The organism is Microcoleus sp. D2_18a_B4, from assembly GCF_036702475.1.
Classification (GTDB): Bacteria; Cyanobacteriota; Cyanobacteriia; order Cyanobacteriales; family Microcoleaceae; genus Microcoleus.
On record NZ_JAUBTL010000016.1, the window covers coordinates 1 to 57,671 of the forward strand.

The window sequence follows — 57,671 nt, forward strand, 5'->3', positions numbered from 1 at the left end:
GCACCAACTCCAACATCCGCGCCGGAACCAACACCAACACCGGCACCAACTCCAACACTCGCACCGGAACCAACACCAACTCCAACACTCGCACCGGCACCAACTCCAACACTCGCACCGGCACCAACTCCAACACTCGCACCGGAACCAACTCCGGCACCACCAACACCGGCACCAACTCCAACATCCGCGCCGGAACCAACACCAACACCGGCACCAACTCCAACACTCGCACCGGAACCAACACCGGCACCAACTCCAACACTCGCGCCCGCGCCGGAACCAACACCAACACCGGCACCAACACCCACACCCGCAGCGGAACCAGCCCCGACGCCCATACCCGCGCCGGAACCAACACCCGCGCCAGCGCCGGAACCAACACCCACACCAACACCAACACCCACACCCGCAGCGGAACCAGCCCCGACGCCCATACCCGCGCCGGAACCAACACCCGCGCCGGAACCGGAACCAACTGCAACTCCAACTGCAACACCGGAACCAACATCACCAACACCAACACCAACACCACCAACACCCACACCAACACCAACACCCGCGCCGGAACCAACCCCTATATTCAACCTTGTACCCGAACCGGATACCGGTTGCGGTTGCGACCCCTTGCCCTTGCTGCCCCCGATAACATTTATCCAACCCCAGCCTTCGCAAATACTTAACTTCGACTCAAATGCCGCCCAACTCATCGACATCCAAAACACCAGCATCGGGACTCCCGGAAACGATTCCTTAACAGGAAACGACACTAACCAACTGTTTCTCTCCGAAGGTGGCGACGACACAGTGTTAGGTGAAGCAGGCAGCGATATCGCTTTCGGCGACCAACAGCGAGACTTCATCGCCTCCGGCCTCGACAACGACATCGTTTACGCCGGCAAAGAAACCGATGCCGTATTTGGTGGCAAACAAGACGATCGCATTTTTGGCGATCGCAATGGAGACACATTGTACGGCGATCGCGGTGCCGACACCATAGTCGGCGACAACGGCAACAACATCGACTTGACCGACAACGACGGCGACCTGATTTTCGGCGGGTCTTCAGGCGATGCCATTGCTAGCAATCAAGGTTCTGACACCATTTACTCCGGCAAAGGCCCTGACATCGCTTACGGTGGCATCGACAACGACTTGATTTGGGGTGACAAAGGCCCAGATACCCTTTCCGGCGACAACGGAGACGACTCTGTGTTTGGTGGCGTACTCAACTCCCTCGACAGTGACCCCGACGGCTTCGATTTACTGACAGGAGGCGATGGCAACGACCTACTTAACGGCGAAGAACAAGACGATACCTTGCGAGGTGGCAACGGCCGGGATGTGGTGTTTGCAGGCAGAGGGGATGATCGCATTTTCGGCGAAACTGACTCGGATACTCTCTACGGCAATCTAGGTTCCGACACCATAATCGGCGACTACGGCACTCAACAAGCCAGCACAATTGCCACGGATGAAGCAGACTTAATTTTCGGTAACGACACCGGCGATCTCATCGGCGGTGGCAGCGGTAACGATAGCATTTTTGCCGGCAAAGGTAACGACTTAGTTTACGGCGGCAAAGATAATGACCGGATTTGGGGTGAACTCGGTTCCGACACCATTGTCGGTGATGAGGGAGACGATTCGCTTTACGGTGGCTTGCAAAACGAGTTAGTGTCCGATGTTGATGGCCGCGACTTGCTATTTGGAGGAGAGGGGAATGACTTTCAGGGCGGCGGTGAGAGTTCCGATTCTTTGAGTGGGGGTTTGGGTAACGATACCCTTCGTGGAGGCAAGGATGACGATGTAGTACAGGGAGATGCTGGCAACGACTTGATGTACGGCGATGATGCCAGCGATATTTTGTGTGGCGATGAAGGTAACGATACCATTAGTGGCGATCGCGGGCAAAATCTGCGAGGCGCTGTGGGTGAAGACGGCCAGCAAGACTGTATCAACGGTGGCAGTGGCGATGACCTGTTATACGGCAATGAAGGTCAAGATACTCTCAATGGTGATGATGGTAATGACAGTATTTACGGAGGGAAAGATCGCGATATTCTCAATGGGGGTGTTGGGGATGACTGGCTGTTTGGCGATGGGGGAGATGATACTTTGATTGGGGGTATGGGGAATGATAACTTTGTGTTAAGCGCCTTCAGCGGTATCGATACTGTGCTCAATTTTTCCGTAGGAACTGACAAGTTTGTCCTGGCTGACGGCTTGAGTTTTGAGGCCTTGCAAATTAACTCGACGGCCAATGGCACACTGCTGCAAGTTGCGGCGACAGGGGAGGTTTTGGCTCAGATTTTTGGGGCTGATAATACTATTACTTCTCGGGATTTTCTGACTCTTTCTCGTTAAGACAGACCTCACCAAAAACAGCGTGTAGGGTGCCATTCACACAGCACCTTACCGCTGTTTATTCAAAAATTCTAATCCTAAAAAAATAGCTGCGATGCTTCCTGCTACACAAATTTCTCGGTTGTTTATTTTCAACAAAACTTCAGGAATGGGGAGTAAAACTACTTCAATATCTTCTGTAATATCTAATTGTATTTTGCTGGCAAGCTTGACATTTTTAGCAAAGTATAGGTAGATAGAATTGGTGTCTTTGACGGGGTTATCATATAAGGTTGCTAGTTCCAAAATTTCTTCAGCAACATATCCCGTTTCTTCTGCAAGTTCTCTGGCGGCTGCCGATTTCCCGCTCTCTTCAGCAGGGTTGAAAGATCCAGCAGGCAGTTCCAGCAAAATTTCGCCTACTCCGTGCCTGTATTGGCGCACTAATACAAGTTCTTGCTGCTCTGTCGTGGCAAAAACGAGGGCGATATTGGGTCGGACATTAACAAAAAAGTCGTCTATAATTTGTCCGCTTGGCAATTCTATTTCATCTTGTCTAACCTGACACCACTTGTGGTTAAGAACTAAGCGCGATCGCAATAATTTCCATTTAGTTAAATTTTTCATATCGCAATAATGCTAAACTTTCAGCGTCATCCGAAGGCAAAATTTTATCATCCATAATCTATTTCAGATCAAAAATTTCACCCAGCAGCCATGCCATACAAAAAATTACCACGAAAATTTTGGGCAGACTTACAAAAATTGACTGTTAATTCTCTACCAGCGGGATTGTTTGCGATCGAGTCACTGAGTCTGAGTCTAGCAGTCGCCGCCGCAGTTGCAGCAGTGGCCGCAACACTGGAACCAGCAAATGCTTCTACAGTCACAAGTTGGAAATTCGATCCGGCGACAAATCAGCTAGAAATTACTCTCCCAGAGGGAACAACCCCCACATATTCTCTACTCAACCCGTCTCAGATGGCTGTGGATTTGCCCAATACTGAGATCGGAGTAGATGCAACTCAGCTATACCCACAAGGTAGAGTGCGTTCTGTGGGGGTGAGTCAACTTCAACCGGGAACGGCGAGAATTCTGGTCAATTTGGCTCCGGGAGTCGGTTTCAGCGCAGGGCAAGTTCAATTCCAAAGAAGTGGGGTAGAAAATCGCTGGGTGTTGCGTCCTTCGATCGAACCGACTCCAATTATGGAAACTCCCGAAACTCAACCCCAGGCTTCAATACAAGTACCGCAAAACCAGCCGCCGAGTGATTCCAACTCAACTGGTGCCACAGAGATCGATCGAGCTGAGCCTCCTACTTCCCTGAATCCCGCTACAAATTATTCGCAGCCGCCAACTCCCAATGACCAAATCCGGCCGCTAAGAGTGCCTTTAGTCAATGTTCGCCTTGACGAACGCCGTGGGGTACAAGCTGCTGCTCTACCCCGCATAGAGCCTCAAAGAACGGCTGTAGCAGCGCCGGAACAGCGGACGCTTACTTTTGGTGAACCGCTTCCTCGCGGACGATCGAATGCTCCTTTGCAGGCTGCGGCTGGGGCGAATGTCTTGTTGCCGGCGGGCACGGAGCTCAGTTTGCTATACCCCGGCGATCGGGCTCTGCGCCTGCAAGCGAAGCCCAGCCAAGAGGAAGTGCTGCTGCTGCAAGGGGGAATTTTCGACAGTCGCGGCAATACGATCGTACCTGCTAATACGCCGGTCATAGGCCGGTTTGAAACAACGAACCTCGGCAGTCGATTTGTGGTCGAAGCTATTAGTCTCAACGGCCGCAATATCCCTCTCTTCGCTCGCTCGGAGTCCGTGGGCGGCCGCCGACAAGAGCCTTCCGATCGCAGTTTGTTGCGAAATACTGGTATTGGTGGCTTAGCTTTGTTCTTGCTGAGCGGCTTTTCTGGTATCGGTTTGTTGGCGGGAGCAGCCGGTGGTGTTGCTACAACTTACGTCGCTGCTCCTCAACCTGCTACGATTCAACCCGGTCAAATTTTGCAAGTTCAGTTAACGGAAGATTTCCTGCAGTTAGGTTTTTGAAGGAAGAAGGAAGAAGGAAGAGGGAAGAAGGAAGAGGTTCGAGGGAAGAAGGAAGAGGTTCGAGGGAAGAGGTTCGAGGGAAGAAGGAAGAGGTTCGAGGGAAGAGGTTCGAGGGAAGAAGGAAGAGGGAAGAGGTTCGAGGGAAGAAGGAAGAGGGAAGAATTTTTTCTTCCCTCGAACCTCTTTGTTGTTCAAAATTTACTTAGAGCAGTTTTCCATTCTCTAAAATAAAGTAAGGACTTAGGCTTTGCCTAAGTCCTACCCCATATCTGTAATTGACTCAACTGAAAACCGCTATATCAGCGATTTAGAAATTTTGACCTTCAGTGGTTGGAGCTATCGAACCCGGTTGGTTGAGGAACAGGTTTTTAGCGCCGTCGTTTTGGTAGATACAGTTAATTTCGGGTTGAGCTTCCAGGGGGCCGGTGAAGCCAAAGGTGTTCATGCGATTTTTGCAATCGCGCACTTGGTCTTGGCTGATGAGTTTTCTTTGTTCCAGAATTGCCCAGTTATTGGTTCGCAGGACGCATCCGGGGCGCATACTCGGCTGCGAGATGTAGACGTTGAAGGGGTTGAGGGTGACGTAGAGGCGCATATCTGTCACCATCGCGCTGGCTCCAAACTGCACGCAAAGTTCTGGGTTCGGGGCGCTGCGATCGATAAATTCGCGGGATGCTACGTTCTCTGGGCTAATTGTAGCGGTGGAGCTAAAGGCAATGCCAATGCCAATTCCCAGAATAAAGACGGCTGTTAAAATCCCTAGGGTGGCGGAATTGAGGAAAGAGGGTTTACCGGACTGAGGTTGACGCCGCGACTGTCCGCCAAAGGAGCCGGAGTAGTCGGAGTCTTCATCTTCTCGGGATGGGTCGCCGCTGAATCTGTCGTTGTAGGATTTAGGTTTGCGTTTCATATAAGGTTCCCTCAGTTCTGGAGACTCAACAGGTAGTAGTTTGTTATTTTTAGCCGATCGCGCCTTTCTAATATTATGGCGCTAGGAAGGTGGTTGCCTAGGGTCCAGGACACCCCCTGTGGGTTTGGTGTTGGGTTCACAGCTCGCGATCGACCAAGGGGCTGCCTTGTCTGAATTTTCAGATTTCAATAAAATAGCTGAAAGTGAGATAGTCTTGCACAGCGGAGGAATCCGGCTCAAGATTGTTGACAAATTTTAACATTTTACAAGTCAGGAGGTATAGATTAGTGTCTGTCGAAATTATTCAAAAGCCTTCCACAGTCCGCAAGCTTGCACCGCGCTACCGCGTTCTGCTGCACAATGATGATTTCAATCCTATGGAGTACGTGGTGCAGACTTTGATGGCGACGGTACCGAGTCTGACTCAGCCACAGGCGGTAAATGTGATGATGGAAGCCCATACTAACGGGATGGGATTGGTGATTGTTTGCGCTCTCGAACACGCTGAGTTTTACGCTGAAACGCTCAATAATCACGGATTGAGCAGCAGCATCGAACCTGACGATTAGAACCTGACGGTACTGCAACGGATTCGCCCAGCCGATTTCAGACTTATACCGTCAACCCTCATACATACCAAAAAGCCAAGGGTTCGGCCCTTGGCTTTTTGGTATATTTAATGCGGTAGATATGGAAACTTGAAGAGCTTGACACTCTCCGACCTAAAGGAGCGGAGATTCTCAAGAATTCCAGTTTGGTTTTCTTAAAGGTGCTGTCAAGTCGCCGCTAGACATTCACTTCACTGACTTGTGCCATGAAGATTACGCTTACTTTTGCCTTATGCTTTCGTTCGCACTTTTCAACACTAGCCAGTTCGGTACGCTCCCCATCCTGCGCTGCTTGGCTGTACCTTAGTCTTTCTCAGAGGAAAATTCTGAGGGTGTCTTACTGCCCGGAATCTCACCGTTCTAGGAATGGTTCAACACGTAGTTGATACGCCTACTTGTTCCGCATTTTCAGATCATAACCCAGATTGCTCGCAGCCTTTAGGCTACAATTGCGTTTCATCCCCGGCTTAAAAGACCGGGGTTCTCACGCGACGCGCTATAGGTTTTTCGGAAAGGCCGGAAGTGGTTCGGAGCTAGGTGAGATATCGCGCCAATTTCAACTCTTCAATCTCAAATCTTTATCAGAGGAAATTAATAACGTCCTCCGCCGCCGCCCCCTCCGCGAGCAAATTTTCCAGGGCCACCGCCGCCCCGGTTGCCGCCGCCCCGGCCACCTTCATCTTCGCGGGGCTTGGCTTTGTTAACTTTAAGGTCGCGACCCATCCACTCTGCTCCGTCGAGAGCAGCAATCGCTGCATCTTCTTCTGCATCTGTGGACATTTCTACAAAACCGAAGCCGCGGGGGCGACTGGTTTCTCTGTCGGTAGGTAGATGTACCCGCTTAACAGTTCCGTATTCGGCGAAGACGGTGGTGATGTCTTCTTGGGTAACTTGGTAGGATAAGTTACCGACGTATATCGACATGAGGAATAACTCCAAAATTTAGACAGTGCGAAGATTTCAGTTTCGGAGAGTCCCCTGCCGATACAGAAGGGCAAGTTTTTAGACAATTCTGTAGCAATGAACAAAGCCTGCAACTGAATCTGATTCACACTTGGTACTTTAACATAGAATAGAGTCTTTTGAATAGGTTTCAGGAGTTAATTAAGTCGTTCAAATTAAAGGTAAAACTTTTAGGGTATTCAGAAACCTGGTTGATGGGTGTGATGTTTTGCCTGCAGTGGAAGCAAAGAAAGTTATGCCCCCCGCTCTCACCGCAGGAAAGATACATCCACCTTGCCAAAGTTGGTACTCAAAGCTAGGTTCACGTTTTCCAGGGCTTTAACTAACCACACCACGCCTTCTCGGGTACTGCATTCGTAGTGACCGAACAAAATTGCCAGTCGCTTTTCTAGGTAGGGCTTGACTTTGCCGCAAATTAGTACGATTTTCAGCAGCAAACCTGTGGTTTGGGTCGGCCCGAGGTTTGAGATCAGGTCGATGAAGACAAAGTGGTTGGGCCGCACAGGACTCTCTACTACTAAAAAGTTCAATAACTGGCTGCAAGTTCTGATCATTAAAAATTCGTTAAACTTCTGATCGTCGCTGTGGGGCAGGGTATTTTGTAGTTGCTTATACAATTTTTCGTTAAAGAGACGTTTGCCGTAGCGATCGTCGGTGACAGAAGAAATCAGGTATTCGTACAAGTCGTCTTTAAAGGAGTGGTAGGACTGATTTGTGCTGGCGTTCGCCGTGAAACGGCCCGCTAGCTGTCTGTAGGTATCGGCTCCCTCTACTTTTCCGACAAAGTGCTTGAGGGCAAAGAATAGTTCCGGGTCGGTCAACAGGGTCGGGTTTTTTATAGGTTGTATAGTTCTTTGAAAGACAATTGAGGTTTCCCGGCGCGCTGTTTGGGCTTTTCTCACTTGGTGAGCCACGTATTGCGAGAGGTTGACCTCAAATTGCTGCTGCTTTTGAGCTTGGATTTTTTTAATGATTTTCTGCTGTTCGTAGGTGCTGTCGTCGCTGAGGAGGCAGTGTTTGTAGAGGTAAGGGTAACGAGGAATTAAGGTTCCGAGGGGAAGGGTAGCTGGGGTTTTGCTGTTGCTGCTATCTTCATTGCTGTGAGTTATGACTTTGGCTAAACGCTGGAGGGTGAGGTACTGTTCGCTTTCGGTAAATTGATTTACTAATTGGGGAATGGAGCCTCGCCCCCGCGATCGATGGTATCCAAATAATATTTTGGGCGCTTCTTCAAACAGGGCGATCAATTCAGGGATGGCAGCTTGCTTGCTGGGGTAGGTTTGCCAGCGGTTGATCAGGATGTGGCAGCAGCGGTTGAGGATGTACTTGAATTCTTGTTCGGCGTGTTCTGAGGCTGCTATTTTTTCGAGTGCGTCGGCGACGAAGCGATCGGGATATCCGGTACCGTGGATAAATAAAGTGCGAAAGCGGCTGATGAGTTCGGCCGGCTGCTCTCTTTGTACCAACTCCAGCCAGTGCTGGTAAAGTAGCTGTTCTTCTTCGTAACTTTGTCTGTTGTAGTCGTTCACTTTGGATTAACCCTCCGAGGCTGGGGCTGGAGCTTTCAGCGCTATTATTTTGATGAATTGACCAATGAATCGCAACAATTTAGTCAACCGAGCTTCTCGCCAGATGAAGCTTAGGGGTAGAAGCTGTCAGCAGCTTAAGCCGATCGATATTTTTTGCTTAGTTAAACTATTTACCAATACCAGCATGACATGAATTGTTGGTAATTCGCAAGCCTTAAATCACCATCTACTTTGTAAAGTATTGGTAAAGATTGTGGGTGGGTAGGGGATAATTTCTTGGTGGGCGGACGATTTAGTATTAGGATTGTCAAGATATATCCAGGTTAGCAGCCCCCTGTCAGTTAATTTTCAGGTCAGGCAAGGTAGGATTAGCTGTGAAAATAATTATTTGAAATGTGAGTGCTGGTTATGGTTTGTCGCGTAAGTATCGCCCAACTTGCTGAAATTTTAACTGTACCTTTGCCTGCTGTGCCTGACGACGTTTTGACAGCTTTAGGGACAGGTATTGCCACAGATACGCGCACTCTTGAAGGGGGCGAGGTATTTTTGGCGCTGCGGGGAGACAATTTTGACGGCCATCAATTTGTAGCAAAAGCCAGGGATTTGGGGGCGATTGCGGCGATTGTCGATCGACATTGGCAAGAGGAATTGCCGAATTTTCCGCTGTTGCGCGTTGACGATACTTTAAAAGCTTATCAGTCGATCGCTCGCTGGTGGCGCGACCAATTCAGTATACCTATAGTTGCTGTTACTGGTTCTGTCGGTAAAACTACTGCTAAAGAGTTAATTGCAGCGGTTTTGTCAACGAGGGGAAATGTTCTTAAAACTCAATATAACTACAACAATGAAATTGGAGTGCCAAAAACTCTGTTGGAGCTTTCACCCGCCCACAATTATGCTGTGATTGAAATGGGAATGCGCGGCAGTGGTGAAATTGCGCTGCTGTCGCAAATTGCTCGTCCTACTGTTGCGGTAATTACTAATGTAGGAACGGCACATATCGGGCGATTGGGTTCCGAAGAGGCGATCGCCCAAGCTAAGTGCGAACTTTTAGCCGAAATGCCTGCTGATAGCATTGCTATTCTAAATCACGATAATCATAGATTAATCGCAACTGCGACCGAAGTTTGGCAGGGAAAAACTTTAAGTTACGGTTTAGAAGGCGGGGATTTGTGCGGAGAATTGCTCACTCATGATACAATACTTATAGATGGTATAGAATTGCCGCTGCCGCTGCCGGGACGGCACAATGCTGTAAATTATTTGGCGGCTTTGGCGGTAGGAAAAGTTTTAGGTATTGATTGGGAAGTTTTAAAGCAAGGTTTGTCTGTGCAGTTACCGGATGGACGGGCGCGCCGCTACGATTTGCCGCAGGATATTGTGATTCTGGATGAGACTTACAATGCTGGTTTGGAGTCGATGTTGGCGGCCCTGAGACTGTTAGCAGATACTCCAGGAAAGCGCCGGATTGCGGTGTTAGGAACGATGAAGGAATTGGGCGAAAGGGCGATCGAATTTCACCGACAAGTGGGAACAGCGGCGCGAGATTTGCATCTTGATGCTTTGTTTGTTTTTGCGGATTTTGAGGAAGCGGCGGCGATGGCTGCGGGCGCTGCGGGTTTGCCTTTTGTGGAGATAGGAGATATTACAGCCAAGGATGGGCGGGAAGATTTAGCAAAGCGGTTGTTGGGATTTGTCGAAAAGGGCGATCGTATTTTATTTAAGGCCTCTCATTCGGTGGAGTTAAATCGAGTTGTGGAGAAGTTTAGGGCAGATTTTGCGGGGGAGTAATAGAAAAGAAATTTTGGGGATTTGAAATTATGCGATCGCTTCTAGTCGATCGCCGCCTCAAACTCACGTTTCGATGGTTGATGCGTAGGGTAAGATGCCCATCTGCACCTAAGTCCCGATGGCTCAATATTTTGATAGCCCTCTGGCCTCGATTTCGATATCGGGATCGATCTCAATTATTGAAATTTTGGCATTTTCAACTACTGTATTTCCCATCATTGTATTGTGCATTGCCTCAAACTTAGATTCATCTTTAGCAATTCGTTCGTAGTGCAAAATTACGTGATAACGCTTTTCAATCGGCTCTCCCGAATCCGAAATTTCCACCGCATCCCAATCTATATTTTGAGAGTCTTCGGCTTGCTGGCGGTAGCGAGAGGCTAAATTTTCTAAGGCGATCGCTATCGCGTGTTCTTTCGTTTGTCCGTAAAAATTCATGGTATCATCAGGGCGATCGCTCAGAGATGACGAAATCTGACAAAGATACTGCCCGTTTGATTGAGCGCAAACGTCGATCGCAATTGTACCAGCAGTGCGATCGGGATTTATTTGAGTCATAAGCTGTTCGGCATTTAAAAGACGATAGTAGGGTGCGTCAGTCCATAAGCGTTTCCCAAGTCCTGTAACTATTCTAACTGACGCACCCTACAAGGCTGAAACTCACCACAGCACAAGTTTTAGGAGCCGGGGAAGCATGACCTATTTCAGGATATGTCGAAAAAAAGCTAAAATATCAATTAGTTTTCGTTGCACTTGTCATGTCGGAGAACAAATATGAATTCAGTTGAGGAAACCGAATTGTCACAAATCGTTGACTTGCCACTGATAGGGTCTGCTGAACAATATCTCTTCTCAGTCGAAGACAATCGAGAGCGTGCTGATAAGCTAAAAGAATTACTTGCCCCTAAGCTTAAAATAATCATTAAACAAGCTTGTGACCAAATTCACCAAGTTTATGGCACAGATGTACTCTCAGATTGTCAGATATTGACTACACCATGGCACAGCCTTGTAGCCAAGAAAACCCGGCCCTTCAAAATAGCAACCGCTGGCTTGGCAATAAAAGGAAAAGGTTGGTATTTCCAACAGAGATTCGAGTGTACTTCTTATAGTTTATTTGTGAATTTTTTTGGATTAAGAGGGCTAGAAAGCAATCCGATTGTTCACGTTATGAAAAACCATTTAGAAGATGTTACTAGGATTTTGAAGCATGGTAGATATAATATTTCCTCTGATAATATTGCACCGGAAAAATATGGTAAGTTAAAGTATGATGAGTTCATTAACAAACTGCAATTAATTCATGAAGGAGGTAGGAATGGTACTTATATTCAGAGTCCATCCCTAGTTATTCCTATTAAAGACCTAGATGCAGCTCAGCCAGTGATTAATAACTTTGTCGAAATCTTTGCTATCTTTCGTGCTGCAGCAAATGTGTTTCTTGGTGAGGAAGACCGTTTTGAGGACTACCTAAAATGTTTGAGGGATTGGCAAAATCCGCTTCAGGTTCAGGAATCTGTAACTACTAGATTATTTCCTGATGAAGTAGATGCAGTAGAAACATTTCGTGAAGGGGCTGTACGGCAAGTTTCAGTCAATGCCTATGAACGAGAGCCTAAAGCTCGACAAAAATGTATTGATTATTACGGTTCTAGTTGCTATATTTGTGATTTCGATTTTGGCAAAACTTTTGGACAACCAGGAAAAGGTTTCATTCATGTTCATCATCTAAAACCCCTTTCAGAAATTGCAGAAGAGTATGAAATTGACCCTATAAAAGATTTGCGTCCTGTTTGTCCAAATTGTCACGCTATGATTCATCGTCGTTCACCACCATTTAGTCTTGAAGAAATCAAGATGTTGTTGAAGTCGGCTCGTGGTTCTACTATCTAATATGTGGGGCTTCCTGAATAAGCCGATCGCAAACCCAGACCACGCAATATGCGGTATATTCAGCAAACCCTAATTACTATCAACGGGGTTTTAAACCCAGTTTTCTAATAAAATGCCTACTGTCGGCGAATCATAGCCATCACAGCATCAACCGTAAGTTCCGGGAGAATACCTAAAACTGGTAAAATATCTGCACCCGAACAGATTATAGGTAGCTCCTCACCCTGCCATACCCAAACTTGTTGGTGAGAGATATCGATTAGCCATGCTAATTGCGTGCCGTTAATGAGGCAGTGGAGGATCTTATTCTGCAATTTTAAAGTGCTTTGATCCGGCGATAGAATTTCAATTAACCAATCCGGTGCGCCGTTAAGTGGTCCGTCTTCATCGGTAAGCCGATCGCCTGCTACAATCGCTATATCTGGTACTGGCGAGTAGGGAAGTACCAAGCAACGCAACTCTGGTATCGCTTCAAATCGATCAGTCCGATCGTTGATATAGTTAACCAAGTTGTGTTGCAGTCGCGAATGAAAAAGGGTTGGCATAGTTTTTTGAACCGCTCGTCCCAGAATAAATTCCCATGCAGGCGAGGATTCAATATCCGGTTGAGCGAGGAAGTCTGTTAGTGAAAGTGTTGCGATCGACTCAATCATATTTTTTTGTCGAACCTCACTGTACTTATTATCTAGATTAAATCCCCGACTTCGTAGAAGTTGTCGGGGATTGAATTGTTCTGTTTGACTCCAGATAGCACCTACCGGGAGTCAAAAGCACTACTACTTCGCAGCTTGACGCTCTTTTGCCGCCTTGATCACTTCTTCAGCGATGTTATTCGGACAAGGAGCATAGTGCGAGAAGGACATGGAGAACTGTCCGCGCCCAGAGGTCATAGTACGCAAATCGCTAATGTAACCAAACATTTCGCTCAACGGTACATCTGCCTTGATCCGTGCTCCTGTCTGGCTTGTCTCCTGAGATTTCATCATCCCCCGGCGGCGGTTGAGGTCGCCGATCACGTCGCCCATGTAATCATCTGGAGTGAATACATCGACATTCATAATCGGTTCGAGCAACTGAGGCCCGGCTTTCGGCAGAGACTGACGATAGGCCGCTTTGGCAGCAATTTCAAAGGCCATTGCTGACGAGTCAACGGGGTGGAAACCGCCTTCTAGAAGCGTGAATTTCAAGTCTAGGCAGGGGAATCCAGCCAAGACGCCTTTGTCGATGCAGCTTTCAAAGCCTTTTTCGACCGCTGGCCAATATTCTCTCGGCACGCTACCACCAGTCACTTTTGACTCAAATATGAAGCCACTTCCAGGCTCACCAGGCTCGATCACGTAGCCGATTTTGGCGAATTGACCGGAACCACCTGATTGCTTTTTGTGGGTGTAATCGTCTTCGAGGCGCTTGGTAATCGACTCGCGGTAGGCTACCTGCGGTTCGCCGACTTCTACTTCGATGCCGTGGGTGCGCTTGAGAATGTCTACTTTGATGTCGAGGTGTAACTCGCCCATCCCCTTGAGAATCATTTCGCCGCTTTCTTGATCCGTCACCATGTGGAAGGATGGGTCTTCTTGCACCATCTTGGTGAGGGCTGCTCCCATTTTTTCTTCCGCGCCTTTTTGTTTCGGTTTGACCGAAATCGAAATAACGGGATCGGGGAATACCATCGGCTCTAAGGTGGCGGGATTTTTGGGGTCGCAGATGGTGTGTCCGGTGCGGACGTTTTTCATGCCCACGATCGCCACAATGTCCCCGGCTTGGGCCGATTCAATTTCTTCGCGAGAGTTGGCGTGCATTTCCACCAAACGGCTGATCCGCTCGGTCTTGCCTGTGGCGGTGTTGAGTACGGTGTCGCCCTTGGACAGAGTACCGGAGTACAGGCGCGTGAAGGTTAGAGCACCGTAGCGATCGTCCATGATCTTAAACGCGAGTGCCCGCAATGGTCTGTTGGGATCGACGAGCGCAAACTCGCCGGTTTCCTCGCCTTCGAGATCGACTTCTGGCTGCGGTGTGACTTCCATCGGGTTTGGCAGGTAGTCAACTACGGCATCAAGAACCAACTGCACGCCCTTATTTTTAAACGATGAGCCGCAGTAGGTGGGGAAAAATGCCCGATCGCGAGTACCTTTGCGAATACAGCGCTTGAGGTCGTCGATGCTCGGCTCGTTGCCTTCGAGATACTGTTCCATCAGAGTGTCGTCTTGCTCGACGGCCAGTTCGATCAACTGTTCGCGCCAAGTTTCGACATCATCGACCATATCGGCGGGGACATCTTTAATTTCATAGTTCATCGGATCGCCGGAATCATCCCAGATCCAGGCTTTGCGGGTCAGCAAATCGACTACGCCGCAAAACTTTTCTTCTATGCCGATCGGCAATACCATTACCATCGGTTTAGCTGCGAGGATTTTATCAACTTGCTTGACAACGCGGTAAAAATCTGCACCCGTGCGATCGAGCTTGTTGATGTAGATAACGCGAGCGACTTTGGAATCGTTAGCGTAGCGCCAGTTGGTTTCAGATTGCGGTTCAACTCCACCCGAACCGCAGAACACACCAATGCCACCATCAAGAACCTTCAAAGAACGGTAAACCTCGATCGTAAAATCGACGTGTCCGGGAGTATCGATGATGTTGAGCTGATGCTCGTTCCAGAAGCAGGTGGTAGCAGCGGATTGAATCGTAATACCGCGCTCTTGCTCCTGTTCCATGAAGTCAGTAGTCGCCGCGCCTTCGTGAACTTCACCGATTTTGTGGATTTTACCCGTCAGTTTCAGGATTCTTTCAGTTGTGGTGGTCTTGCCAGCATCTACGTGGGCGAAGATGCCGATATTTCGATAACGAGTGAGATCTTTCATAAAAAAATTCGGGAAGTGGGAAACGAGCGTGTCTTTAGACCGCTCGTGGAAAACGGCTCGGCGGTTTCAACCGCCGTGAATCTTTCCATTACACGGGGATTGCTAAATTCGGTGTACTTCTGTGATGTACTTTCGATGGGACAATTACCATCTCGAAGGTCGCAACCCGCTCACGCATAATGTTTGCTCTTTTATGAGCCTAAGAAAGCGGGGTAATGTTAGCTTCGACCTGGTTATCTGGGCTTGTTAGGCTTGCAACACTGTAAAGAGTGACTTTAGCACTGTTTAATTGAAAGCGACAGAGCGAAAAACTAGCTTCGCATTCAAGGAGTGTCGTGACCCAAATAACGGCTGCTCTTGCGAGCGGTCTGGTCAGTACAGCTTGCGAGAGATTTCTCTTGCAAGCTCAGCGGCTAAAGCCCTGAGTTACTGACAATTACTGTTGAGAGTGAACTACCAGACGCCGACCGTCTAAGCGGTACAGCGCTGGCTTCCTGATTCAACGGGGATAGCGTCCAACAAAACCGAAGTTTTACCAGATCGACTTACATCCCCTCCACAGGCAGAAGCGCTAGTTCCTAACGCCAGAATCCGCAAGGCTTCATTTCTGATGTTGATCGCCGCATTTACATCACGGTCATGATGAGTACCACAATGCTTACAAGTCCATGCCCTAACATCAAGAGTGAGATGCTCAACTTGATTTAGGCAAACATGACAAGTTTTTGAGCTAGGAAACCATCGATCAATCTCAATGTATTGTTTACCTTCACTTTGGGCCTTGTACTTAAGCATTGTGCAAAACATACCCCAGCCAACATCGCTAATCGCCTTGGCTAAGTTATGATTCTTGACCATACCTTTGATGTTGAGATTTTCCACTGCAATAACTTGGTTTTCGTTGACTATCTTGCGGGATAGTTTCTGTAGAAAATCTTCACGACATCTGGCAATTTTGGAGTGAACTTTTGCCACTACCAACTTTGCCTTTTTACGGTTTTGACTGCCTTTCTTTTTGCGAGAAAGCTTTTGCTGTTTGCGTTTTAGATTGCGCTGACACTTGACAAAAAATTTAGGATTAGTGAACTTAGATCCCTCACTGGTAATCGCAAAATGAGTTAATCCCAGATCGATGCCAACAGCTTTATCAACTGGTACTGATTCAGGGTTAGCCTTGCCATCGTCAATCAAGACGGATACAAAGTATTTACCATCAGGATTGCGCGATACAGTAACAGTTTTAATATCACCTTCAAAATCACGATGACGCTTACAATGAACCAATCCGATCTTAGGCAGATTGATGTAGTCACCGTCAACTTTGACGTTTTGGGGATAACTAATCGACTGCCGACTATGTTTTGATTTGAATTTAGGCAACATTGCCTTTTTATCAAAAAAGTTTTTGTAGCCAGTGGATAAATTCAATGCGACTACTTGTAAACATTGAGAATATGGTTCTTTTAACCATTCATATTCTTTCTTGAGAGCAGGAAGTAAGCCTTGTATGTATCCTCTGGACAATCCTTTACCAGTATTTTTATAGGTTTCTTGACACAAGTTTAGAGCATAGTTCCAGAACCATCTCGCACAGCCAAAAGACTTGGCAAGCAAGTTTTCTTGCTCATTTGTGGGATAGATTCTGTACTTGTATGCTTTATACATTTATCAAAAGTGTCGAATACTGATAAGATTATAACAGATAGAATTGATATTGATTCGCTATCGCTCAATTTACTTTCGGGCTGCGCTTTCATCCCGTCCCTCATCCTTGTAAACGGATAGAGTGCGGGACTTCCCGTTCGCGTTAGTTAAATGCGACGAACCGTCGCCCACCCGTCGGCCACTACCTGCAAGCGTGACAAGCGAGGAATCAATGTTTCCTCGGACCTGGGAGTACAGGTTGGATTTTGTTTTCCCTGTTTCTGGCAGCACTACCTTAATTTTGACACTTCCCCGTCATTCCTGCGAAGGATTCTTGGTTCGATCGGTACGGGAATCCTTACAATCGATAAAAATCACCCACACCCAGGCAAAAATTCTCTCAGAAAATAGGTTGGGTTGAGGTACTCCCAAACTCTCTAAGTCAAAATCGACCCACTCATCATCCGCTGATATCTCCGCTCCAATTCATCCCGCACCACCGGCCACTGATTCAAACTTTCATCATTCTCAATTACCATTTGAGCCGCCGCCCTCGCCAACTCCAAAACCTCCTGATCCTCCACCAAACTCGCCAAAGCAAAATCCGGCAAACCCGACTGCCGAGTTCCCAAAACCTGACCAGGCCCGCGCAATCTCATGTCCATTTCTGCAATAAAAAAGCCATCTTGAGATTGTTCTAAAACCTTCATTCTCTGCATAGCTTCCGCCGTTTTGGAACCGGGCATTAACAAACAATAAGAACGGTTGCTGCCCCGACCGACTCTACCCCGCAACTGGTGCAGTTGCGACAGTCCAAAACGCTCAGAATTTTCAATCAGCATTACCGTGGCATTCGGCACGTCTACTCCCACTTCGACCACAGTAGTAGATACTAAAATATCAGTTTCTTTGTCTCGAAACTTACTAATTGCCTCATCTTTGTCAGCACTGCTCATCCTACCGTGCAGCAAACCCACCTTAAACTCAGGAAATACGCTTTTTTGCAGTTTCTCTTGTTCCTCAATTGCCGATCGCACGTCCAACTTTTCCGACTCCTCCACCAGCGGCAGCACCACATAAACTTGACGCCCGCTTGCCACTTCCCGCCGAATCAAATCGTAAGCTTGAATGCGTTCTTTTGCCGACAGTACAGTGGTTTGAATCGCCTGCCTACCGGGGGGGAGTTCATCAATTTGACTCACATCTAAATCCCCGTGCAGCGTCAGCGCCAGCGTCCGGGGAATGGGAGTTGCCGTCATCGTCAAAACGTGGGGAGCTTCGCCTTTTTGCTGCAATTTAGCGCGCTGTTGCACGCCGAATCTGTGCTGTTCATCAATTACCGCCAAACCCAACTTATGGAAATTCACCGTATCTTGAATCAGCGCGTGAGTTCCCACTAAAACAGGTAATTCTCCGGTTTCTAACTGGCTGTGAATTTCGCGGCGCTTGGCTACTTTTGTCGAACCAGTTAACAGTTCAACAGACAAGTGCATCAAGTTAAACCAACCTACCAATTTGCGGTAATGCTGTTCTGCTAAAACTTCTGTCGGCGCCATTAAAGCGGCTTGATAGCCGGATTGAATTGCTGCTAGCATTGCCACGACGGCCACTACGGTTTTGCCAGCACCGACATCGCCTTGCACTAATCTGTTCATCGGTTGCGATGAAGCTAAATCGTTGAGGATGTCGTTGATTACTCTTTCCTGAGCATTAGTCAACGCAAAAGGCAAGATTTCATAAAAATGTTCGATCAATTTGCCAGTAGGAAGGATGACTGCACTAGCTTGAGCTTTCCTTTGGGTTTGGCGGCGCTTTAAAAGTCCTAATTGCAGGTAGAAAAATTCGTCAAAAACTAAGCGACGGCGGGCGGCGGCCAAACAATCTCGATCGAGCGGAAAGTGAATATTAGTCACGGCATCGGCTAAACCCATTAAACCGTAACGCTCGCGCAAATCCTCTGGTAGCGATTCTGGCAACATTTTCGCCGCCGGCATTGCCGCCAAAATCGATCGCCTCACCGAACCAGCATCCACCCCTTCCGTCAGCGGATAAACTGGTATCAGGCGGCCGACTTTCATTGATTCGATCGCACCGCCGGAGTCGTCTAATACTTCTAACTCAGGATTTTCTAAAGTAATGCCATATTTACCCTGCTTCACTAACCCGGAAGCTGCCAGCACCGCACCAGTACAATACTCGCGCTTTTTGAATTCTTGCCAACCGCGATTGCTGTAGCGAGGGCCTGCAAAAAAACGACTTATTTTTATTTCTCCGGTGCGGTCTTTTAAAATTACTTCTAATATGGTTAATTTCTTATTCTTGGGACTAGAAAAGCAATTGCAGCGCTTTACTTCTGCGATTAAAGTGACAGTTTCCCCGGCTACTAGCTCGCGAATTTGTACTTGCTTTGCATAGTCGATGTGGTTGCGGGGATAGTAGTAAAGCAAGTCATATACAGTGTATAAACCAAGTTTGACCAAGCGGTTGCCGTTGGCGGGGCCGATGCCGGTGACGCGGGTTAACTGTTGGTCGAGAGTCAGGCTTGGTGGTGCGGCTGCTGTACTCAGGGGTGCTGTTCGGGGAACGGAAACTGCTGGGGCGGTTGGTTCAGAAGCGTTAGCGTTTGCGGGTCTGACTGGTGCTACTTGTTCTTGCTGGTGGCGAGTTTCTTGTTCCCAAACTTGCTCCATTTGCCTCAGAAAACTGACGGTAATGGCGATCGAATGTTGGCGCTGTTCGATATCTTTCTGAGGGTAGATGTCAAATTCAGCAGCTAGTTGTCTGGCTCGATCGCGCGAAGAAGCCGCCACAGAACCTGCCAACTGTCTCAAACTCAGGCCCAGAAACTCGCTGAAGCGGTATTGACTGCCTTGGATGTCGTTAAATCCGCGATCGGCTTCTACTGAAAGAGCTTTTTGCAATCGCTGCCATTCGGGTTGATTATTAGTCATCAGTCATTAGTTATTAGTCATTAGTCATTAGTCATTAGTCATTAGTCATTGGTCATTGGTCATTAGTCATTAGTCGTTAGTCATTAGTTATTAATCATAGCTCAAGAATTCCCGACAACTGACAACTGACAACTGTCAACTGACAACTGACAACTGACAACTGTCAACTGACAACTGTCAACTGTCAACTGACAACTGACAACTGTCAACTGACAACTGACAACTGACAACTGACAACTGTCAACTGACTAATCTTCAAACCAACTCGATCGCCAAGCCGACTCAGCCTCCACCACAGCGAGTTCCCGCTGCTTTTTCTGGTAATCGCGGCCCAGCGAGTTCAACTTTACAGAGAGGTTACGAATTTGCTGGCGCCAAGCCGAGGTTCCCGCATCGGCAAACTCTATTTCCGACAGCCGCAGTTTAATCGCTGTAATGTGCAGCGCCCTACTACCAAAGGTTGCTGCCGCCAATTTGCGCGATGCTGATGAGGCATCGGTTTCAATGATTAAGTTTAATAAGTTAGGCGGCCCGGCAACACTATCGCCGGAGGATTCAGCTTGAGAAGCAGCTTCTAGAACCGGTTCTGGCAATTGACTCGGCAAGATTCCCGACTGTTGCAGCAAGCGGTTGGTGTCGCGAGAAAGCAGCTTGAGTATATGGACGAGCGACTTTTCAATACTATTTTGCCAGCGTGCCAAACTTTCTGGGGAATTGGCACTTGGCAATTGATAATTTGCCAATGAAAATAGATAGTTAATGGCGGAAACTGGGTTTTTTTCCTTTTCGTCTTCTTCGTCTTCTTCGTCTTCCTCTTCTTCGTCTTCCTCTTCGTCTTTGTCGAAGTCGTCTTCGTCTTCCTCTTCGTCTTCCTCTTCGTCTTCTTCTTTCTCTATTTCTTCCTCTGCTTGTGATTCAGTCACCAGCGATCGCAATTTTTCCTCCGACGCCACAGCCAAAGCCCTTACAGACTGCTGCATTTTTTGCCGCCCATCGAAGGACAACTTGAGAAACGACTCCGGTACGGCTTGAGTGCAAAGGTGATAGCAAGCCAAAATTAACTGCTGCCGCACCGCTTGTCCCAACGCAGTTAAATAACCTTCGTAGGTACTGCGAAACTCCAAATTCAAGGCTGCTAAAGCCTCTTCGAGTCCTGCCAAATCTTGCTCTATTCTCTCTCTTGGTCGCACCATATCTCTCGTATAAAATTAAAATAGGACTTATATCATTTCCGGTTACACCGGAATGATGTTGACTGTTGACGGTTGACTGTTGACGGTTGACTGTTGACAGTGAACTCTAATTTACTATTCCGATGCTAACGGATTTGATATTACGCAAATTTTCACTTTTTACGCTGTCTGTAGTAGTAAGGTTTGCAGTGCCCAGCCTACAAATATATAGCGGTTCTCAAAAAAGTGAGGTATCCCCTATGCCCTATGCCCTATGCCCTATGCCCATGAGTACCTTATCTTTCTGAGAAAGGCTATAGTTTGTCCATAAGTCCTATAAAAATTAAAAATTAAAAATGCAAAAAATTGATTTTTCACATTTTTAATTTTTAATTCTAAATCTTAAGTTGGGATTATTGAGCACCCATTTGGGCTGCCACTTCATCGGCAAAGTTAGCTTCTACCTTTTCAATGCCTTCGCCCAAGACAAAACGCACGAATCGGCGCACTTGGACATTTTCTCCAATTTGGGCGATCGTTTGTTTCACCAACTCTTCCACCGAGATATTCTGATCTTTAATAAAAGGCTGATCCATCAAAGATAACTCTTTCATGCGCTTCTCAATCCGCCCTAGAACAATCTTTTCTTTGATGTTGTCCGGCTTGTTGCCCAAGTCATCTTTGCCCATTTCAATTGCCTTTTCTCTTTCGACAACTTCGGCGGGGATATCTTCAACTTTCACGTATTCCACATTCGGGCAAGCTGCAATTTGCATCGCAATATCCCGCACCAACTTTTGGAATTCTTCGCGACGTGCCACAAAATCTGTTTCGCAGTTAACTTCCACCAGCACTCCCACGCGGCCGCCGGTGTGAATGTAGCTGCCTACAAGCCCTTCTGACGCAACTCGTCCACCTTTTTTACCTGCCGAAGCCAGACCTTTTTTCCGCAGCCACTCAATGGATGTTTCCATATTGCCTTCGTTTTCAACGAGGGCTTTTTTGCAGTCCATCATGCCCGCGCCAGTTTTTTCGCGCAGTTCTTTAACAAGTTTTGCAGATATGTCCGCCATCTTCTTTAAGTTCCCAATCAAAATTAGTTATTAGTCATTAGTCATTAGTCATTAGTCATCAGTCATTAGTCACTAATTTTAATGTTAATGATTAGACCAGAGTGAAGAAATACCCAGTCGATATTAGTACCGACTTTGTAGGTGTAGCGCTAGAATTCATTCTGGCGCTGACACAATGAATGCTTTTGGCAGAACTCTACTAATGACTTAGACTCCTGCCATGTACAATTAAAAATTAAAAATATCCAACTAAAAATAATAATTATTTTTAATTTTCAATCTTTAATTTTTAATTTCCTGGTGTCAGATTCCGAGGGCAATACTAGCTCTCGGTTTCTTCGCCGTCGGCCTCAGCAGCGTCGTCGGGATCTACATAATCGGGGTCATCCAATTCTTCGATTTCGCCATCATATTCAGCGCCTTCGTAACCACCGTCGTAGTCGTAGTCTTCCTCAGAGTCGCCGCCCTGCTGACCGTGACGACCTTCGTAGATGGCATCAGCCAACTTGCCGACAATCAGCTTGATCGATCGAATAGCATCGTCATTCGCCGGAATCGCAATGTCAACCAAATCCGGGTCGCAGTTGGTATCCAACAGAGAGACGATCGGAATTCCCAACTTTTGGCATTCCAACACCGCATTATACTCGCGGCGTTGGTCTACCAGCACCACTCCGTCGGGAATCTTCCGCATAGATTTAATCCCGCCCAGATATTTCTGGAGTTTTGCCATTTCTCGGCGCAGTACCGAAGCTTCTTTTTTCGGCAACAAATCGAGGGCGCCGATTTCCTCGCGGCGCTCCAAATCCTTGAGGCGCTCCACGCGGGACTTAATCGTCGTCCAGTTAGTGAGCATTCCCCCCAGCCAGCGCTGGTTGACGTAATAAGCACCGCAGCGTTGAGCTTCTTGGGCTACAATCCCTGCAGCTTGGCGCTTCGTACCCACGAACAAAAACTTTTTGCCTTTTTCTGAGGCAACTCTCATGTACTCGTAGGCGTCTTCCATAAGCTGAGCGGTTTGCACGAGGTCGATGATGTGAACCCCGTTGCGCTCTGTGAAAATGTATGGAGACATTTTCGGGTTCCACCGACGGGTTTGGTGTCCGAAGTGAACCCCTGACTCTAACATTTGAGCCAAACTGACTACTGGCATTGTATTTTTAACTCCTAATTCGGGTTAATCCTCCACCCGGTCGTATTTCTGAAGGTTTGCGCCCTAGAAACACCCGAAAACCCGGATGTGCGAATTTAAACAACTTTTCTAGTTTATCACAGCGCGCACTACTTTTGCTGACAATCTTATCTCACTAGGTTTAAACTCAGATGTTGCACCATTGTCAAGAACGGGCTCTCCGGCCCGTTCCACAAAGAACGAGTTTTCTTGTGGAACAGGCATCTTGCCTGTTCCTAAACAAGTAATTGAGGATGGTGCAAGATGTGAGTTTAAATGGGCGGTGGGCACCCGGAGGTGAGATATAGTGCGGGGTACGCAGGCTGCGGTTAAAGTTACTTGCAAGCGCTTCTAAAAAACGAAAAATCCAGGTGAGAGGTTGCCAAAGCCTTTGTTCGCTTGTGAGAGAATGGCGTTGTTGGTGCGCCTCTTGTGCCTTCTACCTTCGATCGAGCTGGTATCCATTTTTTTCGATCGGCAATTCAGTCAGCTTTAGTACCCTGCCCTCTCCATCCGCAAAAATCCCAAAGCTAAAAACGCCATGCCCATACCCATTCTCGTTCTGCTTGAAGTTCTAATTGTCATCGGACTTTCGAGACTTGTAGGCTTAGGATTTCGAGCGATCAAACAACCTCAAGTCATTGGAGAAATTGTAGCAGGAATTATGCTTGGGCCTTCTCTATTTGGCTTAGTTGCACCCGATTTAGCAACAGCACTTTTTCCAGCCGAAGCCGTTCCCTTCCTCAACGTGCTATCTGAAGTGGGGCTAATATTTTTCATGTTTTTGATTGGTTTGGAACTGAATCCCAAGTATCTCAAAAGCAATTTAGATATAGCGATTTTAACTTCCCACGTCAGCATTCTAGTGCCGTTTTCCCTGGGAAGCTTGCTCGCACTGCTGCTGTATCCCATCGTTTCAAATAATAGCGTTTCGTTTACCGCCTTTGCTTTGTTTTTGGGCGCTGCGATGTCAATTACTGCCTTTCCGGTGCTGGCAAGAATTATTACAGAACACAACTTGCAGAATACCAAATTGGGGACGTTGGCCTTGACTTGCGCTGCTGTAGACGACGTGACGGCGTGGTGTTTGTTAGCGGTGGCGATCGCAGTTACTCGTACTAATTCAATGATCGGTGCTTTGCCGACAATTATTGAGTCTTTAATTTACATCGGTTTCATGCTGACTATAGTCCGCTGGTTCTTGCAGCGGCTTTCCAAGCACTACAACCGTACCGGCAGATTAACACAGTTAGTGCTGTCGGGAATTTACATGGGAGTTGTAGCTTCTGCCTTAATTACTGAATTGATCGGAATTCATTTAATCTTCGGTGCATTTTTGCTGGGTGCTGCCATGCCAAAAAATGCGGGATTAACCAGAGAATTAGCTGAAAAAACCGAAGACTTTGTACTAATATTTCTGCTGCCAATATTTTTTGCTTACAGTGGCTTGCGGACTCAAATCGGCTTGCTCAACAGTCCCGAATTGTGGCTGCTGTGCGCCGCAGTTTTGGGAGTGGCAATTATCGGCAAGTACGTCGGCACTTACGTTGCGGCCAGAGTCTGTGGCATCAGCAACCGCGAAGCTTCAGCGCTGGGATGGCTGATGAATACTCGCGGTTTGACTGAACTAATTGTGCTGAATATCGGTCTTTCCTTGGGCGTAGTTTCGCCGCTGCTATTTACGATGTTAGTCATCATGGCTTTAGTGACAACTTTTATGACTTCGCCTCTGTTGGAGTGGACTTATCCAAAACGGTTAATTCGGTTAGATATTTCAGAAGTTAACTCTGAGGATTCAGAATTAGAGGATTTAGAAATGGCTGACAGCACCGAAGAAACTGCTAAGAAATTGCTGCCAACTTATCGAATTTTAGTACCGGTTGCCAATCCCAGCACGCAGAAAGGTTTACTGCGACTAGCCGTAGCGCTGGCGCAGCCGGCTGCTGGTATGGGTGGTGAGGATTTACAGTCGGCGGCGGTTCATCCTCTGAGTTTGATAGAATTAAATGATGACTATGCCTTTGAAAGTACGCCTGCGGAAGCCGATCGCATTATTCAAGAGCGCCGCTCGAAATTATCAGAATTGATTGATAGTTTGCAAGTGCCCGATGCGAGAAAATTCGTACATCCCATCATTCGGGTTACTAATGATGTAGCCAGGGAAACGGCCCAAATTGCGGAGATCGATCGCGCGGATTTGATTTTATTAGGATGGCACAGACCTACTTTTAGCAGCAACCGTTTGGGAGGACGTGTCGGCCAAATTCTCAGCAACGCTAAGGTGGATGTAGCAATTTTTGTTGACAGAGGCCGGGAAAGGTTGAATAACTTGTTAGTACCTTACGCGGCAAACATTCACGATGATTTTGGTTTAGAATTGGCGCTGAGACTGTTAGTTAATAGCGAGGAACGCCGTTTGACGGTGCTGCGGGTGGCGGTTGACGGGGAAGCTGAAAACAATCTGAGTTACGAGTTTCAGCGAGTGATGGATCAGTTACCGGTTGAGGTGCGATCGCGCATTGAAACTCCGATTGTGGAGGCTGCTGAACCCATTCAAGCAGTGGTGGTGGCTTCTGCTAATGCTGATTTGACTATTGCGGGTACGAGTCGGGAGTGGGGAATTGAGCGCCAAACTTTGGGACAGTATACTGATGAATTGGCTGTGCAGTGTCATTCTTCGCTACTGATTGCGCGGTGCTACGTTAGAGTGCGATCGCACTTGGCATCGGTACTTCCTCAAGTGTAGTCAGTTGACGGTTGACGGTTGACTGTTGATTGTTGACTGTTGACTGTTGACTGTTGACTGTTGACTGTTGTTATTAGTTATTGGTTATTGGTTATTGGTTATTTGTGAGTTAGTACCAATGCCCAATGCCCAATGCCCTGTTTGGCCAATGCCCTGTTTGGCCAATGCCCTGTTTGGCCAATGCCCTGTTTGGCCAATGCCCTGTTTGGCCAATGCCCAATTATTAATTACCAAGATGATGAATCATTTAAGCCTCAAATCACTGGCATTTTATGGGGTTGCGATCGGCTCAGTTGCACTGCTGTTTAAAGTAGTAACTGCTTACGGCGAAACAAATTTAAAGGCGGCCCCGGCAATTGCTGGAAATTATCGCTTCGATCCTAAAAGTTTGCCCGAATGTCTGAAATCTGATGTTTTGGTATTGACAATCGAGCAATCGGGTGTTTATTTAAGCGGTAATTTGCGATCGGGCAGCAGGGAGGGCATGGAAAAAACAGCCGAGGAGAAACCTTATCTATTTGGTAAGTGGGAAACTCAAGGATTGAACTTGTCGGGTGCGGTTCCTAATTTAGCGGGTTGCAGCGACTCCACAGCAACCGGTCAAAACAGTTCTGTTAAAATGCGCGGAATTGTGGAGCAAGAAACCCTCAAGGGAAAAATTAGTCTAACTGATAAGGCGGCGGCTACTGATTTTACGGCTCAAAGAGAAGCGGCGGTGCAACCCCAAAAGCCTGAACATTGATTGATTCCAATAGAGAATAAGAAAGGGGAAAGGGGTAATTCTTGGTCGCTTTCTGACTCTTCCCTTCACCCTTGGCGAAGCAAGGAATCACAAAGCGGCGGCGGGGGTAGGAGAGTGGGCGATCGAACTCTCGCCGGAGCTCGCCCGCGACGGTCGGTTGCTGCTAAATTAGAAAATATACTTAAAAGTCAATGATAAAAATAAAGTATCCCAGAGAAGTTCTTGGTTGAGAATTTGTCTTGCTCAAGACCCCCCCTGCCCGTATAGTTTGTTTGGAATGGATGTTGCCGTGATCTTAATGCCGTCAGAAACTTCGCTTACCCAGTCAAACCCGTTGATTTTAGACAGTTTGCCAGACTTGTCGCCCTCCGATGGGGGATGTCCTCGCCGAGCCAGATTGCAAATTGACTTGATGTTGCTGGCGATCGAAGCCTTGTATCTCGGAGGTGCGGAAGAAATGCTGGCTGTGTCAAAGGACCTGGAATTGGGATCAATTATCAAAAATCGGGTTGCCCTTTGGCTGATGCGTAATACTAACCCGCTGAGACGCTATACCCAGCGCCGCTCCCTTACCATTGTGGAGGCAAAAGCGCTGGTGGCGATCGCCTGTAATATGGCGCGTAAGTTAACCGCCACAATTCGGCAGTTGCTGCTAGACTCCCAGCAGTTGCGATCGAAAAATATCCCCCTCAACCAGAACCAGCCGCTGGCGGAGTATTTAGAACGCTTTCGAGCTCACTTTCGATCGCGCATGAACCCCAAGCGATCGCTAGTTGCAGCTTACGATTCCGACGACAAGCTCAACGAACTAGCTTTGAACTTGTTGAGCAAACTGCTATTTTGTACAGGCACAGCCGGAATGCAGCGCTTCTGGGTTAGCCTGTTTGATGGAGAAGTTGAATAAAAAATGACTATTAGGCGTCAGTACAGTCTGCCAAATTGCACCCTGGTTCTAGAAGGGTTGAGCGATGGATCGGCAGCCAGCCAGTTAGATATACGGCCGGTGCTTTCCATACTAATGAGCGCTGAATGCTATGTGAACGGTCTCCGCGAGCCTTTAAGCGGGGGACGAGACTTTTTTGAAAGCTTGGTGAGGGCCGTCAGCAGCTACGCTCAAGAATTTATGAGCGGAGTGCATTATCCCGATCGCTACGGCCCGAATTTGGGCATGGTACAGTTACATAGAATTGACGGGAATTTGCACCGGTTGACCGTTCTACCCGCCTCCACAGGCAGCCCACCCCAAATCGATCAAAAACCAGAACTGTCGGCAAAAGTAGATTTGACAACGGTACAGCTATTTGACTTGGTAGAGGCGATCGATCAGTTTTTTGCCGACACGCAGACGCTGCCGGAATTGTCGCTGCAATTAACCCCAATTTCCAGGCGTTACGTCAAGTCGGCCGAACCTTTGGCGAAGCGGACTTTACCTGCTGTCGTGGGGGTGTCGAGTTTGGCTTTGGCTGCGATGGCGTTTTTCTTGGTGCCGGTGCCGGAAGTCCAGCGCCAGAGAGATCCGGTGCCGCAGCCCAATCCTGCAGGCCAGAATCAGGGGACGCCGAATCCGGGTGGATCGGGTTCGCCTAATCCCAATCCCACGCCTCCTGCTGACGGTTTGCTGCCTGGAACTCAAACTCCAAACGCTGAATCGCTTTCGCCGACTCCGAGCCCCGCGCCGCAGCCGGACGCTTCACCGTTGGCCACACCGCAGTCGAGCACTTCGCCGGAAAGCACGCCCACTCCTGTTGCTGAAGGTTTGGCAAGCCCAGAGGTGGGCGCGGTGCCAATTACCGATCCAGGGGAAATTGAGCTGTTGAGGGGCAAACTTTCCCAGCAAATTGACGGAGTTGTGAAGGATAAGCCTCCGGTTGATGCGGAGTTGGTTTATCGGGTGAGTGCGGCCCAAGACGGGGCGATTGTCGGTTACAAGCCGGAGAATTCGGCAGCAGTCGATCGATCCGAAACGCCGTTGTCGGAGTTGCTTTACAAACCGGTTGGCACCAGGCCACCTGCGGAACCGCTGGCTGATTTCCGCGTAGTTTTGGCACCGGGTGGTAAAGTTCAAGTCACTCCTTGGTAATGGTTGATTGTTGACTGTTAACGGTTAAGTGTTGACTGTTAACGGTTGACTGTTAACGGTTAAGTGTTGACTGTTGACGGATACCATGTCCGATCGATCGCGCATAATACATAGGCAGGGGCGGGTTTTTGAGATTGTCGGTTTTTAGCAAATATTGTTGGCTCACGGGCCCCTACAGGAATCAGGGTAATTGACCGGACATGATATCAATCTCTTAGTCTGGGGAGGCAGACTTGGTTTTTCTAGTAGCGATTTCAATATCCGAATCATCTACAAATCGATTGCTGATTCAAAGGCCTGTTGGTGCGATCGGCTCAATGTCTGGGTCAAATCCTCCAACTTGATTTGTGCGAATTATCCACAAAAAATTTCCCTGTTTTAAGAAAATTTTGGCTATTTCATCTTGGGTGCGTCTGGGCAACATTGTTCGGTAACTAATAGCAGCTTTTATCAGGTTTGCTATACCAACAAAAAAGGTTTTTTTCAGTTCTGCATCAATCCCCGCCAATCTTGGATTTTTCTGCCAATCTGGACGGACAATTCCGAGGGGCATTAATACTTTTTCTAAACTTTCTCCTAAAGCTACTAACTGGTGAAACCTTTGGGTTTGTGCATCGGTGGGATGTGTTTTCAGCCAGTCTTGAATCTGAGGATTTGACTCTATTTCGGAAGTAATTTTTTTAATTGTCGCGTAAATTGCCTGACTTGAATCTTGGACACAAGAAGTTGCTGGCGTGACTAAACTTGCGCCGGTGCCGTCTCCGCTGCGGTAGCGGGCAATCATGATATCTAGTTGCTGGTTTAATTCGGTTAAAGGCGACAACGTGATGCCGTCAAAATCGTAGTCGCAACACACGCAGTCTAATTTACAGATGATATCGCAAACCGGGCGATCGCCCAACCAGCCGCGCTGCAAGTCTCCCATGTAGCTTTGCCATTTGCTGGAACCGGCAACAATTCCGTCGGGATTGTGGGCGTAAACTTGTTTGTATTCTATGTCAAAACGCAGTTCGCTGGTAAAGCGATCGCGCACTACTTTTGCTACTCCGAAAGCAAAATGTCCGGTGACAATTCCCAGCGGTGGCCGTTCGCCTTTTTTGCCGCCGATACCCCCGAAACTGTGAATCACTATCCCGATATCTCCTTCTTGCCAAGGAGAGATTGAAGCGTTTTCTGTAGCATCATTTGGGGTTAACAATACTCTTTTTGCTTGCCCTTTTTGGGCGGGTGTATTTTCCCAATTTTTGCTGCTTAAATAATCGAGAGATTTTTTTAGTCCGAAATGTGTTTCGTCTGGGATTAATTGAGCTATTTTGCGGGGTTCGATTGCCTCCACTACAAACATACTGTCTTCGTCTCTTTCGCCGTAAATGTACCAGCCGTCTGGATTTAATGGCGATTGTTCGATCAGGTGATTGGTAGACCTCGCTACGCCATTTTTATCTGGCTGTACTTGCGGAATCCGAATGATTTCGGCGGCGCCGTCAAATTGTTGAGATGTTTTGTTGAAATGCCGGACAATAAATTTGTCGCTGTCGGGTTCTTTTCGCTGTAAAATTGAGACTAAGGCGCAGAAACGTCCGATAATTTGTACTGGTTCGCGATCGATCGTGAGTTCATGGCGATCGCTGCTGCTATAATGAATCGCAATCACCGGTCTTCGCAGCATCACAGTCACGCTGTCTTCGAGTCGGGTGCCTGCTAGAGTTTCTAAAGGGCCGACATTTCGCCAACCGTTCAATCTATCTGGATGGATGTTGCCAGATTTTTGACTTTTTTTAGTTTCTTGTGTAAAGTTTATATCTTGACTGACTGCGTGGACAAAAAACTGTACTTCGCGATTTGTACTCCATTTTAAAAATGCTGTTTTGCCAATAAAGTTTTTATATTTTTTGGGTGCATTTATTACTTCAAAAAACACGGTACCGTAGGGCTGGCGCTGTTCATGTGAGGGCAAAATTAAGCGCCCGTGCCAAAGAGCGATCGGCTTGTATAGATAGGCAACGGATGCTGAATTCTCGCAAATTATCTCCGGCTGAAGCGCTGCTGAAATATCGCTTTTGCCTCCAAAAATAGTAGCAGTTATATTCCCGTCACTTTCTACGAATCTGGGCTCTAAAAAAACCTTTTCAGGTTCGGAAATATTAGCGGTTGAATTGCCCGTATTTCGGGTGAACGAGCGTATAAAAAAAGGGCGGTTTGCCTCCAATTTCGCTTGCAACCAATTAATTAAAATCCGAATAAAAATAAAAGCTGTTAGACCGGAAATAACAGCCAGAACTATCAGCGCCAGCGTCAAAATGAATTGGTTGAAAGACTGACCTGACACTAGAAAAATTGTGGGCCATATCCAAGAAAATGCCGCCATAATATCTAAAAACGAGTTTTAGGTTCGATCCAGTCTGTGCTGGCTTGACTGCCGAAAACTAGGGGTTTGTCCTCGGTGACTGCTACGGTTTGCCCTGTCATATCCACTGCACAAAGAGGCCAAGATCGATCGCCCAAATTGCCGGCGCGGAACAGAACTTGTCCGGGACAAACTTGACTCCAACCCAACAATACAGCATGAGTGTAAAGACTGCGAGCGGGAGCAACTGTATAAGTGTAATTATCATTTTTGTCCCAAATGACACCGTAGTCGGACATATCCGAAGAGTTGAAAAGTGCTTCAAATTCGCGGGCGAGAATGCGGGAACCGTCTTGATTCCAAGAAACAGGCACTAAAATGGCGATCGTCCCGGACATATCTGTATCATCGCTAGCATACATCCCACTTTCGGCCAGTGGCGAAGCAGCCGCCACTGTTTGCAGTTCCCCGGTTTTGAGATTTTCCACAAACATGACACTGCTAACCCGACACCGGGAGAATTCCGGCTGTACTTGCAACTCAATTCGACTGTAAGCTGCGTATTGGCCGTTAGTTGATACTAGGGATGGACTGCGATAATAGCGGAGGCCTGTGCCGGCAGTGGAGCTCACTTTAGCATGAGTGGCACTAATCCATTCCCAAGGAACGGGATAAGGGCTATTTAAAGGGTCAGTCATCGGTTTTTTTTCCAAAAGTTTTACTGAATTATCCAACAGATTCAGGCTGGCAGGCAACGGACTAGAAACCCGGTTTCTGCCTCGATGCTTCGCCACTAAACCCCAGATTTATATAAACCGGGTTTCTTTTTTAGATTTTAGATTGGAGGCCAAATCTCAAATCTCAAATCTCAAATTTCCAATCGGATAGGTAAGATAGTATCGAAATTAATGTGGTCTGTACACCGAGAGGGATGAAATATGACGCGATCTTTTAACCAAAAACCTTCAATCCCCCCCACTCGCGTCTCCAAGTCGCGGGGAAAAGGTTTGCTTTTACTGTCGCTGATTTTTCGACTGCTGCTGCTGGGGGTGGGCAGCGGTTTTGCGTGGGTTTTGGGGATGGCGATCGCTCAAATTTATCCGTCAGGCGCGACGGAGATGCCGCTGGCAGAGAGATTGCTGCGTGGAACTCAAAATTTGACCTCCAGCCCGAAACGCGCCCCAGCAACGCCAATTCCGGCGCTTCCGCCACCAACCGCTACACCAAGTCCCCAGTCAACAGTCAGTCCTGCCCAGAGAGAGAAATTGCTGTCAGATTTGAGACAGTTGCAGGGCGAACTGAACGCGCTGATTGGTCGCACGGCGGCTTTGGAGAGTCAGTTGGGCAGCAGCCGCCCGACGGAAACTTTGGAAAAGCGTTTGCAGTTGATGTCGCGGGAATTGGCGGGGCCGGAAACGGCGACAAGTCCTGTTCCTGCTTTACCGGCGATCGGCAGCAGCCCGAGTCTGAACCCTGAAACGGTGAATACTACCCCACAGAATGCCAATAATCCGGTGGTTGGGGGGGATGGGCTGATGGTGACTCTGCCCAGCGATGTTTTGTTTGATACTGGCAGCATTTCTTTGCGCGCGGGTACTAATGCGATTTTGGACAATTTGGTGGCGGAGTTGAGCAATTACGAGGGGGCAACTGTGCGGGTTGCGGGCCACACTGACGACGCGGGGGAAGCGGCGGATAATCGCAATGTGTCGTTTGCGCGGGCTCAGGCTGTGGTGCAGTATTTGTCGGGTGTACTCGGTCAGAAGTATCATTGGGTGGCGATCGGCTATGGGGAAAGTCGCCCTTCGGTGGATAATAGTTCGGATACTAATCGGCAGCGCAACCGCCGCATTGAAGTGGCAATTAATCCTTAGTTTTTAGTGTTCAGTAATCAGTCATTAGTCGGCAGACTTGTAGATACTGTTGAAGTGTCAATGGTAGCGATCGAATAATTGGAGTCATATCACATCCGGTTGAACCGGAATGATTGAACCGCAGAGGACACAGAGGACGCAGAGGAAGAGAAGAGAGAGATGAATAATTCCGATGCCAACGGATTTGATATCAAACGGCTTCTGGGATGTTAAAATTGCTGTTGTGAATTTAAGATCAAACCTGGCAACTACGGAATTATACCCAAGTACGAGTGTCCCCGCGATCGGTCACGTAAGCGCTGAACTCCGAAAATTATTATTCCGATGCCAACAGAAACGATATAAATTGTATGTTTCAATTCCCTACTCCCCTTCTCCTCTTCTCCCCTGCTGTCACGCCGAAGGTGTAAGAGGTGGCAAGTCAGAATTATTTTTAGCCTGATTGATTGCCTCTCGATGTTCGCTCCTAAGTTTCGGTTTTAAATACAAGTTTTCAATCAAAGCTGCCACTCCCGCAAACCAAGGCGGCACAATTACAGCTCCAATAATTCCCAATACTTGAACGCCTCCCAAGACAGACAGCAATTGATATAAAGGATGCACACCAACCGATGAGCCAACCAGCAAAGGATCGAGTACGTAAGTTTCTAAATTCTGGATGATTACAAATAACAGTAATACCCACAAAAGTACCCAGCCACCTTTAGCTAATGCTACGATTAATGCTGGTACTGCTCCCAACACTGGGCCGATGAAGGGAATCAAGTTTGTAACACCGGCGATCGCACCCAAGCCTAAAGCAAATTCCGGCATTCCCAAAATGCTCAAACCAGTGGTAATAAATATCCCTAAAATACCCGAAACTAACACTCGCCCGCGAATATAGCTCCCCATTCTTTGACCAATTGGCGCCACTTGTGCGGCTAATCTTCCGTCCCACGGTTTCGGGAAAAATTGCACCAAACTTTTGATTAATGTGTCGCTGTCCGCAACCATGTAACCTGAAATAAATAATGCTAAAACTAGGCTGAAGAAACCGCCTAGAATGCCTCTAGTTAAACTGTACGATCGCAAAACCAGTTGTTGACTCGATCGAATCAGCCAATTAGTCAGCGATTGAGTGTCCACCAGACCCACCAAGGTTGGGGCATCGTCGCTCAAGCGACTCAATACATTAGTTGCCACAGTTCGCAAACTTTCGACATAAACTGGTAACTGCCGCAGCAGTAACTCTATTTGTTCGATGACCGTGGGCCCGATTAACACTACCGTCCCGCTAAATCCGCCGATGAGAGTTAAATAAACCATAATCACCGCCAGCCAGCGGGGAACCCGCATCGTTTGGGCCCAATTCACGATCGGGACGATCGAAGCAGCCAGCACAACTGATATCATCAGAATTACTAGCAGGCTCCGCAATTGCCACAGCAGCACTAGCAGCAAGGACGATGCTACAATTAGCAGCAAGTTAGGTAAAGAAATAGTTATCCGCTGTTCTGACATGATTATTCTGACAAAATTGAGTAATGATATTGTTGTCGATCGTGTCACTCTCTATTTTATGATAAACGATATGATATAAATAATATAATTAAGATTATGAAGTCGCTCTTAAAACCCGTTGAATGGATCGGCAGTTCCCGTGACGACTTGCGCGACTTTCCTGAAGATGTTCAGCAAATTATGGGTTTTGCTTTGTACCGCGCTCAACTGGGTAAAAAGCATCCTGATGCTAAACCGCTTAAAGGATTTAAAGGTGCTGGCGTTCTAGAAATTGTTGAGAATTTTGATGGAGACACTTACCGAGCGGTATATACCGTAAAATTTGAAGGAATAGTCTATGTTCTTCATTCTTTTCAAAAAAAATCCAAGCAGGGAATTGCTACCCCCAAGCAAGATATAGATTTGATTGAATCTCGACTTAAGCGTGCAAAAGAACACTACAAAAAATATTTAGAACAGCAAGAATTGGAGGAACAAAATGACTGAAGAAATAAAAGTGCATTCCAGTAGTGGAAATGTTTTTGCTGATTTAGGGCTACCCAATCCAGAGGAATTACTGATTAAGGCCGAACTAGCTCATCAGATTAGTGAATTAATTTCGGAACGCCAACTAACCCAGAACCAAGCAGCAAAGCTATTAGGAATCGATCGACCTACACTCTCAGCATTGATGCGCGGTAAATTATTAGATTTCTCTACGGAACGCCTATTTCGTTTTCTCAACGCACTCGGCAGCAACGTAGAGATTAGGATTGCCCACTCGCCACCAAATGTTCAAGCTAAAACTCACATTGTCGTAGCATCATAAGTAAACAAACAAGTAAAAAATTAAAAGATTAATATGCAATCACCACCTTCAAATAAAGATTTGTCAACCATTTCGTCTATAAAATCACCAACGCTGTTTTACGAATGGCAAAATTATCGATGTGCTTATGAAGTTTATAAACCAACTACTGCGACAGAAGATAGCATCCCATTGTTATTAATCCACCCGATAGGAGTTGGTTTGTCAAGAATCTTTTGGCATAGATTTTGTGAGAGTTGGTACAAAGCAGGGAACAGTAATCCGATTTATAATCCCGACCTTTTGGGCTGCGGCGATTGCGAAATGCCGGCTGTGGCTTGCTATCCTGACGATTGGGCGGCACAGTTGCAGTATTTCTTGGAAACTGTAGTCAAAAAACCTGCGATCGTCCTCGTACAAGGTGCTTTACTGTCTGTAGGCTTGGCTTTAGCAAAAATGCAGCAGGAAAGCGGCTCAAATTTAATTCGCGGCTTAGTCCTCGCCGGGCCTCCCGCTTGGGCGGTAATGAACAAACATTCGACAGAAAGACAGCAAAGGATTGTCTGGAATTTGTTAAATTCTCCCTTGGGAAATGCTTTTTACCGCTACGCCAGACGCGCTGAATTTTTGCGTTCTTTTTCTGTGAAACAACTGTTTGGCGATGCGGCAAAAGTTGACAGCGAATGGTTGGATGCTTTGCAGGCTGGGGCGGCGAATCCTGACAGCAGACACGCGGTTTTCTCGTTTTTAGCGGGGTTTTGGCGCCAGGATTATAGCGGTACGATTCAAAAGTTCGATCGCCCCGCCCTCATTGTGATGGGAGAAAAAGCCTCAAGCATCAGTCAAGCAGGTAAGGAAGAGAAACCCGATGAAAGATTAGCGCAATATTTAGCCCATTTTCCCAATGGGGAAGGTTTATTAATGCCGGGGCGCAATGTTTTGCCCTACGAATCAACCGCAGAATTTGTCGCGGCTGTTGCGGATTTTGTGAATAAGTTAAAGTCGATATAACTTTTCCAGGACTAAGCTAAGCTAAACTTAAAGAAAAGTGTACTCAACTCGGTCTTGTCATGAGCTATCGCAACATCATTACGATCGAACCCGGTAAACGCGGTGGAAAGCCTTGCATCAGGCGAATGCGAATTACCGTTTATGATGTTTTGGGTTGGCTGGCTGCGGGAATGTCTCATGCAGAAATTCTGGACGATTTTCCAGAGTTGACGGAGGAAGACATAAGAGCGTGTTTAGAATTCGCTGCTGACCGAGAACGCTGTCTGATTGCCGTGGTAAGTGGCACTTGAAACTGCTGTTTATGAAACTTCTGTTTGACCAAAACTTAAGCCGAAAACTGGTAACTCGACTTGCAGATATTTTCCCGGACTCTAGTCATGTTCAGTCCCACAATCTGACCGAAACAGACGATAGCGAGATTTGGGAGTTTGCAAAGGCTCAAGGCTTTTGTATTGTAACGCAGGACGCCGACTTTGCTGAACGAAGCCGTCTTTACGGAGCACCTCCGAAAGTGATTTGGGTGCGATGCGGTAATGCACCGACCAGTAACGTGGAAGCAATCTTTCGGTCTGGAGTTGATACAATTAAAGAATTTATTGGCAACACCGTATTAGATTGTCTTGAACTTTACTAATGGGAGTTTTTAACCGCAGATATCAGCAGATGAACACAGATGAACGCGGATGGAATTTCATCTGCATTCATCTCCGGTTAAAAAACTCTAAATTTCAACCGCGATGCCAAATTGTTGTACCATCTTTTTGATCTATTAAAGTAATTCCCTTATCCTTAAGTTCGTTGCGAATTCTATCGCCCTCAGCGAAATTCTTAGCTTTCCGGGCATCTTTCCGCTGCTGAATCATCACTTCAATCTCCCCATCACTCAAGCCATCAACAGCATCATTGCTATCACCTTCCGGCTGAACTTCTAAACCCAAAACCCCGGTCAAATTAACCAAAGTTAGCCATTTTTGCTGCAACAATTCCGGCGAAGTTTCAGTTTTGCCTTGATGCACTAAAACATTACCTTCCTTGCCCAATTCCTTAGCCAATTCAAACAAAACCGTCACAGCGCCGGGAGTATTGAAATCATTATCCATCGCTGATTGGAATTCCTGCACAGCTTTGCTATCCTGTCCAGTTTTCTCAACGTCCCAACTCAGTTGAGAACCGTAGCGGAGCCCAAACAGCAAACCTTCATTGATGGTATTCCAGCCATTTCGAGCATTAGCGATCGCCTCTTCGGTAAAATCAATTTGACTGCGATACTGCGCCATCAACACAAACAGCCTCACCGCCATCGGTTCTACCGCTTTTGCATTCTGACTCCCCCCCTGCGTAGGGGCGGTGCCCCCGTGCCCGCCCTGGGCTGCGGGGGGGTTAGATTCCAAATCACCCGACCAATTCCCATCCAACAAATCGCGAATTGTAATAAAATTGTGCAAAGATTTCGACATCTTTTTGCCATTGACAGTCACAAAAGCATTGTGCATCCAATAATTAGCAAGTGACTTGCCAGTCGCGGCTTCAGATTGAGCAATTTCGTTTTCATGGTGCGGAAAAGTTAAATCGGAACCGCCGCAGTGAATGTCAATTGTTTCGCCCAAGCAATCGCGCACCATAGCCGAACATTCGATGTGCCATCCGGGGCGACCTTTTCCCCAAGATGAATCCCAAGCAGGTTCTCCCTGTTTAGCACTTTTCCACAGGGCAAAATCAGATGAATCTTGCTTTTTTTGAGCTTCTATTTCTGCGGTTTCCAATCTACCGCTAGCCCCGGCCTGCATTTCTTCCAACTTGCGGCCGGAAAGTTTTCCGTAATCGGCAAACTGCCTCACCTTGTAGTAAACGTCGCCGCCGGAAGCATAGGCATAACCTTTATTTTCTAATTCGTGAATCAGCCGTTTAATGCCGTCGATTGTATGGGTGGCGCGGGGATATTCATCGGCCCTGAGAATATTCAGCTTGTCCATATCTACGAAATATTCATCGATGAAGCGTTCCGCCACGGCTTCCATTGTGGAATTGGTTTCGCGGGCGCGATCGAGAATTTTGTCGTCAATATCTGTAAAATTCTGCACGTAGCGCACATCGTATCCCCGCCACATCAGATAACGCCGCACCATGTCCCAAACAATGTAAGCGCGGGCGTGGCCGACGTGGCAGTAATCGTATACCGTAACGCCGCAGCAGTACATCCGCACCTTTCCTGGTTCGAGGGGCTCAAAAGGTGATTCGCGACGGGTCAAGCTGTTGTAAAGCGTTAGGGGCATGGGATTTGAGATTGGGGATTGACGTACTGCTCTAATTTATTATATTGCTGTTGGTGAATCTTTCGGTGTCACTACCAAACATCTGTTAAATCTAAGACAAATCCCGGCAATACATCTTCCCCGGACAAAGTTGTGGGATTATCTAATATTTCCACATCCCGATTTTGCCTGTATATCTCGACTTTCTTATTTTTGCGATCGATTAACCATCCCAAACGAGATCCATTCGCGATGTATTCCCGCATTTTTTCTCGCAGTGGTTCCATGTTGTCAGATTTAGAGCGCAATTCTACAACAAAGTCTGGACAAAGGGGAGCGAAACCTTGTTGTTGTTTGGGTGTGAGAGTTTGCCACCGTTCTAATTTAACCCAGGAGGCGTCAGGAGAGCGATCGGCACCATTGGGCAGTTGAAAACCGCTAGAAGAGTTAAATGCTACTCCCAGCTTGGTTTGGCGATTCCACAGCCAGAGTTGTCCTTCAATATCTAGGTTTCGATTGCCTGTCTCGCTTCCTGTGGGGGGCATAACAATTAATTCTCCTGTAGCTGTTCTCTCTAGTCTTAACTCACGGTTGACGGCAGCAATTTGCTGGAACTGTTCGTGAGTTACTTTGAAGGTTTGGGGAATGGTAATGGTGTTGTTGAACATATTGTGCGGCCTCGCGATGGCTATTATCTATTCTATCGTGTCACAGTCTTTTTTACTTTCAAAATTAGATTGACAAACTCCGAAGGTATAGTTTAACATTAAATTAGATGCTAATTTAATGTTATTTATGATAAACCTTTCAAAAGACATACATTCTCTCACGGATTTTAAACGCAATACCACTGAGTTTGTGCAGCGGATCAAGCAAACCAAACATCCTGTGGTTCTAACTGTCAACGGGAAAGCTGAGTTAGTTGTTCAGGATGCTGAATCCTATCAGAAGCTTTTAGATGCGTTTGAGTTATTGGAAACTTTAAAGGGAATTAAACTGGGGTTGGAACAAAGCTCGCGAGGCGAAGGGAAAAAAGCCGAAGATTTCTTTAATCAACTGCTTGATAAGTTAGACAGTTCCCCATGAATCAGAAATATCAAGTCATTATCCAACCCGCAGCGCAAAAAGCCATTGAGGAAGCCTATTTTTGGTTAAGTAATCATTCTTCTCTGAAGGCTAGAACTTGGTTAGAAGGATTGTATAAAGCTACTTTATCGCTAGAAAATATGCCTTCTCGTTGTTCATTAGCATTTGAGAATAGTTTTTTTGACGAAGAAATCAGACAACTGGTTTACGGCAAGGGACGAAATGCCTATCGGATTCTGTTTACGATTGTTGATGATAGCGTTCAGATTATTTTTGTGCGACACGCTGCTCAAAAACCGATAATAGGTGAATCAGACGAGGAAGGTAATAGTTGATGAAAAAAAATATCTGGATTAGTATTTTAGGAGCGAATAAATTGATGCGATCGCCTGATGAAGTTATAGCTTTTGAAAATGCTTTATCCTCACTTGCCGCTCGTCCTCAAGATGAAGATTTGCCAGATTTACATCTGATTTTAGACGATCGCTGCGAACAGCCAGAAGTCATGTTTGGTTTGATTCATTTTCTAGAATCTTTTGATGTGTCAGCACAGATTCAAGCGTTTGTTACAGTTGTACCGCAATTAATGCTCGTTGCTTCGGAATGGACTAGAATCCTCCACAGCCGCATTTTAAATGATGATGATGCTTGTCGTTTGTATCGAGATATTTTGCATTTATTGAACTCCCAAGAACCTAATTTTGTTCGTCAATTGCTAGAAGAAAGCGCTAGTTACCATTTAAACAAGCGGGAGGCCAAATTAGAGTTAGCTAGGTAAGATCGATTATTATACAGGATTTCTGAGAAACCCGACTTTTGCCAGAATTCGGGTTTTTGGATGCGTAGTAGCAGCAACTAAGGCCCCCTGTACGGAATTTTATTTCGCCTCCCGAAAAAGTGCAAATCCTGATGTAGAAAATAACATCACTACTCCGAATATCGCCCACAATGGATGAAAGCCACCGTCAAGCCTATCTGCATCTGATCTATTTGTTATTCAATTGTCCGACTGAAGATGAAGCAACAGAGATTTTGAATGCTAACTCAGAGTTGGTTGATGATGGGTTAGTGCAAATGATGCTACAAGTTGCTGACTATCTGGCACAGCAGGGGGATGAGAATAACGCTACTTGGTTGCGAAATTGGGCTTCTCATTTGGGTGAGATGATTGCCAACTCTTCAGCGGCAACATCCCTAGAGGTGTATTTTGATTTCTTGATGGAGGTATTGCAGGCAACTCAAGATAGCAAGGGAAACCAGCAGGTGGTGTACCAACTGCTGCAAGATAACCTAGATAAATTGGATGATGACTTTGCCTCTGCATTGCGAGATTGGACAACAGCGAAACTGTCAGAGGTGAAATCAGAAGAAGCACAATACATTGCGGCGATTATTGGTACTTTTAGCAACTGGATTTATGAGTTCCCTCTGGGGAGTGTAGCTAACAATTTGGAGATTGCGATCGCAGGTCATGAAGTTGTGGCTATTGTCTTTACTCGCGAAGCCTCTCCTCAAGGTTGGGCAGCAACTCAAAATAATCTGGCTAATGCCTACTCAGACCGAATCAAAGGAGACAGGGCAGAGAATTTAGAAGTGGCAATTAGCTATTATCAATTCACACTTGAGGTTCACACCCGCGAAGCCCTTCCCCAAGATTGGGCAATGACTCAACATAATCTTGGCAATGCCTACTCATACAGAATCAAAGAAAACAGGGCAGAGAATTTAGAAGTCGCAATTGGCTATTATCAAGCTGCACTTGAGGTTCACACCTGCGATGGCTTTCCCCAATATTGGGCAATGACTCAAAATAATCTTGGCTATGCCTACTATGAGAGAATTAAAGGAGACAAGTCTGAGAATTTAGAAGTTGCAATTAATCATTGCCAAGCTGCACTTTCTGTTTACGCAGGCGAAGCTTTTACTCAAAGTTGGGCAGCGACTCAAAATAATCTTGCTAATGCCTACTATGAGAGAATTAAAGGAGACAAGTCTGAGAATTTAGAACTCGCAATTGGCTATTATCAAGCCGCACTTTCGGTTTACAAATGTGATGCTTTTCCCAACAAATGGGCATTGATTCAACATAATCTGGCTAATGCCTACCGTGATAGAATCATAGGAGACAAGGCAGAGAATTTAGAAGCCACAATTGGCTATTGCCAAGCAGCACTTTCTGTTTACAACCGCGATGCTTTTCCTCAAAATTGGGCATTGACTCACAACAACCTGGGTATTGCCTACTTATACAGAATTACAGGAGATAAGGCAGGAAACTTAGAAGTGGCTATTGGCTATTGCCAAGCCGTACTATCAGTTTTCAATCGCGAAGTATTTCCCCTAGATTGGGCAATGACTCAACATAATCTGGCTGCTGCTTACTTTAACAGAATCACAGGAGACAAGGCAGAAAATTTAGAAGTGGCAATTCGCTATTACCAAGCAGCACTTGAAGTTTACACCCGTGATGCTTTGCCCCAAGATTATACCGAAACCTTATTTAACCTTGGACTTGCCTACCAACAAATAAACCAGCAGCCTCTTGCCTATGATGCCTTTGCCACTGCTATTGAAACAGTGGAATTTCTGCGTAGCGAGATAGTCTCTGGAGATGAATCTAAGCAAAAACTAGCTGAGGAATGGAACAAAAGCTATCAATCTCTGGTGGAAGTGTGCCTAGAGATGGGCAATTACACCGCAGCGATTGAATATGCCGAACGCAGCAAAAATCGTAACCTAGTTGAACAAATCCTCACCCGTGATTTACATAACATTTTCCCCCCAGAAGCTGTCACAGAACTAGAACAACTTCGAGACGAAATTGCTACTAATCAGAACAAAATCCAGACTGGTAAAACCGATAACCCAGAAACTATAGCGCTACATCTTGTGCAGTTACGACAGCAGCGCAACGACTTACAAAACCGCTATCTACCCATCGGTTATGGCTTCAACTTTGACCACTTCCAGGCAACTTTAGACGATCGTACTGCCATCATCGAATGGTACATCACTCGTGAAAGCTTCCATACATTTATCTTTACCCGACACAGCCCCCAACCCTTCGTTTTGTCTGCCACCATCGATGACCGAAATGCTTTGGTATATTGGGCTAATGCTTATATAGATGATTACTACGAGCAAAAAGACAACTGGATGACTCAGCTAACTCCGCGACTCAAGGAATTAGCAAAGATTTTGCACTTGGATGAGATTCTCTCCCATCTTCCCAAAGATTGTCAGCAGCTAATTCTCATCCCCCATCGGTATCTGCATCTGTTCCCCCTTCATGCTTTACCAGTCGGTGAAGTGTGCCTCCTCGATATTTTCCCCAAAGGAGTCAGCTATGCACCGAGTTGTCAGCTATTACTACAAGCACAAAAACGACAACGCCCCGACTTTACCCACCTATTTGCTGTTCAAAATCCTACTAAAGACCGTCCCTATGTTGATTTTGGAGTTGAAGCTATCCGTCCTTATTTTCAGCCGAATGACTATGTTCTCCCTGGAGACAAAGCAATAAAAGCTAGCCTCATTCAATCAGAACAACTACGCTCTGCCCACTGCTTCCACTTCTTCGGTCATGCTACATTTAACTTTGAAAAATCAGCTCTAATTTTGGCGGATGGACACCTGACGCTGGGAGAAATCTTTGCTCTAGACTTAAATCAATGTCGCCTGGTTATCCTCTCAGCTTGTGAAACTGGCATGACAGATTTTAACAGCATCAGCGATGAGTATATCGGTTTACCAAGTGGTTTTCTGTTTGCAGGTAGTCCTAGCGTCGTCAGTACCCTTTGGGAGGTTGATCAACTGTCTGCTGCTTTTCTGATGATTGAGTTTTATGAAAACCTGAGAAAATATAAACAGTTAGAAGAGGGAGATATTGCGATCGCCCTCAACCTAGCACAGAAACGGCTACGAGATTTAACTGTTGACGAGTTTAAAAAACGCCTGATTAAATACAAGGCTCTAATTGATGAAATCCTTAGTAAACTGCCAAAAGTAGAGCGTAGGAAAGCTGAGGCCTCAATAACATATCGCCGATCTCAAGCATATCCCTTTGCTCACCCTTCCGATTGGGCAGCGTTTACAGCTACAGGAATCTAAGCTTCAGACTTTGACGACTCGCAAAACTTATGAACACCTATTTTAGTCACGTTGATAGCAACTAAGGTTGCTAAATTAGCAGGAAACGGCATAAAATCTCTCAAATCCTTGAATAATTCCAGTAAATCACCTGTGTATTTGCTACAGATAACTTTTCGTGCTTTCTCGGTTAACTTGTCTAAATAACTTTGGTCTGGCTTTGCCAGAGTGGATTTTGTATATCCAGACTCAATGGCTAATACTTCTGCTGCATCTTCTAAACTGTTATCACAAGCTTCTACTTCGTCAAGTGCAGCTAATGCCTCTGGATCGCTCGCCAATTCAGAGCGATATTGTGCAATTTGTTCAGGTGTAAGTTTAGTCATTTGAGCCTGACTCCGTAAAATGTGATTAATGCTTTTCACCTTCACTCCTCCAGCAGCTAGTGCCAGAAGCCTTCCAGTTTATCATACTCCCAAGAAAAATTTATCTATTCTCAAGCGATCGCTAATTTTTAAATCGATCGCTTATGCTGGAACGATCGCCTCTTGAAGATGGATAATATTTCCCTCGGAATTTAAGATATAAAACCATTCCCTCGGAATGATAGTTTGATTCAGTATTCTGAGATGATGACTCAACTCTTCAATAGAGAATGTTTCTACATAAGTAACAGTTTTTGTATCGCAGGGTTTGAAACGATCGTTTTCTCCAATGTAGCGACCCTCACCCACATAGCCTAAACTTGACAAAATTTCTTCTACTTCTGGTTCGATGATGGGCATACTTAAGTCGTCATCTGGGTAATCGACAAAAATAGCAATTTTACCTGTTGCCGGAACTTCTAGTTCTGGAGAAGTCCAACCCTGTTTATAGTCCCAAACAATTGTACCTTTAGTCTTCATCTTCGCCTCCTGGGAAAATACACTGCCAAATGTTTTTCTGAAAGTGTTGAACGGCGAGTAACTTCCGTCCTTTTGCTTCTTCTAAGCAACGTTCAACTGCTTTTTTTCTGGTTCCTGCTACAACGGATTCGGTTTGAGGACTCCCCATACCCTGGATTTCATCTTCAGGATCTTCGAGATAGCCCCGTGGGTTAGTTGTCATTGTCCAAACCTTCCTGCTGCTGTTGACGCGAGCAAAGTGCTTGATCAATCAGCTTGGCGACTATCCAAGAAACCGATCGCTCTTCTGAGGCTGCCCACGCCTCTAAAGCGACTTTCTTTTCTTTGGGGATGTATACCGCTATCAACTCCCGCTTGCGTTTTCCACCCACGAGTTCTTTTTCTTTTAATTCTATAGACATTGTATCTTCTATCTTGGATTTTACTTTGCTACTATATGCTATAGTAGCATATAGTATGAGCGCGCCAACAAAAATTTAATCCCTTGGTGACAGGAAGTGATGGAGAGAAAAGCATCGGGAGAATAGTTGGCTGGAAGTGCGATCGTATTCCTAAAGATATAGATATTTCAGACCGATCGCCCCCACCCTCCAAACCCATCAAAAGCCCCCTATCCCCATTTCTCATCAAATCCTGACATTCGCTTCAACACCGATCCCCTAAACCTCCCAAATGTCAAGGTTTCCTGACAAAGTGATCCCCAAAATCACGAAAATGCGTATAACTACCCAGGATTGAGGCAAAAGACCCCTTGACCCGATCGCAACTTGTCTGCAACATTAAGTCATGACAAACCGATCCCAAAGAAATGCTTCGATTAAGCAGCACTGGGAGTCGAATAGCGCGTGTGCTGCCAGCACAGCGTTGCTAGCAGCACCGATCGCACTCACAAAATCGATCTTGTCAATCAAGAATCGACAGATAAAGCTTTATTTAGATCGAACGGTGCGCGCAGAAGCCAAGAAGTCCAAACCCCCGATCGCATGGGGAAAAAGACAAGCTAAAAACAAGCAAGGCTTCAAAGGTTGGAGAGATTTGGAAGCTCGATCATATTTGCATTTAAAAGAGTTTCTAACTCAAAAAGTCAACACATTTGTGTTGAAACGAAAAATCTAACCCGCCATCCCAAATTAGTGGAGAACAAACTCATGGCAAAAGAACGCCCACCATTAGAAGAGATGACTTTGCGACAACTCCGCAGAGTTGCTAGCGAATGTGGAGTCTCTCGCTACAGCCGGATGCGGAAATCGCAACTTCTGGCATCAATTCAAGAAATTCAGCGCACCAAATTTTCATACAGTCCATCTCGCAAACTAGAGGCACAAGAAGCAGTGGAAGCAGCAAAGTTTGAACTCGGTCAAGAAGATAGAACCGGCGGTTCTTTGTCATCTGTAGATGAAGGTTTAGCAGATTTGCCCAACGGCTACGGCGAAAGCCGGGTGGTTTTAATGCCCCGCGACCCAGAATGGGCCTACACTTACTGGGACATTCCCAACGATCGCAAAGAAGAATTGCGTCGCCAAGGAGGACAGCAACTCGCCCTGCGGATCTACGACGTTACAGATGTTAACCTCGACATTCAAAGCCCGCACAGCATTCAAGAATATCCCTGCGACGAATTGGCGCGGGAATGGTACGTGCCAATCCCCGTGAGCGATCGGGACTACGCGATCGACATCGGCTACCGCTGTGCAGATGGCCGCTGGCTGGTATTAGCTCGATCGGCCGAAGTCCGCGTTCCTCCCGTGTATCCCAGCGACTGGATTGAAGATCAATTCATCACCCTCGACTGGGAAGAAGAATTGCAGGGCAAAACCTTCGCGGAACTGGTTCCTCCGGCCAAGAAACTCGCAAAAGCAGTCAATGGCGGTGGTTACAGCACCAGCAACGCCATCTACGAACAAATCTTCGGCATGGCAGAATCTGCAGAAGCCCTGCGCGTAGCGGGTTCTGTCTTCGGTTCCATGCAGCACGTAGCCGGTTCCGTCCAGCAAGTCGGCATCCACGAACAAGCTCTCAGTTCCTACGTGTTCCCCTCCGGCGTCGGAATGTGGGCGGCTCCCACCATGTCCGGCCTCACCGCGTCGGGTGTCGGTATGTCCGGCCTCACCGCGTCGGGTGTCGGTATGTCCGGCCTCACCGCGTCGGGTGTCGGTATGTCCGGCCTCACCATGTCGGGTGTCGGTATGTCCGGTCTCACCATGTCAGGTTTCGGTATGTCCGGTGTCGGTATGTCGGGAGTTGGCTTCGCCGCCCCGATGCGCCCCCGCCAGTTCTGGTTAGTTGCTGATGCCGAACTGATTGTCTACGGCGCCACCGAACCCGACGCTACCGTCTACGTAGGCGGACAGCCGATTAAACTCAATGCTGACGGCACTTTCCGCTTCCAGATGTCTTTCCAAGACGGCTTAATCGACTATCCGATTTTTGCAGTAGCAGCAGACGGCGAACAAAACCGCGCCATCCACTTGAAATTCAACCGCGAAACCCCAGAACGGCGCACCAATACCAAGCAGGATGCTGTTGTGGAATGGTTGGGCTAATCGCTCGCGGTCGATCGAGCAGCGGGCGATAATGCAGGTTTGTGCCAATTTTTTAACCATCACAAGGCATAGCCTGAGCCGATCATGATTTGTTAATCTTAATTCCAGACAACAACCCATAACACCCCCTATACACCGTTCTCCTGTTTTGAGGAGCGGTGTTTTTTGTATTTAGGACTTACTTAGAAACCGAGTTTTTATAGCAGAATAGCTCGTCGATCGGGCGAGCAAAAAAAGTTATACCCTTTCTTACAAGTAGGGATAAATATAGATTGGATGCGAGCATCTGTAGGGACTTAGGCTTGGTATAAGTCCCTACTTTGTTTCATCTGAGATATTGCACAATTCTCAATTACTTGTTTAGGAACAGGCTTTTCGCCCTGTTCCACAAGAGATGAATTTCATTGTGGAACAGGCCGAAAAGCCTGTTCTTGACAATGGTGCAAGATGTGAGTTTCATCCGATTGACAACTGCTATATTAGACAATTTTCTCAATATCTCTCTATAGATAGATGTCTACTTAACTTCCCTTCCAGCAACTTAAATCAAAATGTGCACTCTTCACTCAAGCATTATTAAGTAAGCTAAAGTTTACGTGAACAAACCTGACGGTCAACTGAGTACAGTTAGACCGCAGGCTTCTTTTTCCTTTTTTTCAAAGGCTTTTTATAGTGAGGTAGTTCCACCCCCACTTGCTAATATAGTATCAGAGTATTTCCCGATCATCTTGGGGTGTAAAAGAATAATTGTCGCTTTGGGTACCTACACCCGACGCTTCTTTCCATCACGCGGGCGTAATTTATTCGGGCTACGGGGCGCAGCGCTCAGATTAATCCCCTCTAAATATACCGAGGGACTTCCCGGCTGGTAGTTAAACTTTTATTGCAAAAACTCGCTAAATCCAGCGAAACAAAAGAAAGCGAGTTATGAGAGAAATAAGGCGATCGCACCGCCATTCCTCAAAAGCAAATGCAAAAAATAAATTCCCCGCAGCAACGAAGCCAGAAGCGCCCCCGTCTTTTAGCCTTATTCGCTGTCACATTAGCCACCGTCTTACTTTTATTTATTCTGCCGGCACTGACTCAACAGCCAGTCGTGCTCACCATGTTAATGCAAGGCCAAGACATTACAAACTGGAGACCCTTTGTCAAAGAATTTGAACAGAAAAACCCCGACATTCGCATCAACCTCATAGAAGGGCCTTTTGACACAAACCTCATAGAAAATCTTTACACATCTGCCTTTCTTTTAGGCGAATCGCCCTACGACATCATCAACATGGATATTGTCTGGGTTCCCAAATTTGCAGCCGCAGGTTGGGTAAGGGATTTGACAGACAAAATTCCCCCCGAACAACTATCAAAATTCATCCAAGGTAACGTCGAAGGCGGGCGGTATCGAGGCAAACTTTACCGAATTCCCCACGCTTCCGATGCCGGAATGCTTTATTACCGCAAAGACATTTTAGAACAAGCGAAAATTCCAGCGCCGAAAACCTTTGAAGAGATGGTAAAAATATCTCAAAACTTGCAGAAACAGGGAAAAGCAACTTGGGGTTATCTGTGGCAAGGTAAACAATACGAGGGAGTATCTGCGATGTTTGTCGAAGTGCTCTCCGGTTTCGGCGGCTTTTGGGCAAACCCGCAAACTTTTGAAGTTGGGCTAGATAAACCGGAGGCAATTAAAGCAGTGGAATTTCTCAAAAATACGATCGCCTCTGGCATTTCTCCTCCGGGTGTAACCACCTACGGCGAAGAAGAAACCAGGCTTTTGTTCCAAAACGGTAAAGCGCTATTTTTGCGAAACTGGCCGTATGTTTGGAAGCTGGCAAATGCCGAAGGATCGAATGTTAGAGGCAAAATTGCGATCGAGCCAATGCTCAGCAGTACGGCTAAAACAGGCGGTTCCTGCTTGGGTGGCTGGGGCTGGGGAATTGCCAAAACTTCAAAACATCCAGAACAAGCCTGGAAAGCAATTCAGTACCTTACCAGCGAGGAAACCCAGCGCAAATTTATTTTAGAAACCGGTTTAATTCCTAGTTACAAATCCCTATTTACCAACAAAGAAATAGTCGCCAAATATCCCCACTACCCGCAACTGCTAAAAGTAGTGGAACGGCCAGCTTTGCGCCCGCCCATAGCACAATACGCTCAAGCTTCTGATATTTTGCAGCGCTATTTGAGCTCAGCTTTTACTGGGAGAATGAGTGCAGAACAAGCAATGAAAGCTGCCGCTAGCGAAACTCGCAATTTATTAGGCAGTTTGAAACAACCCCAAGCTTCGTAAATTTGACATCTTGCCTCTGTCAGAAACAGGCAAGATGCCTGTTCCACAAAGAGTTAGAAACAGGCAAGATGCCTGTTCCACAAAGAGTTAGAAACAGGCAAGATGCCTGTTCCACAAAAAGTTAATTCAATTGTGGGGAGTAGGGGTTAGGCTTCTAGCCCGCCCCAAAATAAATTAAAGGTGAACAAGATGCAATTAGACAAGATGCGACAGCGCGAACAAAAAACCGGATGGATATTAGTAGCACCAGCTTTGATAATTCTGATGCTAGTATTTGCTTACCCAATATTGCGCGCTTTTTGGCTGAGTTTATTCACTCAAAACCTCGGTACAGAATTAAAACTGGTTTTTTCGGGTTTTGCTAACTACAGTCGAATGTTAGGTGACGGGCGTTTCTGGCAAACTTTAGGCAACACCACAGTATTTACTGTCGCCTCTGTTGTGCTGGAATTAATTCTCGGTATGGGCATTGCCTTAGTCTTAAATCAATCTTTCGCAGGGCGCGGCATTGTTCGCACAATCTCCTTGCTACCTTGGGCGCTGCCCACTGCATTGATGGGAGTAGCTTGGGCGTGGATTTTTAATGACCAATACGGCGTAATTAACGACATTTTGAGGCGATTAGGATTGATTCAAAATAGCATTAGCTGGCTGGGAGATCCGACTTTGGCAATGATGGCAGTGATTACAGCGGATGTGTGGAAAACGACGCCCTTTGTCAGCTTGCTTTTGCTAGCGGGATTGCAATCGATTCCCGGTGATTTATACGAAGCACACGCGATTGACGGCGCTAGTAGCTGGCAGAGTTTCCGTCAAGTTACTGTGCCCCTGTTGATGCCCCAAATTGTGATTGCTATGCTGTTTCGATTTGCCCAAGCTTTCGGCATTTTTGACTTGATTCAGGTGATGACGGGAGGGGGGCCGGCGGGGGCAACGGAGACGGTTTCTATCTACATTTACAGCACGGTAATGAGGTATTTAGACTTTGGGTACGGGGCGGCTTTGGTGGTGTGTACTTTTTTGCTGTTAGTGGCAGCAGTTGCGATCGCCGCTTACCTGTTATCGAGAGCCCGCACCAATGCAGCCGGAGGAAACTAAGACGATTTTAGATTGGGGATTTTAGATTTTAGATAACCCACAGTTGCACATTTATTTGATTGGTATAAATTATGTCGATCGCCCGCGAACAAGCTACCAAAAAAACCTTTAACATTCGGCAATTAATCTTGCCAATCTCAGCGCTCTTAATTGTTGCATATTTCCTCGCACCAATCCTCTGGCAAGTGCTAACTTCTTTCAAAGTAAATGCGGATATTTCGGCGATTCCAAACGTGTACATTCCCACACGAATTACTTTCGAGCATTACCTGTCGCTGTTCCAGCGCCGCCCGTTTGCACTTTACATTTTAAATAGCGCTTTTGTTTCGATTACTTCAACATTGCTGTGTTTAGCAGTAGGTGCTCCCGCAGCTTACGCTTTAGCCAGGTTGCGGCTGTGGGGCGAGAGAATCATCCTGGCAACTGTGACGATTGTAACGCTATTTCCGGCGGTGCTGCTATTTTTGGGACTGCTGGAAATTGTCAAAGCTTTGGATTTAGGCAATAATTATTTAGCATTAATTATTCCTTACACTGCGATCAATCTGCCGCTGACAATTTTGGTGATGCGAAGTTTCTTTCAACAATTGCCAAAAGATTTGGAAGATGCCGCTAAAGTTGACGGATACAACACTTTTCAAATGCTGTGGCAAATCGTGCTACCGATGACATTCCCAGCGTTAGTCACAACCGGAATTTTGACGTTTATTTCAGCTTGGAACGAGTTTATTTTTGCACTGACATTTATGACTCGCGAATCTCTAAAAACAATCCCCGTCGCCACGGCTCAACTCAGCGGGGTGTCAGTATTTGAGATTCCTTACGGGCCGATCGCCGCAGCTACCGTTTTGGGAACTTTGCCCTTGGTTTTGCTAGTTTTGGTGTTCCAGCGACGCATTGTTCAGGGTTTAACTGCGGGGGCTGTAAAAGGATAAATCGATTTTAGATTTTAGATTTTAGATTTTAGATTGAACTGGTTCCTAGGCTGTGCCTGGGAACGAGTCAAACAACACAGTCAACAGTCAACAGTCAACAGTCAACAGTCAACAGTCAACACTTTAAAATCATGGCAAAATTGCAACTAAAAAACCTCAATAAAACCTACAGCCCTAAAGTAGTTCCCGTAAAAGACATTAGTTTGGATGTCAGCGAAGGAGAATTTCTGACTTTGTTGGGGCCGTCGGGGTGTGGCAAATCTACGACGCTGCGATTAATTGCAGGGTTGGAACAGCCGACTAGGGGCGAGATTAGAATTGGCGATCGCAATGTCACTTATCTCAGACCGGGCGATCGCGATATTGCAATGGTTTTTCAAAGTTACGCGCTTTATCCGCACATGACAGTATACGAGAATATGGCATCGAGCCTCAAACTTCGCAAAGTCTCCTCCAGCGAAATCAACCGGTTAGTGACAGAAGTTGCAACATCCCTCGGATTGACGGAATTAATCGATCGCAAACCAGGAAAACTATCAGGCGGACAGCGGCAGCGAGTCGCCCTCGGCCGCGCTTTAGTGCGCCAACCGGAAGTATTTTTGCTCGACGAACCTTTGAGCAATCTCGACGCATTATTACGAGAAAAAGTTAGGGCTGAACTCAAACAATTGTTTTCCTCTCAAAAAGCTCCTGTAGTTTACGTCACTCACGACCAAACCGAAGCAATGACGCTTTCTACAAAAGTCGCAGTTCTCAACAGCGGCAGCGTCCAGCAGCTAGATCCGCCACACTTAATTTATACTCGTCCGGCAAATCAGTTTGTAGCCGGTTTTGTGGGCAGCCCGCAAATGAATTTGCTAGTGCTTAAATGCCAGGGCAATTTTGCTGTGTTGGGGGATTTTCGAGTTCCACTCCCAAATATACCTACTGTGCCGCCAGAAATTGTGTTAGGAATTCGCCCGGAACACGTCGGCTTTGCAGATGCAGAGGCCGGCAATATGTCGGCCCCCGAGGCAATTAAAGGTGAGGTTTTTTTAGTGGAAAACTTGGGGATGCAAAATTTAGTTAGCGTCCGAGTTAAAGGTTTGGAGTCAGTAACAGTGCGGGCTTTGCTGCCAAATGACCGCCACTGGAATTCCGAAATTGTAGAGCTGGTTTTTGGGCCTCAGTTGCTGCACTGGTTTGACGTGAAAACGGGCGATCGCTTGCAATAAGAATTTGCCCTGCAGAGCATGATTGATTAAAAATTGTCTAACCCTGTGCTGAAAAATATTTTTTTTGCTTCTAACTAAGTTATGACTTTAGTTAGAGGTAAAACTCTTTTGCTGCTGTTAAGGTGATATTCATGTGTGAAAAAGCTAATTGGCTGACAGATAGGTGGCGTGTTTACCAGATTTTATCGCTAACCTATAACTCTATTTAGGTGGTTAATCGCAAGTTAAAGCTAAGTTGGCTCTACCTCGCATTAGCTGCTAATTTGGGAGCCAGTCTATTAGATGAAAAAATGTTCAAAAATATCACCAATAAACTTAGGGAGTATGACCCAGATGAATTTGATTTCCACAGCCATTGCTCGCATCAGTTCCCTGCTTAAGGGCTTTCAAATCAAGAGTTTTTTGAGTGTTGTCCTAGTCGGTTTTCTGCTGCTAACAACAAATGTTGATTCCGGAAGCAGTAACAAAGGTTTTGGCGCGCAAGCCAGCTCAAAGGCTGATCTAAACAATCCTGAAAGACCCCAAACAACACGGGAATGGAGGCAAGAAGCTCGCGAAACCTCAGACTCTCCGGGCGAACGAGTTCAGAAGATTGGGCAAGAGGCAGGAGCAGCCGTGAAAGAATTCGGGGAGATGTATCAAGACACTGCTAAGAGAAGTATCCGCGAATTAAAGGATAACTAGCTCCCACTAAAAAAATATAACACTGAGAAACCTCATTGCTGTCGGGGCGCAGCCAAGAGTGCTCGCCCTTCCGGGTTTCTGAACACCTGAAAAGTTTGACGTTTAAAATAGGTTGAGCTACTCAATAGGACAGACGCAATCAAGTAGGCGATCATAAATAAACTAGAACAGATGCTCAAAAACCCAGTTTCACCTGAGAAACTGGGTTTTTGAGTTGGAAGTCTTTTATGTTAAATTAAATCAAATTTGCGTTAAAAACCCGTTGATCAGACTCGGTGGTTAAAACTGAGATATTGCAGTATTCTCAATCAGCATTTCAAGGGCACGCTAGAAACAACGGCCCACAATATAGAATTTCCGCGTAATTCCTGATGAATAAACATCTTAACAGTCTTTGCTTGACCTGCCTGCTGTTCATCCTGCCTGTTTGTCCTGCGACAATTGCCCACGCTCAACTTCCCGAAACTTCGGATACTAATGCCAAGCAAACAAATCTCCTCAAAGATGAACTGTATTTTGGCTTAACAAAACCTGGAGGCGAGACCATTTCTGAATCCGAATGGCAGGAGTTTGTCAAGGCGGTTATTACCCCTCGCTTTCGGGAAGGGCTAACCGTATTAGAGGGCTCCGGGCAGTTTCTCAACAGTTCTGGAATTCTGATTAGAGAAAACTCTAAAATAGTTATTTTAATTTATGAAAGTAGTCCGGCCAAGAATCAAGCTATTCATGAAATTATCGAAACTTACAAGCACACTTTCCAGCAGGAGTCAGTGTTGCGGGCAACCAGCGAAGTTAAGGTTTCTTTCTGATCCGGTCATCGAATCAGCGTATTTATGATATTATTTGTGGTAATCAAGGTCATACCCTCAAAGATAAGTAGGGTGCGGGTGCAAGCAAAATCATAATTTTTGGGTATCGATCGCACACTGCAAAAAATCGCTAGAAAAACCTGCCCGGGAGAAAACAAAAACATGATGAACGACGGCAACCAAAAAGCTGAAGCGCCTGAAAGCGAGGATGCACAAAATTTGTCCGGCATGGCGAAAGCTTTTATTGTGAGCATGGCTTGGTCTTACGCAGAGGCATTGGAGCGCATGAAACGATCGCGAAATCCACAGGAAGCCGCGCCGGAATCTCCGACAGAACAAGTCGAACCCGATACTGAAAAAAATTAATGAAAGACTATTAATGCGATCGATTTGCCAAACTATCTGGGAGTGCGATCGAACGCAATAGTCAATTAGCTGTTTTGAGTGAAGAACAATCTACTCAGAACAGCGAACTGTGCAGCTTAAGCCGAATTTGTATTGGATTTTACAATAAAAAAAACTGAAAGCCCCGTGACCAAGAATTTCTTGATGGTACAAGCCCTCGGATTTATCCGTGGAATCAATCCAAAATCTAAAATCTAAAACCCTCAACCCCCCGAATTTATCCGTGGGGTCAATCCAAAATCTAAAATCTAAAATCTAAAATCGAATGACCCTTCAACAAGCTCAGGAAAAGCTTTAGTCCGGGGATGACAACTGCGTTGCAGGTTGGAACCTCAACCTATATCTATCCCTAAAAGGGATTTAACTTTTGAGGGGGTTTGGGGGAGCGATAAGTCCCACGCTGTACCCGTTGGGTCAGCGTTGGGGTACATGGACTCCCCCAAGCAAATTTTATTCGGTCAAACAGGCGTAAAATTTGCCCACTCAGTTGAGTTTTTATCAGCAATGTATATAATGCTAACAGTCGCTGAGAAGTAATGCAGCATCAAGCCGTCAAAGTTAGACTGTATCCGACAATTGAACAACAAACGATACTAGCTCAGCACTTTGGCTGTTGCCGTTGGTGGTGGAATTACGCACTCAATATGTGTATTGAAACCTACAAATCCACGGGTAAAGGCTTGACTCAAGTTGCGTTAAACAAACTCCTGCCCAACCTTAAAAAACAAGAAGAAACACAATGGTTGTCTGAGTGTTATTCTCAGGTTTTGCAAGCGACTACGCTCAACTTGGTAACTGCTTACAAGAACTTTTTTGAGTCGAGAGCTCAATACCCTAGATTCAAAGCAAAGAAAAATAGGCAATCAATCCAGTACCCGCAATCAGTGAAACTTGTTGACGACTTTCTCAAGTTTCCCGGTCGTGTCGGCACTGTCAAAGCCAAGCTACATCGACCGATTGAGGGAACTATCAAAACCGTAACTGTAAGTGTTACTCCTTCAGGGAAATACTATGCCTCTGTGCTGACAGAACTAGAAGGAGATAAACCAGTTGCTTGCACCGATGGAAAAGTAGCCGGAATTGACCTAGGGTTGAAAGATTTTGCGATTGTCAATGATGGTATCAAGACATCCAAGTACCCTAATCCAAAGCCTTTAGCAAAACACCAGCGCAACCTCAAAAGAAAACAGAAAAAACTAGCCAGAAAGGAGAAAGGAAGCAAGTCAAGAGACAAAGCCAGGAAACTGGTGGCTAGGGTTCACGAACGAATTAGCAATGTCCGCCAAGACTACTTGCATAAGCTGTCAAGAAAGCTTGTTGACGATAACCAAGTCATCGTAGTCGAAAACCTTCACGTTAAGGGCATGGTTCGTAATCACAAACTAGCTCAAGCAATTTCTGATGTAGGTTGGGGAATGTTTGTCAATTTCTTGCATTACAAACTAGACCGCGAAGGTAAAGTGTTAGTAGAGATTGACCGATGGTTCCCTAGCTCGAAACTCTGCTCAAATTGTCACTATCAGGTGAATGAAATGCCATTAGGTGTTAGGGTATGGACTTGCCCTAGTTGTGGTACTCATCACGATAGAGATGGCAACGCTGCAACCAATATCAGAGCAGAAGGAATCAGGATGCTATCGGTCTTGGGAACCAGGACTGCTGCTGATGGAGGGGATGTGAGCCCGAAACTGGGACGCAAGTCCAAGTTGACGCAATCCCCGTTGAAGTCAGAAGCTCACGCTGTACCGCAGGTCAGCGCTGGGTAGTTCACACTAAATAAAGTACGGTTTTACCGCTACAGTGTACAAAACAAATAACCAATTTTTAGATCGGTCTCATGTCTAATTCAAAAATGATTGGTAAAGCGATCGCAGGTGGCCTTTGCTTCGGCATCCTCGCCAGCTTCACCGCTTCACACGGCCCCGCATCCGCAGCAGCACCAATAATTGCCCAAGAAACAGCAGCCCCGGCCGCTAGCAGCATCGACCAGCAACTCCTAGGCCAATGGCAAGGCACAGTCGCCTCCGGTCAGTCTTTCACCTTCGTCTTTGCCCCAGAAGGCAAATTGTTTCTCATGGCGAAAGGCCCCGACGGAGCCGCCCGCGCCAAAGAAATGAGGTACAAAGTTAATCTCGGTGAAAAACCGATGCACATTGATGTCGGCCTCAGCAGCACAGAAACCGTTCAGACTGTTTTTGAATTGACTCCCGAAGGTCAAATGCGGCTTCAGTTGCAAGGCACTAATCCCGGACAGGCCAGACCTAATTCCTTAAACGAGCAGGCAACCGTGTTTAAAAAGGTCTCCGAGGCCACTGCACTGCCTGCTGACACTCAAATCATCGGTTTTTGAGGAAAATTGCAGGCAGAAGGCACTTATCGCAATTGTCAATTATTGAGTCAGGTACTGATTGGGATTTTCGATTTTCGATTTTCGATTGGGGAATTGGTAAGAAAGCCGGCGAGTACCTCACCTGATTGAGAGCCGCTATCTATAACTAGCCCTGAGTTTTCAGATTGCCACGCTTCGCGAGGATCGAAGCAATCTTAAAACTTTCCCCGTGCCTTCTGCCTTCCACAGGCCCTGCTACAATCCACTTAATCTCCATTTAACTGCCATAGACCTCCATGAGTGAAACCGTCCTAGAAGTTCGCAACCTGCGGGTTCAATTTCAATCTACAGACGCAGGCGATGCGTCTGCAACCGTCAAAGCGGTTGACGGCATTTCGTTTGAGGTCAAGCGAGGGCAAACTCTGGGCATCGTGGGAGAGTCGGGGTCGGGAAAATCGGTAACATCCCTGGCTGTTATGGGTTTGCTTTCGAGTTCGTCAACGAAAATCGATGGCGAAATTTGGTTTTATTCGACAAAAGACGGCGCTAGCAATGGGCCTGTGAATCTGCTGGAAATGCCGGACAGGGAAAAACAAACATACCGCGGCAGCCAGATTGCGACGATTTTTCAAGAGCCGATGAGTTCGCTAAATCCCGTTTATACGATCGGATTTCAACTCACAGAAGCCATTTGTTTGCACCAACAGGTGTCGCAGACAGAAGCGCGGCGCCAAGCTGCTTCTCTGCTGCAAGAAGTGAAGCTGCTACCGGGCGACGATGAGCTCAGGCAGCGGTGTTTGGCTTTGCGGCAAGAAGCGGTTCGGGAGGACGATCGCGATTTGATGCAGCTCGTCAACGGCCAAAAACAAGCTATGCTCGATCGCTATCCCCACGAACTCTCAGGCGGTCAAATCCAGCGCGTGATGATTGCAATGGCCATTTCTTGCAATCCAACTTTATTAATTGCTGATGAACCTACCACGGCTT

Annotated in this window: 55 protein-coding genes (1 of these 55 running past the window's edge); 33 read left to right on the forward strand and 22 right to left on the reverse strand. The window is 46.6% G+C overall.

Annotation, left to right across the window (positions count from 1 at the left end):
- Positions 1–574, reverse strand: a 574-nt coding sequence (locus QUB04_RS11870) for a hypothetical protein (RefSeq protein WP_333284395.1), incomplete at its 3' end; no start/stop codon positions are given.
- Positions 575–627: 53 nt separating this feature from the next.
- Between QUB04_RS11870 and QUB04_RS11875 the strand changes: the two genes are divergently transcribed.
- Positions 628–2,367: a calcium-binding protein gene (locus tag QUB04_RS11875; protein WP_333284397.1), complete on the forward strand. Its 1,740-nt coding sequence runs from the start codon at positions 628–630 to the stop codon at positions 2,365–2,367.
- Between the two features lie 48 nt (positions 2,368–2,415).
- Here the strand turns inward: QUB04_RS11875 and QUB04_RS11880 are convergent, their stop codons facing one another.
- Complete coding sequence (locus tag QUB04_RS11880; protein ID WP_333284399.1) at positions 2,416–2,973, reverse strand: NUDIX hydrolase; 558 nt, start codon at positions 2,971–2,973, stop codon at positions 2,416–2,418.
- Positions 2,974–3,063: 90 nt separating this feature from the next.
- Here QUB04_RS11880 and QUB04_RS11885 point away from each other — a divergent pair, with 90 nt between their 5' ends.
- Together QUB04_RS11885 and QUB04_RS11890 are read left to right on the forward strand one after the other, a co-directional pair.
- Positions 3,064–4,392 (forward strand): AMIN domain-containing protein, encoded by a 1,329-nt coding sequence (locus tag QUB04_RS11885; protein ID WP_333284401.1) that lies wholly within the window; start codon positions 3,064–3,066, stop codon positions 4,390–4,392.
- Positions 4,389–4,598: a hypothetical protein gene (locus QUB04_RS11890; RefSeq protein ID WP_333284403.1), complete on the forward strand. Its 210-nt coding sequence runs from the start codon at positions 4,389–4,391 to the stop codon at positions 4,596–4,598. Before QUB04_RS11885 ends, QUB04_RS11890 begins: the two co-directional genes overlap by 4 nt.
- A gap of 101 nt (positions 4,599–4,699) precedes the next feature.
- Here the strand turns inward: QUB04_RS11890 and QUB04_RS11895 are convergent, their stop codons facing one another.
- Complete coding sequence (locus tag QUB04_RS11895) at positions 4,700–5,302, reverse strand: DUF3172 domain-containing protein (RefSeq protein ID WP_333284405.1); 603 nt, start codon at positions 5,300–5,302, stop codon at positions 4,700–4,702.
- A gap of 287 nt (positions 5,303–5,589) precedes the next feature.
- Here QUB04_RS11895 and clpS point away from each other — a divergent pair, with 287 nt between their 5' ends.
- Entirely contained in the window at positions 5,590–5,871 is a 282-nt protein-coding gene (clpS, locus tag QUB04_RS11900; RefSeq protein WP_015178019.1) for an ATP-dependent Clp protease adapter ClpS, read from the forward strand.
- A 630-nt stretch (positions 5,872–6,501) separates the two neighbouring features.
- On the opposite strand, the gene QUB04_RS11905 is transcribed toward clpS, so the two are convergent.
- Positions 6,502–6,834, reverse strand: coding sequence for an RNA-binding protein (locus QUB04_RS11905; protein ID WP_190743136.1), 333 nt, complete (start codon positions 6,832–6,834; stop codon positions 6,502–6,504).
- 287 nt (positions 6,835–7,121) lie between these two features.
- On the reverse strand, positions 7,122–8,402 hold the full coding sequence (locus QUB04_RS11910; protein WP_333284408.1) for a hypothetical protein: 1,281 nt from the start codon (positions 8,400–8,402) through the stop codon (positions 7,122–7,124).
- A gap of 408 nt (positions 8,403–8,810) precedes the next feature.
- On the opposite strand from QUB04_RS11910, the gene QUB04_RS11915 reads away from it, so the two are divergent.
- Positions 8,811–10,193 carry a UDP-N-acetylmuramoyl-tripeptide--D-alanyl-D-alanine ligase gene (locus QUB04_RS11915; RefSeq protein ID WP_333284410.1) on the forward strand — a complete coding sequence of 461 codons (1,383 nt, stop codon included), beginning with the start codon at positions 8,811–8,813 and terminating at the stop codon, positions 10,191–10,193.
- A 123-nt stretch (positions 10,194–10,316) separates the two neighbouring features.
- Here the strand turns inward: QUB04_RS11915 and QUB04_RS11920 are convergent, their stop codons facing one another.
- Positions 10,317–10,751, reverse strand: coding sequence for a hypothetical protein (locus QUB04_RS11920; RefSeq protein WP_333284412.1), 435 nt, complete (start codon positions 10,749–10,751; stop codon positions 10,317–10,319).
- A 216-nt stretch (positions 10,752–10,967) separates the two neighbouring features.
- Between QUB04_RS11920 and QUB04_RS11925 the strand changes: the two genes are divergently transcribed.
- Positions 10,968–12,086 carry an HNH endonuclease gene (locus QUB04_RS11925; RefSeq protein WP_333284414.1) on the forward strand — a complete coding sequence of 373 codons (1,119 nt, stop codon included), beginning with the start codon at positions 10,968–10,970 and terminating at the stop codon, positions 12,084–12,086.
- Between the two features lie 116 nt (positions 12,087–12,202).
- On the opposite strand, the gene QUB04_RS11930 is transcribed toward QUB04_RS11925, so the two are convergent.
- The 7 genes from QUB04_RS11930 to rpsB all read right to left on the reverse strand — a co-directional run bounded on the left by QUB04_RS11930 (position 12,203) and on the right by rpsB (position 22,940).
- On the reverse strand, positions 12,203–12,739 hold the full coding sequence (locus tag QUB04_RS11930) for a Uma2 family endonuclease (protein ID WP_333107390.1): 537 nt from the start codon (positions 12,737–12,739) through the stop codon (positions 12,203–12,205).
- 123 nt (positions 12,740–12,862) lie between these two features.
- On the reverse strand, positions 12,863–14,947 hold the full coding sequence (fusA, locus tag QUB04_RS11935) for an elongation factor G (RefSeq protein ID WP_333284415.1): 2,085 nt from the start codon (positions 14,945–14,947) through the stop codon (positions 12,863–12,865).
- 471 nt (positions 14,948–15,418) lie between these two features.
- Positions 15,419–16,612, reverse strand: a complete 1,194-nt coding sequence (gene tnpB / locus QUB04_RS11940) for an IS200/IS605 family element RNA-guided endonuclease TnpB (protein ID WP_333284417.1) — start codon at positions 16,610–16,612, stop codon at positions 15,419–15,421.
- 416 nt (positions 16,613–17,028) lie between these two features.
- Complete coding sequence (recG, locus tag QUB04_RS11945) at positions 17,029–19,542, reverse strand: ATP-dependent DNA helicase RecG (RefSeq protein ID WP_333284419.1); 2,514 nt, start codon at positions 19,540–19,542, stop codon at positions 17,029–17,031.
- 248 nt (positions 19,543–19,790) lie between these two features.
- On the reverse strand, positions 19,791–20,735 hold the full coding sequence (locus QUB04_RS11950) for a hypothetical protein (protein WP_333284421.1): 945 nt from the start codon (positions 20,733–20,735) through the stop codon (positions 19,791–19,793).
- 392 nt (positions 20,736–21,127) lie between these two features.
- Positions 21,128–21,787, reverse strand: coding sequence for a translation elongation factor Ts (gene tsf, locus QUB04_RS11955; protein WP_333046393.1), 660 nt, complete (start codon positions 21,785–21,787; stop codon positions 21,128–21,130).
- Positions 21,788–22,109: 322 nt separating this feature from the next.
- Positions 22,110–22,940, reverse strand: a complete 831-nt coding sequence (gene rpsB, locus QUB04_RS11960) for a 30S ribosomal protein S2 (protein WP_333284424.1) — start codon at positions 22,938–22,940, stop codon at positions 22,110–22,112.
- A gap of 559 nt (positions 22,941–23,499) precedes the next feature.
- On the opposite strand from rpsB, the gene QUB04_RS11965 reads away from it, so the two are divergent.
- The 4 genes from QUB04_RS11965 to QUB04_RS11980 all read left to right on the forward strand — a co-directional run bounded on the left by QUB04_RS11965 (position 23,500) and on the right by QUB04_RS11980 (position 28,526).
- Positions 23,500–25,704: a cation:proton antiporter domain-containing protein gene (locus tag QUB04_RS11965; RefSeq protein ID WP_333284426.1), complete on the forward strand. Its 2,205-nt coding sequence runs from the start codon at positions 23,500–23,502 to the stop codon at positions 25,702–25,704.
- A 196-nt stretch (positions 25,705–25,900) separates the two neighbouring features.
- On the forward strand, positions 25,901–26,446 hold the full coding sequence (locus QUB04_RS11970) for a hypothetical protein (protein WP_333284553.1): 546 nt from the start codon (positions 25,901–25,903) through the stop codon (positions 26,444–26,446).
- Positions 26,447–26,723: 277 nt separating this feature from the next.
- Complete coding sequence (locus QUB04_RS11975) at positions 26,724–27,350, forward strand: DUF3038 domain-containing protein (RefSeq protein WP_333142966.1); 627 nt, start codon at positions 26,724–26,726, stop codon at positions 27,348–27,350.
- Between the two features lie 3 nt (positions 27,351–27,353).
- Positions 27,354–28,526 carry a DUF4335 domain-containing protein gene (locus QUB04_RS11980; protein ID WP_333284428.1) on the forward strand — a complete coding sequence of 391 codons (1,173 nt, stop codon included), beginning with the start codon at positions 27,354–27,356 and terminating at the stop codon, positions 28,524–28,526.
- A gap of 289 nt (positions 28,527–28,815) precedes the next feature.
- Here QUB04_RS11980 and QUB04_RS11985 read toward each other — a convergent pair whose 3' ends face one another.
- Complete coding sequence (locus QUB04_RS11985) at positions 28,816–30,855, reverse strand: abortive infection protein (RefSeq protein WP_333284430.1); 2,040 nt, start codon at positions 30,853–30,855, stop codon at positions 28,816–28,818.
- Between the two features lie 44 nt (positions 30,856–30,899).
- Positions 30,900–31,571 (reverse strand): hypothetical protein, encoded by a 672-nt coding sequence (locus tag QUB04_RS11990; RefSeq protein WP_333108427.1) that lies wholly within the window; start codon positions 31,569–31,571, stop codon positions 30,900–30,902.
- A 240-nt stretch (positions 31,572–31,811) separates the two neighbouring features.
- Between QUB04_RS11990 and QUB04_RS11995 the strand changes: the two genes are divergently transcribed.
- Complete coding sequence (locus tag QUB04_RS11995) at positions 31,812–32,747, forward strand: OmpA family protein (RefSeq protein WP_333284432.1); 936 nt, start codon at positions 31,812–31,814, stop codon at positions 32,745–32,747.
- A gap of 393 nt (positions 32,748–33,140) precedes the next feature.
- Here QUB04_RS11995 and QUB04_RS12000 read toward each other — a convergent pair whose 3' ends face one another.
- Entirely contained in the window at positions 33,141–34,250 is a 1,110-nt protein-coding gene (locus QUB04_RS12000; RefSeq protein ID WP_333284434.1) for an AI-2E family transporter, read from the reverse strand.
- 96 nt (positions 34,251–34,346) lie between these two features.
- On the opposite strand from QUB04_RS12000, the gene QUB04_RS12005 reads away from it, so the two are divergent.
- Genes QUB04_RS12005 through QUB04_RS12025 form a run of 5 tightly spaced genes read left to right on the forward strand, consistent with a single transcriptional unit; the run spans position 34,347 to position 36,682 of the window.
- On the forward strand, positions 34,347–34,736 hold the full coding sequence (locus QUB04_RS12005; RefSeq protein WP_333284436.1) for a type II toxin-antitoxin system RelE/ParE family toxin: 390 nt from the start codon (positions 34,347–34,349) through the stop codon (positions 34,734–34,736).
- Positions 34,729–35,058, forward strand: a complete 330-nt coding sequence (locus QUB04_RS12010) for a helix-turn-helix domain-containing protein (RefSeq protein ID WP_333056013.1) — start codon at positions 34,729–34,731, stop codon at positions 35,056–35,058. Before QUB04_RS12005 ends, QUB04_RS12010 begins: the two co-directional genes overlap by 8 nt.
- A gap of 33 nt (positions 35,059–35,091) precedes the next feature.
- Positions 35,092–36,048: an alpha/beta fold hydrolase gene (locus QUB04_RS12015; RefSeq protein ID WP_333284438.1), complete on the forward strand. Its 957-nt coding sequence runs from the start codon at positions 35,092–35,094 to the stop codon at positions 36,046–36,048.
- 59 nt (positions 36,049–36,107) lie between these two features.
- Positions 36,108–36,338, forward strand: a complete 231-nt coding sequence (locus QUB04_RS12020; RefSeq protein WP_333284440.1) for a DUF433 domain-containing protein — start codon at positions 36,108–36,110, stop codon at positions 36,336–36,338.
- Between the two features lie 11 nt (positions 36,339–36,349).
- A complete protein-coding gene (locus tag QUB04_RS12025) occupies positions 36,350–36,682 on the forward strand; it encodes a DUF5615 family PIN-like protein (RefSeq protein WP_333284442.1) in 333 nt (110 codons plus the stop codon).
- Between the two features lie 94 nt (positions 36,683–36,776).
- Here the strand turns inward: QUB04_RS12025 and cysS are convergent, their stop codons facing one another.
- Both cysS and QUB04_RS12035 read right to left on the reverse strand, forming a co-directional pair.
- Positions 36,777–38,321 (reverse strand): cysteine--tRNA ligase, encoded by a 1,545-nt coding sequence (gene cysS / locus QUB04_RS12030; RefSeq protein WP_333284444.1) that lies wholly within the window; start codon positions 38,319–38,321, stop codon positions 36,777–36,779.
- A 71-nt stretch (positions 38,322–38,392) separates the two neighbouring features.
- Positions 38,393–38,968, reverse strand: coding sequence for a Uma2 family endonuclease (locus tag QUB04_RS12035; RefSeq protein WP_333284446.1), 576 nt, complete (start codon positions 38,966–38,968; stop codon positions 38,393–38,395).
- 127 nt (positions 38,969–39,095) lie between these two features.
- Between QUB04_RS12035 and QUB04_RS12040 the strand changes: the two genes are divergently transcribed.
- The 4 genes from QUB04_RS12040 to QUB04_RS12055 all read left to right on the forward strand — a co-directional run bounded on the left by QUB04_RS12040 (position 39,096) and on the right by QUB04_RS12055 (position 43,496).
- On the forward strand, positions 39,096–39,386 hold the full coding sequence (locus tag QUB04_RS12040; RefSeq protein ID WP_333142953.1) for a type II toxin-antitoxin system Phd/YefM family antitoxin: 291 nt from the start codon (positions 39,096–39,098) through the stop codon (positions 39,384–39,386).
- Entirely contained in the window at positions 39,383–39,721 is a 339-nt protein-coding gene (locus QUB04_RS12045) for a type II toxin-antitoxin system RelE/ParE family toxin (protein ID WP_333142952.1), read from the forward strand. Before QUB04_RS12040 ends, QUB04_RS12045 begins: the two co-directional genes overlap by 4 nt.
- Positions 39,721–40,164, forward strand: a complete 444-nt coding sequence (locus QUB04_RS12050) for an Imm30 family immunity protein (protein WP_333284448.1) — start codon at positions 39,721–39,723, stop codon at positions 40,162–40,164. The genes QUB04_RS12045 and QUB04_RS12050 overlap by 1 nt, the downstream gene beginning before the upstream one ends.
- 170 nt (positions 40,165–40,334) lie before the next feature.
- Positions 40,335–43,496 carry a CHAT domain-containing tetratricopeptide repeat protein gene (locus tag QUB04_RS12055; RefSeq protein WP_333284450.1) on the forward strand — a complete coding sequence of 1,054 codons (3,162 nt, stop codon included), beginning with the start codon at positions 40,335–40,337 and terminating at the stop codon, positions 43,494–43,496.
- On the opposite strand, the gene QUB04_RS12060 is transcribed toward QUB04_RS12055, so the two are convergent.
- The gene (locus QUB04_RS12060) at positions 43,493–43,861 is read right to left on the reverse strand and encodes a hypothetical protein (RefSeq protein ID WP_333284452.1); all 369 of its coding nucleotides are present in this window, start codon (positions 43,859–43,861) and stop codon (positions 43,493–43,495) included. The two genes, QUB04_RS12055 and QUB04_RS12060, sit on opposite strands and share 4 nt — an antisense overlap.
- A 28-nt stretch (positions 43,862–43,889) precedes the next feature.
- Here QUB04_RS12060 and QUB04_RS12065 point away from each other — a divergent pair, with 28 nt between their 5' ends.
- Positions 43,890–44,027 carry a hypothetical protein gene (locus tag QUB04_RS12065; RefSeq protein ID WP_333284454.1) on the forward strand — a complete coding sequence of 46 codons (138 nt, stop codon included), beginning with the start codon at positions 43,890–43,892 and terminating at the stop codon, positions 44,025–44,027.
- Here the strand turns inward: QUB04_RS12065 and QUB04_RS12070 are convergent.
- The 3 genes from QUB04_RS12070 to QUB04_RS12080 are packed head-to-tail and all read right to left on the reverse strand — an operon-like array spanning position 44,003 to position 44,781.
- On the reverse strand, positions 44,003–44,380 hold the full coding sequence (locus QUB04_RS12070; protein WP_333284456.1) for a hypothetical protein: 378 nt from the start codon (positions 44,378–44,380) through the stop codon (positions 44,003–44,005). The genes QUB04_RS12065 and QUB04_RS12070 overlap by 25 nt on opposite strands.
- Complete coding sequence (locus tag QUB04_RS12075; protein WP_333166228.1) at positions 44,370–44,582, reverse strand: hypothetical protein; 213 nt, start codon at positions 44,580–44,582, stop codon at positions 44,370–44,372. Before QUB04_RS12075 ends, QUB04_RS12070 begins: the two co-directional genes overlap by 11 nt.
- Entirely contained in the window at positions 44,572–44,781 is a 210-nt protein-coding gene (locus QUB04_RS12080; protein ID WP_333142945.1) for a ribbon-helix-helix domain-containing protein, read from the reverse strand. The genes QUB04_RS12075 and QUB04_RS12080 overlap by 11 nt, the downstream gene beginning before the upstream one ends.
- 385 nt (positions 44,782–45,166) lie before the next feature.
- Here QUB04_RS12080 and QUB04_RS12085 point away from each other — a divergent pair, with 385 nt between their 5' ends.
- The 12 genes from QUB04_RS12085 to QUB04_RS12140 all read left to right on the forward strand — a co-directional run.
- Positions 45,167–45,496, forward strand: a complete 330-nt coding sequence (locus QUB04_RS12085; RefSeq protein ID WP_333284458.1) for a hypothetical protein — start codon at positions 45,167–45,169, stop codon at positions 45,494–45,496.
- A gap of 32 nt (positions 45,497–45,528) precedes the next feature.
- The gene (locus QUB04_RS12090) at positions 45,529–46,923 is read left to right on the forward strand and encodes a DUF4912 domain-containing protein (protein WP_333284460.1); all 1,395 of its coding nucleotides are present in this window, start codon (positions 45,529–45,531) and stop codon (positions 46,921–46,923) included.
- Positions 46,924–47,893: 970 nt separating this feature from the next.
- The gene (locus tag QUB04_RS12095) at positions 47,894–49,210 is read left to right on the forward strand and encodes an ABC transporter substrate-binding protein (RefSeq protein WP_333284462.1); all 1,317 of its coding nucleotides are present in this window, start codon (positions 47,894–47,896) and stop codon (positions 49,208–49,210) included.
- A gap of 189 nt (positions 49,211–49,399) precedes the next feature.
- Complete coding sequence (locus tag QUB04_RS12100) at positions 49,400–50,308, forward strand: sugar ABC transporter permease (RefSeq protein WP_333284464.1); 909 nt, start codon at positions 49,400–49,402, stop codon at positions 50,306–50,308.
- Positions 50,309–50,379: 71 nt separating this feature from the next.
- A complete protein-coding gene (locus tag QUB04_RS12105) occupies positions 50,380–51,243 on the forward strand; it encodes a carbohydrate ABC transporter permease (protein WP_333284466.1) in 864 nt (287 codons plus the stop codon).
- Between the two features lie 131 nt (positions 51,244–51,374).
- The gene (locus QUB04_RS12110; RefSeq protein ID WP_333284468.1) at positions 51,375–52,457 is read left to right on the forward strand and encodes an ABC transporter ATP-binding protein; all 1,083 of its coding nucleotides are present in this window, start codon (positions 51,375–51,377) and stop codon (positions 52,455–52,457) included.
- Between the two features lie 333 nt (positions 52,458–52,790).
- Entirely contained in the window at positions 52,791–53,141 is a 351-nt protein-coding gene (locus tag QUB04_RS12115; RefSeq protein ID WP_333284469.1) for a hypothetical protein, read from the forward strand.
- Between the two features lie 371 nt (positions 53,142–53,512).
- Positions 53,513–53,950 carry a DUF3574 domain-containing protein gene (locus QUB04_RS12120; RefSeq protein ID WP_333284471.1) on the forward strand — a complete coding sequence of 146 codons (438 nt, stop codon included), beginning with the start codon at positions 53,513–53,515 and terminating at the stop codon, positions 53,948–53,950.
- Between the two features lie 162 nt (positions 53,951–54,112).
- Entirely contained in the window at positions 54,113–54,316 is a 204-nt protein-coding gene (locus QUB04_RS12125; protein ID WP_333142935.1) for a hypothetical protein, read from the forward strand.
- A 575-nt stretch (positions 54,317–54,891) separates the two neighbouring features.
- Positions 54,892–56,121, forward strand: coding sequence for an RNA-guided endonuclease TnpB family protein (locus QUB04_RS12130; RefSeq protein ID WP_333284473.1), 1,230 nt, complete (start codon positions 54,892–54,894; stop codon positions 56,119–56,121).
- A gap of 71 nt (positions 56,122–56,192) precedes the next feature.
- Positions 56,193–56,705, forward strand: coding sequence for a hypothetical protein (locus tag QUB04_RS12135; RefSeq protein WP_333142934.1), 513 nt, complete (start codon positions 56,193–56,195; stop codon positions 56,703–56,705).
- Between the two features lie 275 nt (positions 56,706–56,980).
- Positions 56,981–57,671: the 5' end (the start) of an ABC transporter ATP-binding protein gene (locus QUB04_RS12140; RefSeq protein WP_333284475.1), read on the forward strand. Its footprint extends 1,334 nt past the window's final position; only the first 691 of its 2,025 coding nucleotides appear in the window; it begins with the start codon at positions 56,981–56,983; its stop codon lies off the right edge, out of view.

Excerpts from the sequence above, each read along its gene's own strand:
- recG (WP_333284419.1), bottom strand. The coding sequence starts at position 19,542 with ATGACTAATAATCAACCCGAATGGCAGCGATTGCAAAAAGCTCTTTCA.
- QUB04_RS12090 (WP_333284460.1), top strand. The coding sequence starts at position 45,529 with ATGGCAAAAGAACGCCCACCATTAGAAGAGATGACTTTGCGACAACTC.
- QUB04_RS12010 (WP_333056013.1), top strand. The coding sequence starts at position 34,729 with ATGACTGAAGAAATAAAAGTGCATTCCAGTAGTGGAAATGTTTTTGCT.
- QUB04_RS12130 (WP_333284473.1), top strand. The coding sequence starts at position 54,892 with ATGCAGCATCAAGCCGTCAAAGTTAGACTGTATCCGACAATTGAACAA.
- QUB04_RS12015 (WP_333284438.1), top strand. The coding sequence starts at position 35,092 with ATGCAATCACCACCTTCAAATAAAGATTTGTCAACCATTTCGTCTATA.
- QUB04_RS11980 (WP_333284428.1), top strand. The coding sequence starts at position 27,354 with ATGACTATTAGGCGTCAGTACAGTCTGCCAAATTGCACCCTGGTTCTA.
- tnpB (WP_333284417.1), bottom strand. The coding sequence starts at position 16,612 with ATGTATAAAGCATACAAGTACAGAATCTATCCCACAAATGAGCAAGAA.
- QUB04_RS12050 (WP_333284448.1), top strand. The coding sequence starts at position 39,721 with ATGAAAAAAAATATCTGGATTAGTATTTTAGGAGCGAATAAATTGATG.
- QUB04_RS11880 (WP_333284399.1), bottom strand. The coding sequence starts at position 2,973 with ATGAAAAATTTAACTAAATGGAAATTATTGCGATCGCGCTTAGTTCTT.
- QUB04_RS12075 (WP_333166228.1), bottom strand. The coding sequence starts at position 44,582 with ATGACAACTAACCCACGGGGCTATCTCGAAGATCCTGAAGATGAAATC.
- QUB04_RS11970 (WP_333284553.1), top strand. The coding sequence starts at position 25,901 with ATGCCCTGTTTGGCCAATGCCCAATTATTAATTACCAAGATGATGAAT.
- tsf (WP_333046393.1), bottom strand. The coding sequence starts at position 21,787 with ATGGCGGACATATCTGCAAAACTTGTTAAAGAACTGCGCGAAAAAACT.
- QUB04_RS11885 (WP_333284401.1), top strand. The coding sequence starts at position 3,064 with ATGCCATACAAAAAATTACCACGAAAATTTTGGGCAGACTTACAAAAA.
- QUB04_RS12115 (WP_333284469.1), top strand. The coding sequence starts at position 52,791 with ATGAATTTGATTTCCACAGCCATTGCTCGCATCAGTTCCCTGCTTAAG.
- QUB04_RS12100 (WP_333284464.1), top strand. The coding sequence starts at position 49,400 with ATGCAATTAGACAAGATGCGACAGCGCGAACAAAAAACCGGATGGATA.
- QUB04_RS11915 (WP_333284410.1), top strand. The coding sequence starts at position 8,811 with ATGGTTTGTCGCGTAAGTATCGCCCAACTTGCTGAAATTTTAACTGTA.
- rpsB (WP_333284424.1), bottom strand. The coding sequence starts at position 22,940 with ATGCCAGTAGTCAGTTTGGCTCAAATGTTAGAGTCAGGGGTTCACTTC.
- QUB04_RS11995 (WP_333284432.1), top strand. The coding sequence starts at position 31,812 with ATGACGCGATCTTTTAACCAAAAACCTTCAATCCCCCCCACTCGCGTC.
- QUB04_RS11895 (WP_333284405.1), bottom strand. The coding sequence starts at position 5,302 with ATGAAACGCAAACCTAAATCCTACAACGACAGATTCAGCGGCGACCCA.
- QUB04_RS11920 (WP_333284412.1), bottom strand. The coding sequence starts at position 10,751 with ATGACTCAAATAAATCCCGATCGCACTGCTGGTACAATTGCGATCGAC.
- QUB04_RS12060 (WP_333284452.1), bottom strand. The coding sequence starts at position 43,861 with ATGACTAAACTTACACCTGAACAAATTGCACAATATCGCTCTGAATTG.
- QUB04_RS12020 (WP_333284440.1), top strand. The coding sequence starts at position 36,108 with ATGAGCTATCGCAACATCATTACGATCGAACCCGGTAAACGCGGTGGA.
- QUB04_RS12110 (WP_333284468.1), top strand. The coding sequence starts at position 51,375 with ATGGCAAAATTGCAACTAAAAAACCTCAATAAAACCTACAGCCCTAAA.
- QUB04_RS12135 (WP_333142934.1), top strand. The coding sequence starts at position 56,193 with ATGTCTAATTCAAAAATGATTGGTAAAGCGATCGCAGGTGGCCTTTGC.
- QUB04_RS12120 (WP_333284471.1), top strand. The coding sequence starts at position 53,513 with ATGAATAAACATCTTAACAGTCTTTGCTTGACCTGCCTGCTGTTCATC.
- QUB04_RS11990 (WP_333108427.1), bottom strand. The coding sequence starts at position 31,571 with ATGACTGACCCTTTAAATAGCCCTTATCCCGTTCCTTGGGAATGGATT.
- QUB04_RS12005 (WP_333284436.1), top strand. The coding sequence starts at position 34,347 with ATGAAGTCGCTCTTAAAACCCGTTGAATGGATCGGCAGTTCCCGTGAC.
- QUB04_RS12095 (WP_333284462.1), top strand. The coding sequence starts at position 47,894 with ATGCAAAAAATAAATTCCCCGCAGCAACGAAGCCAGAAGCGCCCCCGT.
- QUB04_RS12035 (WP_333284446.1), bottom strand. The coding sequence starts at position 38,968 with ATGTTCAACAACACCATTACCATTCCCCAAACCTTCAAAGTAACTCAC.
- QUB04_RS11905 (WP_190743136.1), bottom strand. The coding sequence starts at position 6,834 with ATGTCGATATACGTCGGTAACTTATCCTACCAAGTTACCCAAGAAGAC.
- QUB04_RS11950 (WP_333284421.1), bottom strand. The coding sequence starts at position 20,735 with ATGGTGCGACCAAGAGAGAGAATAGAGCAAGATTTGGCAGGACTCGAA.
- fusA (WP_333284415.1), bottom strand. The coding sequence starts at position 14,947 with ATGAAAGATCTCACTCGTTATCGAAATATCGGCATCTTCGCCCACGTA.
- QUB04_RS12025 (WP_333284442.1), top strand. The coding sequence starts at position 36,350 with ATGAAACTTCTGTTTGACCAAAACTTAAGCCGAAAACTGGTAACTCGA.
- QUB04_RS11930 (WP_333107390.1), bottom strand. The coding sequence starts at position 12,739 with ATGATTGAGTCGATCGCAACACTTTCACTAACAGACTTCCTCGCTCAA.
- QUB04_RS11965 (WP_333284426.1), top strand. The coding sequence starts at position 23,500 with ATGCCCATACCCATTCTCGTTCTGCTTGAAGTTCTAATTGTCATCGGA.
- QUB04_RS12125 (WP_333142935.1), top strand. The coding sequence starts at position 54,113 with ATGATGAACGACGGCAACCAAAAAGCTGAAGCGCCTGAAAGCGAGGAT.
- QUB04_RS12045 (WP_333142952.1), top strand. The coding sequence starts at position 39,383 with ATGAATCAGAAATATCAAGTCATTATCCAACCCGCAGCGCAAAAAGCC.
- QUB04_RS11975 (WP_333142966.1), top strand. The coding sequence starts at position 26,724 with ATGGATGTTGCCGTGATCTTAATGCCGTCAGAAACTTCGCTTACCCAG.
- QUB04_RS12080 (WP_333142945.1), bottom strand. The coding sequence starts at position 44,781 with ATGTCTATAGAATTAAAAGAAAAAGAACTCGTGGGTGGAAAACGCAAG.
- cysS (WP_333284444.1), bottom strand. The coding sequence starts at position 38,321 with ATGCCCCTAACGCTTTACAACAGCTTGACCCGTCGCGAATCACCTTTT.
- QUB04_RS12070 (WP_333284456.1), bottom strand. The coding sequence starts at position 44,380 with ATGAAGACTAAAGGTACAATTGTTTGGGACTATAAACAGGGTTGGACT.
- QUB04_RS12000 (WP_333284434.1), bottom strand. The coding sequence starts at position 34,250 with ATGTCAGAACAGCGGATAACTATTTCTTTACCTAACTTGCTGCTAATT.
- QUB04_RS12040 (WP_333142953.1), top strand. The coding sequence starts at position 39,096 with ATGATAAACCTTTCAAAAGACATACATTCTCTCACGGATTTTAAACGC.
- QUB04_RS12065 (WP_333284454.1), top strand. The coding sequence starts at position 43,890 with ATGCTTTTCACCTTCACTCCTCCAGCAGCTAGTGCCAGAAGCCTTCCA.
- QUB04_RS12105 (WP_333284466.1), top strand. The coding sequence starts at position 50,380 with ATGTCGATCGCCCGCGAACAAGCTACCAAAAAAACCTTTAACATTCGG.
- QUB04_RS12085 (WP_333284458.1), top strand. The coding sequence starts at position 45,167 with ATGACAAACCGATCCCAAAGAAATGCTTCGATTAAGCAGCACTGGGAG.
- QUB04_RS12055 (WP_333284450.1), top strand. The coding sequence starts at position 40,335 with ATGGATGAAAGCCACCGTCAAGCCTATCTGCATCTGATCTATTTGTTA.
- QUB04_RS11925 (WP_333284414.1), top strand. The coding sequence starts at position 10,968 with ATGAATTCAGTTGAGGAAACCGAATTGTCACAAATCGTTGACTTGCCA.